Annotated in this window: 49 protein-coding genes (2 of these 49 running past the window's edge); 22 read left to right on the top strand and 27 right to left on the bottom strand. The window is 60.4% G+C overall.

The window, feature by feature from the left end:
- Both C8C92_RS16625 and C8C92_RS16620 read left to right on the top strand, forming a co-directional pair.
- Positions 1 to 2,414: the 3' portion of a PBP1A family penicillin-binding protein gene (locus C8C92_RS16625; RefSeq protein WP_116744632.1), read on the top strand. The gene continues 46 nt to the left of window position 1, outside the view; 2,414 of the gene's 2,460 nt are visible here — the last part of the coding sequence; the start codon falls outside the window, past its left edge; it ends in the stop codon at positions 2,412 to 2,414.
- Positions 2,415 to 2,442: 28 nt separating this feature from the next.
- Positions 2,443 to 3,984 (top strand): cryptochrome/photolyase family protein, encoded by a 1,542-nt coding sequence (locus C8C92_RS16620; protein ID WP_116744631.1) that lies wholly within the window; start codon positions 2,443 to 2,445, stop codon positions 3,982 to 3,984.
- Between the two features lie 27 nt (positions 3,985 to 4,011).
- Here C8C92_RS16620 and C8C92_RS16615 read toward each other — a convergent pair whose 3' ends face one another.
- From C8C92_RS16615 to C8C92_RS16600, 4 genes are all read right to left on the bottom strand, one after another.
- A complete protein-coding gene (locus tag C8C92_RS16615; protein ID WP_116744630.1) occupies positions 4,012 to 4,746 on the bottom strand; it encodes a hypothetical protein in 735 nt (244 codons plus the stop codon).
- Positions 4,743 to 5,309 (bottom strand): hypothetical protein, encoded by a 567-nt coding sequence (locus C8C92_RS16610; protein WP_116745996.1) that lies wholly within the window; start codon positions 5,307 to 5,309, stop codon positions 4,743 to 4,745. Before C8C92_RS16610 ends, C8C92_RS16615 begins: the two co-directional genes overlap by 4 nt.
- A 77-nt stretch (positions 5,310 to 5,386) precedes the next feature.
- The gene (locus C8C92_RS16605) at positions 5,387 to 5,674 is read right to left on the bottom strand and encodes a putative quinol monooxygenase (RefSeq protein WP_099763549.1); all 288 of its coding nucleotides are present in this window, start codon (positions 5,672 to 5,674) and stop codon (positions 5,387 to 5,389) included.
- A gap of 121 nt (positions 5,675 to 5,795) precedes the next feature.
- The gene (locus C8C92_RS16600; protein ID WP_116744629.1) at positions 5,796 to 6,368 is read right to left on the bottom strand and encodes an NAD(P)H-dependent oxidoreductase; all 573 of its coding nucleotides are present in this window, start codon (positions 6,366 to 6,368) and stop codon (positions 5,796 to 5,798) included.
- Positions 6,369 to 6,530: 162 nt separating this feature from the next.
- On the opposite strand from C8C92_RS16600, the gene C8C92_RS16595 reads away from it, so the two are divergent.
- On the top strand, positions 6,531 to 6,923 hold the full coding sequence (locus tag C8C92_RS16595; protein ID WP_116745995.1) for a helix-turn-helix domain-containing protein: 393 nt from the start codon (positions 6,531 to 6,533) through the stop codon (positions 6,921 to 6,923).
- A gap of 5 nt (positions 6,924 to 6,928) precedes the next feature.
- On the opposite strand, the gene C8C92_RS16590 is transcribed toward C8C92_RS16595, so the two are convergent.
- Positions 6,929 to 7,384 carry a GNAT family N-acetyltransferase gene (locus C8C92_RS16590; protein WP_116744628.1) on the bottom strand — a complete coding sequence of 152 codons (456 nt, stop codon included), beginning with the start codon at positions 7,382 to 7,384 and terminating at the stop codon, positions 6,929 to 6,931.
- Between the two features lie 45 nt (positions 7,385 to 7,429).
- Positions 7,430 to 8,350, bottom strand: coding sequence for a LysR family transcriptional regulator (locus C8C92_RS16585; RefSeq protein ID WP_116744627.1), 921 nt, complete (start codon positions 8,348 to 8,350; stop codon positions 7,430 to 7,432).
- 149 nt (positions 8,351 to 8,499) lie between these two features.
- Between C8C92_RS16585 and C8C92_RS16580 the strand changes: the two genes are divergently transcribed.
- The 6 genes from C8C92_RS16580 (at position 8,500) to C8C92_RS16555 (ending at position 14,777) form a co-directional block, all read left to right on the top strand.
- The gene (locus tag C8C92_RS16580) at positions 8,500 to 9,714 is read left to right on the top strand and encodes a 3-hydroxybenzoate 6-monooxygenase (RefSeq protein ID WP_116744626.1); all 1,215 of its coding nucleotides are present in this window, start codon (positions 8,500 to 8,502) and stop codon (positions 9,712 to 9,714) included.
- Positions 9,711 to 10,763, top strand: coding sequence for a gentisate 1,2-dioxygenase (gene gtdA, locus C8C92_RS16575; protein ID WP_116744625.1), 1,053 nt, complete (start codon positions 9,711 to 9,713; stop codon positions 10,761 to 10,763). The genes C8C92_RS16580 and gtdA overlap by 4 nt, the downstream gene beginning before the upstream one ends.
- A 100-nt stretch (positions 10,764 to 10,863) precedes the next feature.
- Entirely contained in the window at positions 10,864 to 11,571 is a 708-nt protein-coding gene (locus C8C92_RS16570) for a fumarylacetoacetate hydrolase family protein (RefSeq protein WP_116744624.1), read from the top strand.
- 66 nt (positions 11,572 to 11,637) lie between these two features.
- Entirely contained in the window at positions 11,638 to 12,999 is a 1,362-nt protein-coding gene (locus C8C92_RS16565; protein WP_116744623.1) for an aromatic acid/H+ symport family MFS transporter, read from the top strand.
- A complete protein-coding gene (gene maiA, locus C8C92_RS16560; RefSeq protein WP_116744622.1) occupies positions 12,996 to 13,640 on the top strand; it encodes a maleylacetoacetate isomerase in 645 nt (214 codons plus the stop codon). Before C8C92_RS16565 ends, maiA begins: the two co-directional genes overlap by 4 nt.
- Before the next feature lie 24 nt (positions 13,641 to 13,664).
- Positions 13,665 to 14,777, top strand: coding sequence for a porin (locus C8C92_RS16555; protein WP_116744621.1), 1,113 nt, complete (start codon positions 13,665 to 13,667; stop codon positions 14,775 to 14,777).
- A gap of 14 nt (positions 14,778 to 14,791) precedes the next feature.
- On the opposite strand, the gene C8C92_RS16550 is transcribed toward C8C92_RS16555, so the two are convergent.
- Complete coding sequence (locus tag C8C92_RS16550) at positions 14,792 to 16,255, bottom strand: efflux transporter outer membrane subunit (protein ID WP_116744620.1); 1,464 nt, start codon at positions 16,253 to 16,255, stop codon at positions 14,792 to 14,794.
- 97 nt (positions 16,256 to 16,352) lie between these two features.
- Between C8C92_RS16550 and C8C92_RS16545 the strand changes: the two genes are divergently transcribed.
- The 3 genes from C8C92_RS16545 to C8C92_RS16535 all read left to right on the top strand — a co-directional run bounded on the left by C8C92_RS16545 (position 16,353) and on the right by C8C92_RS16535 (position 21,223).
- Complete coding sequence (locus tag C8C92_RS16545) at positions 16,353 to 16,973, top strand: TetR/AcrR family transcriptional regulator (protein ID WP_116744619.1); 621 nt, start codon at positions 16,353 to 16,355, stop codon at positions 16,971 to 16,973.
- A gap of 84 nt (positions 16,974 to 17,057) precedes the next feature.
- Positions 17,058 to 18,167 (top strand): efflux RND transporter periplasmic adaptor subunit, encoded by a 1,110-nt coding sequence (locus C8C92_RS16540; RefSeq protein WP_116744618.1) that lies wholly within the window; start codon positions 17,058 to 17,060, stop codon positions 18,165 to 18,167.
- The gene (locus C8C92_RS16535; protein WP_116744617.1) at positions 18,164 to 21,223 is read left to right on the top strand and encodes an efflux RND transporter permease subunit; all 3,060 of its coding nucleotides are present in this window, start codon (positions 18,164 to 18,166) and stop codon (positions 21,221 to 21,223) included. The genes C8C92_RS16540 and C8C92_RS16535 overlap by 4 nt, the downstream gene beginning before the upstream one ends.
- 243 nt (positions 21,224 to 21,466) lie before the next feature.
- Here C8C92_RS16535 and C8C92_RS16530 read toward each other — a convergent pair whose 3' ends face one another.
- Positions 21,467 to 22,498 (bottom strand): AraC family transcriptional regulator, encoded by a 1,032-nt coding sequence (locus tag C8C92_RS16530; protein WP_116744616.1) that lies wholly within the window; start codon positions 22,496 to 22,498, stop codon positions 21,467 to 21,469.
- Positions 22,499 to 22,713: 215 nt separating this feature from the next.
- Between C8C92_RS16530 and C8C92_RS16525 the strand changes: the two genes are divergently transcribed.
- Entirely contained in the window at positions 22,714 to 24,720 is a 2,007-nt protein-coding gene (locus C8C92_RS16525) for a glycoside hydrolase family 3 N-terminal domain-containing protein (protein WP_243420250.1), read from the top strand.
- 7 nt (positions 24,721 to 24,727) lie between these two features.
- Here C8C92_RS16525 and C8C92_RS16520 read toward each other — a convergent pair whose 3' ends face one another.
- Positions 24,728 to 25,414 (bottom strand): Gfo/Idh/MocA family oxidoreductase, encoded by a 687-nt coding sequence (locus C8C92_RS16520; protein ID WP_279340959.1) that lies wholly within the window; start codon positions 25,412 to 25,414, stop codon positions 24,728 to 24,730.
- Positions 25,415 to 25,510: 96 nt separating this feature from the next.
- Positions 25,511 to 28,483 (bottom strand): Tn3 family transposase, encoded by a 2,973-nt coding sequence (locus C8C92_RS16515; protein WP_116744613.1) that lies wholly within the window; start codon positions 28,481 to 28,483, stop codon positions 25,511 to 25,513.
- A gap of 752 nt (positions 28,484 to 29,235) precedes the next feature.
- On the opposite strand from C8C92_RS16515, the gene C8C92_RS16510 reads away from it, so the two are divergent.
- From C8C92_RS16510 to C8C92_RS16495, 5 genes are read left to right on the top strand one after another with little or no spacing between them, the layout of a single operon-like run.
- Positions 29,236 to 30,585, top strand: a complete 1,350-nt coding sequence (locus tag C8C92_RS16510) for a TolC family protein (RefSeq protein ID WP_082654774.1) — start codon at positions 29,236 to 29,238, stop codon at positions 30,583 to 30,585.
- Positions 30,582 to 32,153 (top strand): efflux RND transporter periplasmic adaptor subunit, encoded by a 1,572-nt coding sequence (locus C8C92_RS16505; RefSeq protein WP_099764683.1) that lies wholly within the window; start codon positions 30,582 to 30,584, stop codon positions 32,151 to 32,153. The genes C8C92_RS16510 and C8C92_RS16505 overlap by 4 nt, the downstream gene beginning before the upstream one ends.
- Positions 32,150 to 35,305: an efflux RND transporter permease subunit gene (locus C8C92_RS16500; RefSeq protein WP_116744612.1), complete on the top strand. Its 3,156-nt coding sequence runs from the start codon at positions 32,150 to 32,152 to the stop codon at positions 35,303 to 35,305. The genes C8C92_RS16505 and C8C92_RS16500 overlap by 4 nt, the downstream gene beginning before the upstream one ends.
- Before the next feature lie 5 nt (positions 35,306 to 35,310).
- Complete coding sequence (locus C8C92_RS27265; protein ID WP_133250774.1) at positions 35,311 to 35,670, top strand: hypothetical protein; 360 nt, start codon at positions 35,311 to 35,313, stop codon at positions 35,668 to 35,670.
- Between the two features lie 58 nt (positions 35,671 to 35,728).
- The gene (locus C8C92_RS16495; RefSeq protein ID WP_058051341.1) at positions 35,729 to 35,989 is read left to right on the top strand and encodes a hypothetical protein; all 261 of its coding nucleotides are present in this window, start codon (positions 35,729 to 35,731) and stop codon (positions 35,987 to 35,989) included.
- Positions 35,990 to 36,150: 161 nt separating this feature from the next.
- Here the strand turns inward: C8C92_RS16495 and C8C92_RS16490 are convergent, their stop codons facing one another.
- The 10 genes from C8C92_RS16490 to C8C92_RS16445 form a co-directional block, all read right to left on the bottom strand.
- On the bottom strand, positions 36,151 to 36,483 hold the full coding sequence (locus C8C92_RS16490) for a flagellar basal body protein (RefSeq protein ID WP_240453659.1): 333 nt from the start codon (positions 36,481 to 36,483) through the stop codon (positions 36,151 to 36,153).
- Positions 36,484 to 36,787: 304 nt separating this feature from the next.
- Positions 36,788 to 38,179 (bottom strand): hypothetical protein, encoded by a 1,392-nt coding sequence (locus C8C92_RS16485; protein WP_243420248.1) that lies wholly within the window; start codon positions 38,177 to 38,179, stop codon positions 36,788 to 36,790.
- 42 nt (positions 38,180 to 38,221) lie between these two features.
- Entirely contained in the window at positions 38,222 to 40,603 is a 2,382-nt protein-coding gene (locus C8C92_RS16480; protein ID WP_116744611.1) for a heavy metal translocating P-type ATPase, read from the bottom strand.
- Positions 40,604 to 40,702: 99 nt separating this feature from the next.
- Positions 40,703 to 41,215: a cupredoxin family protein gene (locus C8C92_RS16475; RefSeq protein ID WP_076568727.1), complete on the bottom strand. Its 513-nt coding sequence runs from the start codon at positions 41,213 to 41,215 to the stop codon at positions 40,703 to 40,705.
- A 32-nt stretch (positions 41,216 to 41,247) separates the two neighbouring features.
- Positions 41,248 to 42,147: a CopD family protein gene (locus C8C92_RS16470; RefSeq protein ID WP_099764685.1), complete on the bottom strand. Its 900-nt coding sequence runs from the start codon at positions 42,145 to 42,147 to the stop codon at positions 41,248 to 41,250.
- Complete coding sequence (locus C8C92_RS16465; RefSeq protein WP_099764686.1) at positions 42,148 to 42,516, bottom strand: copper resistance protein CopC; 369 nt, start codon at positions 42,514 to 42,516, stop codon at positions 42,148 to 42,150.
- 21 nt (positions 42,517 to 42,537) lie between these two features.
- Entirely contained in the window at positions 42,538 to 42,867 is a 330-nt protein-coding gene (locus tag C8C92_RS16460; RefSeq protein ID WP_099764687.1) for a copper-binding protein, read from the bottom strand.
- Between the two features lie 23 nt (positions 42,868 to 42,890).
- Positions 42,891 to 44,282 carry a copper oxidase gene (locus C8C92_RS16455; RefSeq protein ID WP_099764688.1) on the bottom strand — a complete coding sequence of 464 codons (1,392 nt, stop codon included), beginning with the start codon at positions 44,280 to 44,282 and terminating at the stop codon, positions 42,891 to 42,893.
- Positions 44,279 to 45,664, bottom strand: coding sequence for a TolC family protein (locus tag C8C92_RS16450; RefSeq protein ID WP_116744610.1), 1,386 nt, complete (start codon positions 45,662 to 45,664; stop codon positions 44,279 to 44,281). Before C8C92_RS16450 ends, C8C92_RS16455 begins: the two co-directional genes overlap by 4 nt.
- Position 45,665: 1 nt before the next feature.
- Positions 45,666 to 46,019: a hypothetical protein gene (locus C8C92_RS16445; protein ID WP_099764690.1), complete on the bottom strand. Its 354-nt coding sequence runs from the start codon at positions 46,017 to 46,019 to the stop codon at positions 45,666 to 45,668.
- A gap of 444 nt (positions 46,020 to 46,463) precedes the next feature.
- Here C8C92_RS16445 and C8C92_RS16440 point away from each other — a divergent pair, with 444 nt between their 5' ends.
- The gene (locus C8C92_RS16440; RefSeq protein WP_099764691.1) at positions 46,464 to 46,892 is read left to right on the top strand and encodes a nuclear transport factor 2 family protein; all 429 of its coding nucleotides are present in this window, start codon (positions 46,464 to 46,466) and stop codon (positions 46,890 to 46,892) included.
- A 39-nt stretch (positions 46,893 to 46,931) separates the two neighbouring features.
- Here the strand turns inward: C8C92_RS16440 and C8C92_RS16435 are convergent, their stop codons facing one another.
- From C8C92_RS16435 to C8C92_RS16420, 4 genes are all read right to left on the bottom strand, one after another.
- Positions 46,932 to 47,276, bottom strand: coding sequence for a CzcE family metal-binding protein (locus tag C8C92_RS16435; RefSeq protein ID WP_099764692.1), 345 nt, complete (start codon positions 47,274 to 47,276; stop codon positions 46,932 to 46,934).
- Between the two features lie 267 nt (positions 47,277 to 47,543).
- Positions 47,544 to 48,953: a heavy metal sensor histidine kinase gene (locus C8C92_RS16430; protein WP_099764693.1), complete on the bottom strand. Its 1,410-nt coding sequence runs from the start codon at positions 48,951 to 48,953 to the stop codon at positions 47,544 to 47,546.
- Positions 48,950 to 49,621 carry a heavy metal response regulator transcription factor gene (locus tag C8C92_RS16425; RefSeq protein WP_099764694.1) on the bottom strand — a complete coding sequence of 224 codons (672 nt, stop codon included), beginning with the start codon at positions 49,619 to 49,621 and terminating at the stop codon, positions 48,950 to 48,952. Before C8C92_RS16425 ends, C8C92_RS16430 begins: the two co-directional genes overlap by 4 nt.
- 156 nt (positions 49,622 to 49,777) lie before the next feature.
- Positions 49,778 to 50,728, bottom strand: a complete 951-nt coding sequence (locus tag C8C92_RS16420) for a site-specific integrase (protein WP_099764695.1) — start codon at positions 50,726 to 50,728, stop codon at positions 49,778 to 49,780.
- Between the two features lie 249 nt (positions 50,729 to 50,977).
- Between C8C92_RS16420 and C8C92_RS16415 the strand changes: the two genes are divergently transcribed.
- Positions 50,978 to 52,015, top strand: coding sequence for a DNA-binding protein (locus C8C92_RS16415; protein ID WP_116744609.1), 1,038 nt, complete (start codon positions 50,978 to 50,980; stop codon positions 52,013 to 52,015).
- 283 nt (positions 52,016 to 52,298) lie between these two features.
- Here the strand turns inward: C8C92_RS16415 and C8C92_RS16410 are convergent, their stop codons facing one another.
- Both C8C92_RS16410 and C8C92_RS16405 read right to left on the bottom strand, forming a co-directional pair.
- Complete coding sequence (locus C8C92_RS16410; RefSeq protein ID WP_116744608.1) at positions 52,299 to 52,694, bottom strand: Gfo/Idh/MocA family oxidoreductase; 396 nt, start codon at positions 52,692 to 52,694, stop codon at positions 52,299 to 52,301.
- 32 nt (positions 52,695 to 52,726) lie between these two features.
- A complete protein-coding gene (locus C8C92_RS16405) occupies positions 52,727 to 53,914 on the bottom strand; it encodes a phytanoyl-CoA dioxygenase family protein (protein WP_116744607.1) in 1,188 nt (395 codons plus the stop codon).
- Positions 53,915 to 54,018: 104 nt separating this feature from the next.
- Between C8C92_RS16405 and C8C92_RS16400 the strand changes: the two genes are divergently transcribed.
- Both C8C92_RS16400 and C8C92_RS16395 read left to right on the top strand, forming a co-directional pair.
- Entirely contained in the window at positions 54,019 to 55,068 is a 1,050-nt protein-coding gene (locus tag C8C92_RS16400) for a LacI family DNA-binding transcriptional regulator (RefSeq protein WP_116744606.1), read from the top strand.
- 66 nt (positions 55,069 to 55,134) lie between these two features.
- Positions 55,135 to 56,934: a DUF885 domain-containing protein gene (locus C8C92_RS16395; RefSeq protein WP_207781015.1), complete on the top strand. Its 1,800-nt coding sequence runs from the start codon at positions 55,135 to 55,137 to the stop codon at positions 56,932 to 56,934.
- Between the two features lie 64 nt (positions 56,935 to 56,998).
- Here the strand turns inward: C8C92_RS16395 and C8C92_RS16390 are convergent, their stop codons facing one another.
- On the bottom strand, positions 56,999 to 57,237 hold the final stretch of the coding sequence (locus tag C8C92_RS16390) for a YDG domain-containing protein (protein WP_116744605.1). 12,481 nt of this gene lie beyond the right edge of the window; the window shows 239 of its 12,720 coding nt (coding positions 12,482–12,720); the start codon falls outside the window, past its right edge; its stop codon occupies positions 56,999 to 57,001.

The raw sequence follows: 57,237 nt of genomic DNA, 5'->3' as shown, positions 1-57,237 counted from the left end.
GGAGACAGGTGCGCGCGCAGGTCGTTCGTGTGGCGGGCGTGGCGTGGGTAAAAGCAGTGGCGCTGTACCGGCGCGGCCATGCGCACTTGATGACCTTGCCGCCCGTGCGGCGCGCGCTGGTGCTGGGGCTGTGGTCGTTCCTGGCTTTGCTGGCCTTGTTGACGCTGTACCTGCTGCTGCTGATACCCTTGACGCCCAGCATCCACGATTTGCGCCAGGCGCGCGCGGCCGCACCGAGCACCATGGTCAGCACCGACGGCAAGGAACTGGTGCGTTTCGACCAGGGCTTGCAGGAACGGGTCACGTTAAAACAGATTTCGCCGAACGTGATCAGCGCCTTGATCTCGACGGAAGACCACCGTTTCTACGAACACCACGGCATCGATTTCACGCGCACGGCGGGCGCCATCTTGCACACGGCCGGGGGCAATCCCCAGGGCGGTTCCACCATCACGCAGCAGCTGGCGCGCAATATGTTCCCCGAGGAGATAGGCCGCTCGCGCAACCTGAACCGCAAGCTGAAGGAACTGATCACGGCCCTCAAAATCGAGGCCACCTACAGCAAGACGGAAATCCTGGAAGCGTATTTGAACACGGTGCCTTTCCTGTACAACACTTACGGCATCGAAATGGCGGCCCGCACCTATTTCGACAAGCCAGCGTCGCGCCTCGACATACTGGAAAGCGCCACCCTGGTCGGCATGCTCAAGGGCACGAATTACTATAATCCGGTCGGCAATCCCGAGCGCTCCCTGCAGCGGCGCAATGTGGTGCTGGGGCAGATGCGCAAGCACGACGTCATCGACGAGGCGCGCTACAAACAGTTGATCAAGCGTCCGCTGCGCCTGCATTTCGAGCGCCAGAGCGAGCGGGCGCAATCGGACAGCCATTTCACGGCCTATGTGCGCAAGTGGCTGATCGAGTGGGCCGACGAAAACGATTACAACCTGGAGCGCGACGGCCTGGTGGTGCACACCACGCTCGACCACGATTTGCAGCAGGCGGCCGAGCGCGCCGTCGAACGCCAGGCGAATGCTTTGCAGGTCATCGCCGACGTGGAATGGAGCCGCGCGGGCGTGCCGTCGTCCACCTCGACGGGCATGTACGCGGGCATGCAGGCTGGCAGCGTGCCATTCGATTATTTCTGGAAATCGCATCCGGCCCTGCTCGATTCCTTCGTGCGCGAGTCGGGCGACTACCGCAAGCTGACGGCCGCCGGCAGCACGCCGGATGACGCGCTGGCGCAGCTGAAGGGCGACCGCGCCTTCATGGCGGCGCTGCGCAAGTCGAAGACGCGCCTGGAAGCGGGCTTTGCGGCCATGGATCCGGCAACGGGCGCCGTGCGCGCCTGGGTGGGCAGCCGCGATTTTGCGCGCGAGCAATTCGACCACGTGTCGCAGGCGGCGCGCCAGCCCGGCTCCACCTTCAAACCCATCGTGTATGGCGCGGCGCTGGAAAAGGGCCTGAGCCCCGACCACGTCTACCGCGATGAAGTGATGGATATCAAGGCGGCCGACGGCACCAAATGGCGCCCGACCGACATGAGCGGCACCACGGGGCGCGACATGACCATGCGCGACGGCCTTGTTTACTCGAAAAACACCATCACGGCGCAAGTGATGCAGGACGTCGGCTTGCCGCCGATCATCAAGCTGGCGCGCGCGCTCGGTATCCGCGACAGCAAGCTGGAAAAAGTGCCGTCCCTGGCGCTGGGCACCAGTCCCGTCACCTTATTGGAAATGGTCAACGCCTACGCCAGCATCGCGGCCCAGGGCGAAGCGCGCCTGCCGTTCGTCGTCACGCACATCACGGACCGCGAAGGCAAGGTCATCGCCCGCTTCGGTGAAGACAAGCCCCAGCGCGCCATGCAAGAGGCATCGGCCGCCACCCTGACCGACATGATGCGCGGCGTGATCGACCGCGGCACGGGCACGGCCATCCGCAGCCGCTTCGGCATCCGCTCCGACGTGGCCGGCAAGAGCGGCACCACGCAAAACAATGCGGATGGCTGGTTCATTTTGATGCACCCGGAACTGGTGGGCGGCGCCTGGGTGGGTTTCAATGACGCGCGCGTCACCATGCGCAGCAATTACTGGGGCCAGGGCGGCCACAACGCCGTGCTGGTGGTGGGCGACTTCTTCAAGACGGCGCTCGACACGGGCAAGCTGTCGCGCGACGCCATCTTCCCCGGCGGCAAGCCACCGCCACCGCTGCGCCATGTGGAACCGGTCGATGAGCCGCAGGACGAACCGGTGGAAGAGCCGGGAGACTTGCTGCAGGAAGGCGTGCCGCCAGCGCCGCTGGCCGTGCCGGCCGAAGGCGAGCAGGACACGCATGGCAAGGCGGTGCCGGAGCCCGCTGCGGCACCCGCTCCTATGCCGCAGCCGGCGCCGCAGCCCGTGCCGCAAGCTTAGCCGACGCGATGGTAATTGATACAGGACAATGATGTCACCCAAGCCCACACTGCGCCTGATACTCGGCGACCAGCTCAATGCGCAGCATCGCTGGTTCACTGAAGTCGATGCCGCCACCATCTATGTCCTGATGGAGGTAAGGCAGGAAACCGATTATGTGCTGCATCATGCGCAGAAAATCCTGGCGATCTTCGCAGCCATGCGGGATCTGGCGCGCCAGTTGCGCCAGCTTGGCCACAGCGTGCATTACATCGCCATCGACGAGGTGGCAAGCACGCGGACGATACCGGAGAATATCGAAGCGCTGATTCGTCACTATGACGCTTGCGCCTTCGAATACCAGGCGCCCGACGAATGGCGCCTCGACCAGCAGCTGTACCAGGCGGGAAGACGCTCGACCATCCCCTGGCTGATGGTCGACAGCGAGCATTTCTATACGGCCCGCCATGAGGCTGCCGATATTTTCGCGGGACGCAAGCAATGGCTGATGGAGTTTTTCTATCGCCAGATGCGCAGCACGCACAAGGTGCTGATGGAAGACGCGAAAAAACCCGTCGGCGGCCAATGGAACTTCGATCACGATAACCGCAAGCCCTGGCGCGGCACGCCCGCCGAGCCGCAGGATGCGCGCACCGTGCATGACCATTCCCCGTTATGGCAAAGCATCGTCGCCGCAGGCGTGAAAAGCTTCGGCGCTCCCCACGCCGACCGGCTGGCGTGGGCGCTGAACCGCGATGAGGCACTGCAGCAGCTCGATGCCTTCATCGAGCGGGCCTTGCCGCATTTTGGCGATTTCCAGGATGCGATGAGCAGCAAGGCATGGCGCTTGTTTCATTCGTTGCTGTCGTTCGCGCTGAACGTCAAGATGCTCAACCCGCGCGAAGTCGTCGCGAGGGCGCAGGCGGCTTATCACGCCGGCCATGCGCCCCTGGCTGCGGTGGAGGGATTCATCCGCCAGATACTCGGATGGCGCGAGTATGTGCGCGGCGTTTACTGGGCGCATATGCCCGGCTATGCGGAGAAGAATTTTTTTGGCCACACGCGCCCGCTGCCTTCATGGTTCTGGGATGGCAAGACGAAGATGCATTGCCTGTCGCAGGCGATCACCCAGTCGCTGGAACAGGCGCACGCGCATCACATCCAGCGCCTGATGGTGATCGGCAATTTCGCGCTGTTGGCCGGCCTCGATCCGGCCAAGGTGCATGGTTGGTACCTGGGCATTTATATCGATGCTTTCGAATGGGTGGAGTTGCCCAATACCGTCGGCATGAGCCAGTTCGCCGATGGCGGGCTGCTGGCCACCAAGCCGTACGTCTCCAGCGCGGCGTATATCGACCGCATGGGCGATTATTGCAAAGGCTGCCATTACGACAAAAAGGCGCGCGTCGGCGAGCGCGCCTGTCCCTTCAATGCCCTGTACTGGGATTTTTTCCATCGCAATGCAGAGACTTTGGAACGCAATCCCCGCATCGGCATGGCGTATCGCCAGCTGGAGAAAATGGATGAGGCCGCGATCACCGCCTTCCGGCAGCAGGCTGCCACGATGCTGGCCCGGCTCGATTCCCTGTAACACAGGGCAATCTGGTCCGGGATACCCTTAGACGGTATTGCGCCGCAAGCCCGCTTCCCGCACGAATACTTGCAGCGCCGGCAGCGTTTGCTGGTGCAGCGCTTTCAGATCCGTTCTCAGCGCGGGCGTGATGGCCAGGCTGCCGTCCGCTTGCTGGCGCACGGGCAGACCCAGCGCCTGTGCCATTTCCACCGGGTAATTCGTGAAGTCGCCATACGGGCGCTTGCCGTCGACGGAGGGGGGGGGCCAGTAGCCTTCGGCCAAGTAGTCTTCCGCACCCATGCCCAGCATTTCCAGCGTCATCCACGATTGTTGCCGCAGCAGGGTCAGATGCCGGGCAGTCAAGGTAAACGGCGCCTTGCCATTGGCATAGCTGCCCGGTTTCAGGTCGGCCATCTGCACGAAGTGGGGCAGCAGCAGCGACGCTTCCATCAGGCGCTGGGCGGCCAGTGCCGCATCCTTGCTGGCGATGGCTTGCATGGCCAGCGCCAGGGTGTCGCCTTTGCCCAGCGGGTAGGCCGGATTGAGCATGGGCGCGCCGCTTTCCACGGGCGACCAGCCGATGTTGAAGCGCCGTATCAGCGCCAGATGGTGCACATTGAGCACCTTGGGCAGCGGAGCGTCGAGGGTGGCCAGGATGCGCTGGCGCACGGCGCGAGGCAGGCCGTCATCGGACGCGCGTGCGAGCACGGGAGAGCACAGCAGGGCGCCGGCGAGGCGCAGCAGCTGGCGCCGCATGGGATGGATCAGGCGCGCCATCATGGTGCCGTCAAGTCTTGACGCTGGAATTCGATGCGGTTTTCCCGGTAGTCCCACTTGGTGTAGGGCCCGAACACGCGCCGGTTTTCCTTGCTGTCGGCATTCGATTGCTCGCGCTTCATGCGCCGCACGAGGGCGGTATCGGCCAGCGGCGCGGTCGTCGTGCCGAACACTTCGTGGCGTACGCTCTGCCTGGCGTCGGCGCCGCGCGAAATGATGGTGAGCTTGCGTGTGGCGGGATCGAAGTACAGGCGCATGGCAAACGTGTTCATATCCTGCAGATACAGGCCATCGTCGCGCCACTGGGCATAGAAATAGTCGCCACAGACGGCTTTCGGTTCGCGCTTCCACTCGCAGGCGAGCAGGATCAGCAGGTGATGGTCATCGAGCTGCTTGATCGACACGCGGGCCTTGGAATAGCCCCAGTTGCTGGGCGGCACGGTCGTCGACGAGAGCAGATTGTACTCGCCCACGAGCTTGGGCATGGGCGCTTGCGCGGCGGCGCCGGTGCAAACGGTGAAGGCGGCGGCTGCAAGGGCGCCGTGTATGCGGGAGAATGGTGTCATGATAGCCATAAAAAAAGTTGCCATATTATAAGTGGCAACTTTCTTTGGGGAACGCGCGATTGAACGCTGCCGTGCGGTTACTTCAGCTTGCTCAACTCGGCCACGTCGATCTTGACGGTCTTGTCGCCCACGGCGGCCACCAGCGCCTTGAAGTGGGGCGTCGCGTAATGCGCCGTCAGCGCGTCCTGGTCGGTCCATTCTTCCAGCATGATGAAGCGCGTGGGGATCTTGTTGTCGAGGTGTAATTCGTAGCGCAGGCAGGCACTTTCCGCGCGGCTGGGCGTTACGACGGCTTCCAGGGCGGCGCGCACGGCGTCGATATGGTCAGTTTGGGCATCGATGGTGGCGACGACGATCAGGGTCATGGTGGTCCTTGTAGAGTGGTGGGGCGGGTGCAGCTTAGCGTAGTTTGCCCATTCTTGCCCGCCATGCCCAGCCTGGCTGCGCCGAAACAGTTTCCGCCGCAGCCAGATAATCAAGCTGAACCTATGCCGCCTGCAGCGCGCCGATCTGCTCGAAGGCGCCCGCTAGTGCCTGCGCCCTGGCGGCGTCGCTGACCTTGACGCCTTCGGCGCGCACGATCTCGATCTGCGTGATGCCGAGGAAGCCGAGGAAGGCGCGCAGATGGCTTTCCTGGTGTTCCAGGGCGGCCATCGGCGTGTCGGCGCCGTAATAGCCGCCACGCGTCGAGGCGATGATCACGCGTTTGCTGCCCAGCAAACCTTCGGGGCCATTGGCGCCGTACTGAAACGTCTTGCCGGGCACGGCCAGCGCGTCGAGCCACGATTTGAGCTGGCTGGGGATGGCGAAGTTGTACATGGGCGCGCCGACGACGATGACGTCGGCAGCCAGTACTTGCTCCAGCGCGGCGGACAGTGCTTCGCCCTCGGTGGCGCTGGGGGCGGCTGTAAATTGCGGCAAGGGCTGGGCGGCCAGGTCGCGGTACTGGACGGTGGCGCCGGGCGCGGCCGCTTGCAGGCGGGCGACGATGGCGGCGGACAACTGGCGGCTGATGGAATGCTCGCCGAGGATGCTGGAATCGATATGCAGGATGTTCATGTGAGCCTTCTTGGGTGGTATGATCGGGTGGTATATTTTTGTAACCGAGTTAAATATAGTGACTATCAAATGAACGCACAAGAAGGCACTTTTTCCACACTGGGGCACACGGATGTGACTATTGGCGAGGTGGCCGCGCGCGGGGCCGAGCTGGAACGGCGCATGCGCGACCATGGCGGCCACGCGGGCGTGGCGGACTCGTGCCGGCCGATCACGGATATTCTCACGCGCGTGGGCGACAAATGGAGCGTGATGGTGGTGATGTTGCTGGGCAATGGCACCAAGCGTTTCAACGAAATGCGCCGCCTGATCGGCGGCATCTCGCAGCGCATGCTGACCCTGACCTTGCGCGGTCTGGAACGCGATGGCCTCGTCACGCGCACGGTGTTTCCCACCGTGCCGCCGCGCGTCGACTACGCGCTGACGGACCTGGGCCGCTCGTTGCTGATTCCCATCAGCGCGCTGGGCGCCTGGGCCTACGGCCACCGCGACGCCATCGATGCGGCGCGGCTGGCGTTTGATGCCAGGGCCGATGCGAACGCAGCGCCAGGCTAGCTCAGTTAAGCTAGATTAATCACGGCCAGCATGTCATTGCCATCGGCGTCCAAACCTTTTTCCACGAAACCCATGCTGGCATAGAACTGTTTCGCGTTGGCATTGCTGGGCTTGTAGCAAATTTCGATGCTGCGCGCGTCCGGGCGGGCGCGGATTTCCGCCAGCGCCAGGGCGAGGGCGGCGCGGCCATGGCCTTGCCCCTGGCGCCGGTGATCGATCATGAAGCGCCAGATCTGGTAGTAGCCGGGCGGATCTTCGTCGTCGGGCGAGACGAACATCAGGAAACCGATCACTTCCTCGTCGTCATACACGGCGCGCGTATGCATGGTGGCGGGATGGAAACTCGCTTGCGCCATGGAATAGTCGTTGCTGGCCAGGTAGTCGCGCTGCTGGGGCAGCAGGGGCAATTCGCTGATGATGTCAAAATTGTCGACGGTGACGGGACGCAGGCTGATGGACATAATTGAAGGCAATGAAAAGGCTGGGCCTGGCAGTATGGGGAAAACTTACTCAAAAGGCAATGCCGTTCCATCACCCGCCCCGAACAGTTGCGCCATGGTCTGGCGCAGCCAGCGGTTCGACGCATCTTCATGGTAGCGCTCGTGCCAGTGCTGCTTGACGGAGAAGCTGGGCAGCGCCACGGGCAGGGGCAGGATGCGGAACGCTTCGTGGTCGCGCATTTGCAGCGCGTAGCGGTACGGTACCGTGACGATGTACTCGGTTTCGGCGACGATGCGCGAAACACCGAGGAAGCTGGGCAGTTTCAGCACGATGCGCCGCTGCACGCCGGCCGCCGCCAGCACCTTTTCCACGATGGAGTGGCCCGTGCCCGAGCTTTTCACCTCGATATGCCCCTCCGCCAGGAACTCTTCCACAGTAATCGTGTCGCCGATGCGCGGGTGGCTGCTGGCCACCAGGCAGACAAAATGCTGGTCGAACAGTTTCTGCTGATAAAACCCCGATTCCAGGTGCGGCATGAAGCCCACGGCCAAGTCCACTTCGCCGCCTTCCAGGCGCGCCGGCGTGTCGGTGGCGATCTTCGACACGTCCAGCGTGATGCGGGGGCCGATCTGCTGGAGGTGGTTGAGCAGCGTGGGCAGCAGCACGATTTCACTGATGTCCGTCATGCAGATGGCAAATTCACGCGTGCTGGCGGCCGGGTCGAACACGGGCTGGTCGGCCAGCGCATGCTGCCAGGCGGCAATCGCGGCGCGCACGTCCTGCACCGCGTTTTGCGCGCGCGGCGTCGGCTCCATGCCTTTCGAGGTGCGCGCGAACAGGCGGTCGCCGAAATGCGTGCGTAACTTCCCCAGGCCGATGCTGACCGTCGATTGCGGTAAACCCAGGTTTTCCGCCGCGCGCGTCACATTGCGGCTTTTATAGATCTCGTCAAAGATGAACAGCAGTTCGATATCGAAGCGCGACATAAGAGGATTCCACCATTATTTAAAAATGTGATTGTTGTTATTGTATTCCATCGCTTTACCAAATATTGACCTGTCGGCACACTGCTTGCCATACCAAGAGCACGGCAAACGTGCATCGCGCAAGCACACAGATCAATTGGAGGAAAGAAATGGAAGCTACCCACAAACCGTCGGTCTTGATCGTCGGCGGCGGCATCGGCGGCATGGCCGCGGCGCTGTCCCTGTCGCGCCTGGGGCTGGCCGTGACCGTGCTGGAACAGGCCTCGACGCTGGGCGAGATCGGCGCCGGCATCCAGCTTGCGCCCAATGCCTTCGCCGCGCTCGATGCCTTGGGCGTGGGCGAACGCACGCGTGCCAAGGCCGTGTTTACGGAACGCCTGGTGATGATGGACGCCGTCGACGCGACCGAGGTAGGCACCTTTGTCGTCGATGCGGGCTTTCGCGAGCGCTTCAGCAATCCCTACGCCGTGATCCACCGCGCCGACATCCACGGCGCCATCCTCGACGCGGTGCGCACTTCGCCGCTGATCACCTTTGTGACGTCCTCGCAGGTGACGGACGTTGTGGAAGATGCGGACGGCGTCACCGTGGTCGATGCGGCAGGGCGCAGCTTCCGCGCCGATGTGCTGATCGGCTGCGATGGCGTCAAATCCGTGATCCGCGAGCGCATCGTGGGCGATGCGGTGCGCGTTTCCGGCCACGTGGTGTACCGCGCCGTGGTGCCGGCCGCCGACATGCCGGCCGACCTGCGCTGGAACGCGCCCGTCGTCTGGGCCGGCCCGAACTGCCACCTCGTGCACTACCCGCTGCGCAATGGCGAGCAATACAACCTGGTGGTGACTTTCCACAGCCGCGAGCAGGAAGCGTGGAGCGTCACGGACGGCAGCAAGGAAGAAGTGCTGTCCTATTTCGACGGCGTGCATGCGCAGCCGCGCCAGCTGCTGCACAAGCCGACGACTTGGCGCCGCTGGAGCACGGCCGACCGCGACCCCGTCGCCAACTGGAGCACGAAGCGCATGACCCTGCTGGGAGACTCGGCCCACCCGATGCTGCAATACCTGGCGCAGGGCGCCTGCATGGCGCTGGAAGACGCCGTCACCCTGGGCGAAGCCGTGCGCGCCTGCGATTTCGACATGGCCGCCGCCTTCCAGCTGTATCAAACCTCGCGCATCGCCCGCACGGCGAGGGTCGTGCTGTCGGCGCGCGAAATGGGCCGGCTGTACCACGCCAAAGGCGTCGAACGCCTGGTGCGCAATGACTTGTGGCGCGGCCGCACGCCCGCACAATTCTATGAAGCGCTGGCCTGGCTGTATGGCTGGACGGCGCACACCTGCCTGGCCACCACCGAGAAGGATGCAGCATGACTTCCCATCAAACGCCCGAACGCGAGGCTTTATATGCAGCCCTGAGCGGCATGCATCTGTCGCCGCTGTGGCAATCCCTGCACACCCTGGTGCCGCCCCATCCGACGGCGCCGTATGCCCCCGCCCTGTGGCGCTATGCGGACATCGCACCGCAACTGGCGCGCGCCGGCGAAGTGATCACCGCCCACGAAGCCGTGCGCAGAGTCCTGGTGCTGGAAAACCCGGCCTTGCCGGGCCGTTCATCGATTACGCAATCGCTGTACGCGGGCCTGCAACTGATCTTGCCCGGCGAAGTGGCACCCTCGCACCGCCACAGCCAGTCGGCGCTGCGCTTCGTGATCGAAGGGCAGGGCGCCTATACGACCGTGGCGGGCGAGCGCACCACCATGCACCCCGGGGACTTCATCATCACCCCGTCGTGGACCTGGCATGACCATGGCAACCTGGGCGTCGATGGCGTCTGCGAGCCTGTCGTCTGGCTCGATGGCCTCGACATTCCCATGCTGCGCTATTTCGATTCCGGTTTCGCGGAAAACGATACGCAGGACAGCCAGGCGGTCAGCCGCCCGGAAGGCCAGAGCTTCGCCCGCTACGGCTACAACATGGCGCCCGTCAAGTCGTTGCACCAGGGCGGCACCTCGCCCATTTTCAATTACCCGTATGCCCGCTCGCGCGAAGCGCTGGACCTGTTGTCGCGCACGGACGCCATCGACGCCTGGCACGGCTACAAGCTGCGCTACACGAACCCGCTGACGGGCGGCTCGCCCATGCCCACCATGGCCACCTTCATGCAGCTACTGCCCAAAGGTTTCAAGGGCCAGCGCGCGCGCAGCACCGACGGCACCGTCTACAGCGTCGTCGAAGGCCACGGCAAGGTGACGATAGGCGCGCAGGTATTCGACTTCGCCCCGCGCGACACCTTCGTCGTGCCATCGTGGGCCGTCGTCTCTTTCGACTGCCCGCAGGACGACGTCGTGCTGTTCAGTTTTTCCGACCGCCCCGTGCAGCAAGCGATGGGCGTGCTGCGCGAGCAGTTTTTGACTGACTAACTCTATTTTTTTGCCCACCCCGTGAAGAGCCGGGGTCGGACCCTCAGGGTCCGACCCAAGTCCTTGCCCTCGGGGTTAAGACCATCAACAGGAACCCACCATGACCAACTTCATCTTCGCCCCCCAAGCCATCGCCGGCCTGCCCATCCTTGGCACCGACAGCCAGTTCCCCGTGCGCCGCATCTACTGCGTGGGCCGCAACTACGCCGCCCATGCGCGCGAAATGGGGTTTGACCCTGACCGCGAACCGCCATTCTTCTTTTGCAAGCCGAATGACGAGCAATCCGTCGTGCCCGTGCCGCCCGGCGTGACGGCCACGGTGCCGTATCCGGCGCAGACGTCGAACTACCACCACGAGATCGAGCTGGTGGTCGCCATCGGCAAGGGCGGCAAGGACATCGCCCTGGAGGACGCGGCGTCGCACATCTTCGGCTACGGCGTGGGCCTGGACATGACGCGGCGCGACCTGCAGATGCGCATGCGCGAACAGGGCCGCCCGTGGGAGATCGGCAAGGCCTTCGACTATTCGGCCCCCATCGGCGCGCTCACGCCCATCGCGCTATCCGGCGAGATCAGCACGGGCGCCATCGTGCTGGAAGTGGATGGAAAAATCGTGCAGACGAGCGACCTGACGCACCTGATCTGGTCCGTCAATGAAGTCATCGCCAATCTGTCCACGCTGTTCGAGCTGCAGCCGGGCGACATCATCATGACGGGCACGCCCGAAGGCGTGGGCGCCGTCACCCGGGGGCAAACCATGGCCGCGCGCATCGCCGGGCTGACACCGATCACCGTCGCCGTGCAGTAAACACCATCGGGCCAGCGCGGCACAGATCGCGCAGCCCCAGCGAACAATAACAATGGAGACAAGACAATGACTACCCACGCCGGCACCGACGTCCAGCACTTCCTCGACAGCCACCCGTTTTCCCGCTACCAGAAGCTGATCCTCTGGCTATGCTTTCTGATCGTCGCCATCGACGGCTTCGACACGGCCTCGATCGGCTTCATCGCGCCCGCCATCCGCGCCGAATGGGGCTTGACCCCCGCCGCGCTGGCACCCCTGTTCGGCGCGGGTCTGTTTGGCCTGATGGCCGGCTCGTTCCTGTTCGGCCCCCTGGCGGACCGCTACGGCCGGCGTCCCGTGCTGATCGTCTCCGTGGCGTTTTTCGGCGCGGCCAGCCTGCTGTCGGCCTGGTCGACGGATCTGACGATGCTGCTGGTGCTGCGCTTTTTGACGGGGCTAGGCCTGGGCGGCGCCATGCCCACTTCCGTGACCATGACGTCCGAATACTGCCCGCAGCAGCGCCGTTCCGGCCTGGTGACCATGATGTTCTGCGGCTTTACCATCGGTTCCGCGCTGGGCGGCCTGGCCTCGGCGCAACTGCTGCACCTGATCGGCTGGCGCGGCGTGCTGATGCTCGGTGGCGCCTTGCCGCTGCTGCTGGTGCCCGTGCTGCTGCTGGCGCTGCCCGAATCGCTGCGCTGGCTGGTGCTGAAAGGCCGCGACGCCAGCCAGGTGCTGAACATCGCACGCCGCATCGCACCCACCGTGGCCACCTTGCCGCGCCTCGTCGTCAGCGACAAGAAACTCGCCGGCTCGCCCATGGCCGAATTGTTCCGTCCCGGCGTGATTGGCGGCACCTTGCTGCTGTGGTCCACGTTTTTCATGAGTTTATTGATCATCTATCTGCTCTCGAGCTGGATGCCGACGCTGTTGAATGGCAATGGCCTGTCCCTGTCGAACGCCTCGCTCGTGACGATGATGTTCCAGGTGGGCGGCACCGTCGGCGCCATCATGCTGGGGCGCTGGATGGACCGCTACAGCCCGCATAAAGTGCTCAGCATCGCCTACCTGGCCGCCGCCGGCTGCATCGTCGTCGTGGCCCTGTCGGGCAGCAGCCTGGCCCTGCTGGTGCTGGCCGTGTTTGGCGTGGGCTTTGGCGTGAGCGGCTCGCAAGTGGGCGCCAATGCGCTGGCTGCCGCCTTTTACCCCACGTCGAGCCGCGCCACGGGCGTCAGCTGGGCCGCCGCCGTGGGCCGCAGCGGTTCCGTGCTCGGTTCCATGGCCGGTGGCCTGATGCTGACCCTGAAACTCGATAACGAAACCATCTTCTTTTTGCTGGCCATCCCCGCCGTGCTGGCGTCCCTGGCGCTGCTCGCCATGGGACGCCTGATGCGCACCCGGACCGTTGCCAGCGCCGTTCCCGCTACCCTGAAAGAGAGCACCATATGAAACTGCATGGCTATTACCGCAGCTCCGCATCCTACCGCGTGCGCATCGCGCTGAACCTGAAACAGCTGCACGCCGACACGGCCTATGTGCATTTGAGCCGCAATGGCGGCGAGCAGTTCACGCCGGCGTTTTCCAGCCTGAACCCGCAGCACCTGCTGCCCGTGCTGGAGGACGGCGGCGCCGTGCTGACGCAATCCCTGGCCATCATCGAATACCTGGACGAGACGCAGGCGGGGCAAAAACTGCTGCCGGCCGACGCCCTGGGCCGCGCCCGCGTGCGCCAGCTGGCCATGGTCTGTGCCTGCGACATCCATCCGCTGAACAACCTGCGCGTCCTCAATTACCTGACGGGACCCCTGGCCCTGTCGCAGGAGCAGAAGAACGCCTGGTACCAGCACTGGACGCATCTGGGCCTGGCTGCGCTGGAAGCCGAACTGGCGAGCAGCCCGCACACGGGCCGCTTCTGCCATGGCGACACGCCGACCCTGGCCGATTGCTGCCTGGTGCCGCAGGTGTACAACGCGCGGCGCTTCCAGTGCGACCTGGCTTTGTATCCCACGATCCTGCGCATCGTCGCGCACTGCGAGGCGCTGCCGGCGTTTCAGCACGCGCACCCGGATACCCAGCCAGACGCAGAATAAAAACCACAATAAACGGAGACAAGCATGAGAAAAATCAACGCCACACGCAAGCTGACTGCGCTGGCGCTGCTGGGCGCGTGCGCCTGCAGCGTGACCACAGGCGCTTACGCGCAAAGCGGCGTCACCCTGTACGGAGTGCTCGACAGCTCCGTGGCTTACACAAGCAATGTCAACGCGGCCGGCGACAGCGTCACCAAGATGCCCACCTTGACGGGTTCATTGCCATCGCGCTTAGGTTTCAAGGGCGTGGAAGATCTGGGCGGCGGCTTGCAGGCGATCTTCGCGCTGGAATCGGGCTTCGGCGTCGATACGGGCATCGCGGGGCAGGGCGGGCGGCTGTTCGGCCGCCAGTCGTGGGTGGGCTTGAAGGGCCGCTATGGCAGCGTGATGCTGGGACGGCAGATGAACATGTCGTTCTGGGCCACGCAGAAGTCTGACATCATGGGTCCGGCCCTGTTTTCCATCAGCAGCCTCGATCTGTACCTGCCGAATGCGCGCAGCGACAACGCCATTGGCTACCTGGGCACGTTTTCCGATGTGACCGTGGGCGCCACCTACAGCCTGGGGCGCGACGCCTCGGCGGCGGGCGGGCCGGCGGCCACGGGCTGTGGGGGCGAAGTGGCGGGCAATGCCAAGGCTTGCCGCCAGATCACCGCCTTGCTCGGCTACGACACGGGTCGCTATGGCGCCACGGCGTCGTACGACATCCTGTACGGCAACGCGGGCGCGGCCAACGGCCTGACGTCGAGCCGCAACTTCGACCGCCGCGTGATTGCCAGCGCCTATGCCATGGTTGATAAGCTGAAAATCGGCGGCGGCATCATCGACCGCAGCATCCGCGCCGCCACGGGGGCAGTTGATTCGCAGCTGCTGTATTTCGGCGCCGCGTATCCGCTGGCACCCGCGCTGGTCCTCGATGGACAGCTCGCCAGGCTGGCCGTGAAGGACAGCCCGAACGATGCCACCCTGGCCACCGCGCGCCTGACGTATCATTTATCCAAACGCACGGCCATCTACGGCGCCATCGGCCGCATGGATAACGATGGCGCGGCCGCCGTGGCGCTGGACGCGGGCGGCACCGTGGGCGCGGGGCGCACGCAGAATGGCGTGATGGCGGGGATGCGCCACTTTTTCTGAACGCTGTCCCGGCTTTACCGCGCAGCAAGGGTCGCGGGCGCAGGCGCCTGCCAGCCGCCGCCCAGCGCCTTGTAGGTGGCGACCGCCGCGCGTGCGGCCGCCGTTTGCGCCTGCGCGCGCGCATCCTCGGCCCGCAACAGCTGGGCGTTGGCCTGCAGTACATCGTGGCGGCCGACCACGCCCTTGTGGAAGGCCGCCAGCGCAGAGGCGCGCGCGCGCTCCAGCGCTGCGACGCTGTGCGCCTGCAGGCCTGCCTGCTGTTCGTATCCGAGCAGTGCCGAACAGGCATTCTCCACGTCTTCCGTGGCATGCAGCACGGCCAGCCGGTAGGCCGCCAGCAACTCGGCTTCCTGGCCCCGGGCGGCGTCGATCTGTGCCGCGATGCGGCCGAAATCGAACAGGCGCCAGCGCATGCCGAGTACGCCCGCGGCCTGGCCGGAGCCGCTGGCAAACAGGGAGCCGCCGGCGGTGGTGCTGCCGAGCAGGGCGCCCAGGCTCAGCTTGGGATAATACTCGGCCACTTGCGCGCCGGTGCGCGCGCTCGCTGCGGCCAGGCGCCGCTCGGCCACGATCAGGTCGGGCCGGCGCCGCAGCAGGTCGCCTGGCGTACCGCCGGCCGTGATGCGTGGCGCGACCGCGATGATGCCGCTGGCGGGCAGTTCCTGGCCATGGGTGCCGGGCGCCGCGCCCAGCATCACGTCGAGCGCATGCAGTGCCACGTCGCGCGCCGTTTCCAGGCCCGGCATGGCCGCGCGCGCCTGCGCCAGTGCCACCTCGGCCTGCCGCAGCGCCGGCTCGTTCACCAGCCCCTTGCCATACAACAGCGCCGCGATGTCCAGCGCCGCCGCCTGGGTGTCGACCTGCCTGCGCGCCAGATCGCGCCGCGTTTGCAGGCCCTGGATGGTCAGGTACAAGTCGGCCGTCTGCGCCGCCACGGCCAGCCGCGCTGCCGCCCATCCCGCTGCCGTTGCCTCGTAGTCGGCGCGCGCCGCTTCGCGTTCGCGGCGCAGGCCGCCGAACAGGTCGATTTCCCACGACGCTTCCAGGTTGACTTCACGCGCGCTGCCGGCGCGCGCGAATCCCGGCGCGGCATTGAGCACCTTGCCCAGCGGCGTCTGCACCGATTGATAGGCGCGCGCGGTCTGGCCATCGAGATTGGCGGAAGGCAGCAAGGCGGCGTCGGCCGCGCCCAGCGCTGCGCGTGCCTGTTGCACCCTGGCCGCCGCCTGCGCCAGATCGAGGTTTTGCGCCAGTGCCAGCGTCACCAGGCGGGTCAGGTGCGGATCGCCAAACGCCGTCCACCACTGCTGCAGATCGGCTGCATCGGCGTCCTGGCGCAAGCCGACTGCCGACTGGTGCAGATACTGCGCCGCTTGCGGCAGTGCGGGCCGCTGGTAATCGGCACCGGCGGTGCAGCCGGCGGCCAGGCCGGCTGCAAGCAGCAGGAGGGGGAGGCGCAGAAGGGGCGGGATGGGCATGGGGATCGTCCTGTTCGTCAAAAAGGGAATAATTTGTGACTATAATACATTTTGGTCACTGATTGTACATTTTGGCGTGGCGCGTTAAGCTGTCGCCATGAATTCCATCACACCCGAACTACCCACCCCTGCGCGCGGCCCGGCCGGCCACGACGTGCGCGAGCAGATCGTCGTCGCCGCCACCGAGTATTTCAGCCTGTATGGCTACGAAAAGACCACCGTGTCCGACCTGGCCAAGGCCATCGGCTTTTCCAAGGCGTATATCTACAAGTTCTTCGAGTCCAAGCAAGCCATCGGCGAGCATATCTGCGGCAACTGCCTGCGCCAGATCGAAACCGAGGTCAGGGCAGCGGTGGAGGCCGCCGGCCAGCCGCCAGAGAAGCTGCGGCGCATGTTCAAGGCCAGCGTCGAGGCCAGCCTGCGGCTGTTTTTCCAGGACCGCAAGTTGTACGACATCGCCGCGTCGGCCGCCACCGGGCGCTGGCCGACGGTGCAGGCCTATGAGCTGGCCATGGGCGCCTTGCTGCAGGAAATCTTGCAGCAGGGCCGCAAGACGGGGGACTTCGAGCGCAAGACGCCGCTCGACGAAACAGCCAGCGCGATCTATCTGGTGATGCGCCCCTACATCAATCCCTTGCTGCTGCAGCACAGCCTGGAGACGAGCGAGACGGCGCCGGCACAATTGTCCAGTCTGGTGTTGCGCAGCTTGTCACCCTAGTCACCATGCCGGTTTGTGACTGTTGACTTATTTGGTCACTAGTACCAGAATGAGAACCCTGTTCAATTCGTTCATGGGATTCTTATGCGCTGGCGCCGTCTTGCCTCATCTGCTGTCATCTCCGCCTTGCCCCTGGCCTTGTCCCTGGGCCTGACCGCCTGCGGCGAGAAGGCGCAAGCCGATCCGCGTACCGCCATGCCGCTGGTGCGCGCCGTCACGGTGCAGGGTGCCGAGTCGGGTGCGCGTACCTTTACCGGCGTGGTCGCGCCACGCGTGCAAAGCGAACTGGGTTTTCGGGTCGCCGGCAAGGTGCAGGAGCGCCTGGTCGATGCCGGCCAGGCCGTGCGGCGTGGCCAGGCCTTGATGCGCCTCGATGCGCAGGACTTGCAACTGCTGGCCCAGGCACGCCAGGACGCGGTCACGGCCGAGCGCGCCCGCGCGCGCCAGACGGCCGACGAGGAGGCGCGCTACCGCGACTTGCGCGGCACCGGCGCCATCTCGGCATCAGCCTACGACCAGGTCAGGGCGCTGGCCGACGCCGCTGCGGCCCAGCTCAAGGCAGCCGAAGCCCAGGCCGACGTGGCGCGCAATGCGCTGCGCTACGCAGTGCTGGTGGCCGATGCCGATGGCATCGTGACGGAGACGCTGGCCGAACCGGGCCAGGTGCTCGCTGCCGGGCAGCCGGCGGTGCGCCTGGCCCATGACGGGCGGCGCGAAGCGGCGATCCAGCTGCCGGAAACCTTGCGCCCGGCGCTTGGTTCGACCGCCCAGGCCACGCTATTTGGCAGGCCGGGCGCCAGCGTGCCGGCCACGCTGCGGCAGCTGTCGCAGAATGCGGACCGGCAAACGCGCACCTTCGAGGCGCGCTATGTGCTCGATGCAGCGCTGTCGGGCGCGCCACTGGGCGCCACCGTCACGGTGCGCATTGCCGGTAGCGCCGATGCCGGCGATGCCGTACGGGTACCGCTCGCGGCCCTGCACGACGGGGGCAAGGGGCCGGGCGTGTGGCTGATCCAGGGCGAGCCGGCGCGGCTGGCCTGGCGGCCCGTCAAGGTGCGCCGCCTGCACGATGACGGCGCCGACGTCAGCGGCCAGCTCAAAAGCGGCGAACGCATCGTTGCGCTGGGCGCCCACCTGCTGCGCGACGGCGAGCAGGTCGCACTTGAGCAAACGGTCGCGGGAGCGCGGCCATGAGCGCGGGCTTCAACCTGTCGGCGCTGGCCGTGCGCGAGCGTTCCGTCACGCTGTTCCTGATCTGCCTGATATCGCTGGCCGGCCTGTTGTCCTTCTTTAAACTGGGACGGGCGGAAGACCCGGCCTTCACGGTCAAGGTGATGACCATCGTCACCGCCTGGCCAGGCGCCAGCGCGCGCGAAATGCAGGACCAGGTGGCCGAAAAGATCGAAAAGCGCCTGCAGGAGCTGCGCTGGTACGAGCGCGCCGAAACCTATACCACGCCCGGCCTGGCGTTCACTACCCTGACCCTGCTCGACAGCACGCCGCCCGACCAGGTGCAGGCCGAGTTTTACCAGGCGCGCAAGAAGGCTGGCGACGAGGCGGCCAACCTGCCGTCCGGTGTCATCGGTCCCATGATCAACGACGAATACGCGGACGTCACCTTTGCCCTGTTTGCGCTCAAGGCGCGGGGCGAGCCGCAGCGCCTGCTGGTGCGCGAGGCTGAAACCTTGCGCCAGCGCCTGCTGCACGTGCCGGGCGTGAAGAAGGTCAATATCATCGGCGAGCAGGCCGAACGCATCTATGTCGAGTTTTCCCAGGAGCGCCTGGCCACCCTGGGCATCCGGGCGCAGGACGTGTTTGCGGCGCTGCACGGCCAGAATGCGCTCACGCCAGCCGGTTCGGTCCAGACGCGGGGGCCGCAGGTGTTCATCCGTCTCGACGGCGCGCTCGACGCGCTGCAAAAGATCCGCGACACGCCGGTGGTGGCGCAGGGCCGCACCTTGGCCCTGTCCGATATCGCCACCGTGCGTCGCGGCCACGAGGACCCGGCCAGCTTCATGGTGCGTAATGGCGGCGAGCCGGCGCTGCTGCTGGGCGTGGTCATGCGCGATGGCTGGAATGGCCTGGACCTGGGCAAGGCGCTGGAGCGGGAAGTGACGGCCATCGGCAGTGAAATGCCGCTGGGGATGAGCCTGGCCAAGGTCACCGACCAGGCTGTCAATATCGGCGCGGCCGTGGATGAATTCATGCTCAAGTTCCTCGCCGCGCTGCTGGTGGTGATGCTGGTGTGTTTTGTCAGCATGGGCTGGCGCGTCGGCATCGTCGTTGCCGCCGCCGTGCCGCTGACCCTTGCCGTCGTGTTCATCGTGATGGCCGCGACAGGCAAGAATTTCGACCGCATCACCCTCGGTTCCTTGATCCTGGGACTGGGCTTGCTGGTGGACGACGCCATCATCGCCATCGAGATGATGGTGGTCAAGATGGAGGAGGGCTACAGCCGCATTGCCGCTTCCGCCTATGCCTGGAGCCATACGGCCGCGCCCATGCTGGCGGGCACCCTGGTCACGGCCGTCGGCTTCATGCCCAACGGCTTTGCCCGCTCCAGCGCCGGCGAGTACACCGGCAATATGTTCTGGATCGTCGGCATCGCCCTGATCGCCTCATGGGTAGTGGCCGTGGTGTTTACGCCTTACCTGGGCGTGAAGCTCCTGCCCGAGCTGAAAAAGGTCGCCGGCGGCCATGATGCGTTGTACGACACGTCGCGCTACCATCGCTTTCGCCGCCTGCTGGGACGCGTGATCGCCAGTAAATGGCTGGTGTTCGCCACCGTGATCGGCCTGTTCGTGCTGGCCGTGCTGGGCATGGCCGTTGTCAAGAAGCAGTTTTTCCCCATCTCCGACCGTCCTGAAGTGCTGATCGAAGTGCAACTGCCTTACGGCAGCGCGATCGGGCAGACCAGCGGCGCGGCGGCGAAAGTGGAAGCCTGGCTGGCGCGCCAGTCCGAGGCGAAGATCGTCACTGCCTATGTCGGCCAGGGCGCACCGCGCTTTTACCTGGCGATGGGGCCGGAATTGCCCGATCCTTCGTTTGCCAAGATCGTCGTGCGCACCGACAGCCAGCAGGCGCGCGACACCCTCAAGCAGCGTTTGCGCGTGGCCATTGCCGCTGGCCTGGCGCCGGAGGCGCGCGTGCGGGTCACGCAACTGGTGTTCGGCCCGTATTCGCCGTTTCCCGTCGCCTACCGTGTCAGCGGCCCGGACCCCGAGGTGCTGCGCACCATCGCCGGCCAGGTGCAGCGCGTGATGCAGGCCAGTCCCATGATGCGCACCGTCAATACCGACTGGGGCACGCGCACGCCCACCCTGCATTTCAGCCTGCAGCAGGACCGCTTGCAAGCCATGGGGCTGAGCTCAGGCGCCGTGGCGCAGCAGCTGCAGTTCCTGCTCAGCGGCGTACCCGTCACCGCCGTGCGTGAAGATATCCGCACGGTGCAGGTGGTGGCGCGCGCGGCCGGCGACATGCGCCTGGACCCGGCCCGTATCGCCGACCTGACCCTGGCTGGCGCCAACGGCGAGCGCATCGCGCTGTCGCAGGTGGGGGCCGTGGAGGTACGCTGGGAAGAACCGGTGCTGCGCCGGAGAGATCGCCAGCCGACGATCACCGTGCGTGGTGACATCGCCGACGGCATGCAGCCGCCCGACGTGTCGGGCGCCATCACGGCGCAGCTGCGCTCCATCATCGATACGCTGCCAGGCGGCTACCGCATCGAGCAGGCTGGCTCGATCGAGGAATCGGCGAAGGCGACGCGGGCCATGCTGCCCCTGTTCCCCATCATGCTGGCGTTAACCCTGCTGATGATCATTCTGCAGGTGCGCTCGATGTCGGCCATGGTCATGGTCTTCCTGACCAGTCCACTGGGCTTGATCGGCGTCGTGCCCACCCTGATCCTGTTCCAGCAGCCGTTCGGCATCAATGCGCTGGTCGGCCTGATCGCACTGTCGGGCATTTTGATGCGCAATACGCTGATCCTGATCGGCCAGATCCACCATAACGAGGCGGCCGGGCTGGCGCCTTTCGATGCCGTCGTCGAAGCGACCGTGCAGCGCGCCAGGCCGGTGATCCTTACCGCCCTGGCGGCCATCCTGGCCTTCATTCCGCTGACCCATTCGGTCTTCTGGGGAACGCTGGCCTACACCCTGATCGGCGGCACGTTTGCCGGCACGGTGCTGACCTTGGTGTTTCTGCCGGCGATGTATGCGATCTGGTTCCGGATACGGCCGGGTAGAGATTGAAAACAGCGGGCCGGAGACGCGGGCCTGAGAAAATGCCGATGGCGGCGTTGCAGCTTCCTTGCCGTACTTGCGTACTGTCTGCGTCGCTGCGCCTTGCCCTCGACATTTTTCAGGCTCGCTTGGCCCGGGGAGCCTGTCTCCCTGACTTGGGCCGTTTCGTGGTTTGCCGGTTTGCTTGTTGTTTGTTGTTTGTTGCTTGTTTCTTGTTGTTTGTTGCTTGTTGCTTGTTGCGTGTCTCTTTCTCTAGGCTCCGGCCGCATCCTGCCGGTAGCGCGCTGGCGGCAGTTCGAACTGGTTCTTGAAGAAGCGGGTAAACGCGCTTTGCGAGGAAAAGCCCAGGCGCTCGCCGATTTCCACCACGCTCAGGTTCGTTTCGCGCAGCAGGCGGCGCGATTCGCGGCTCTTGGCGCGCAATTCCAGCGCGCGGAACGAGGTCTGCTCCTGCTGCAACTGGCGCTGCAGGGTCCAGCGGTTCATCGCCAGGCCGTCGCACAGGGCTGGCAGCAGCGAGGTGCCGTCCACGTCGGCCTGCTGGCCCAGCAGATCGATGATGGCCTGCTCCACGCGGGCCGAAAACAGCTGCGCGCCCTGCAATTGCTGCAATTGCCCCTGCGCGTGCCGCAGCGCGTGCGGCGCCAGCATGGCGTTGAACTGGGCAAAGGGCCGGTCCAGCGCCGGCGCGTCGAACGTCAGCGTGTTGCGCGCCTGGCCGAAGCTTGCGGCGGCGCCGAAGCACTCGGCAATGGCGGGCGCGAACCACGGCGCCTTGCCCTGGAAGCTGGCGTGGAAGGCGGTGTCTGTGCCTTCGTCGTAGGCGCGCGCGACCAGCGACAGCATGCGGAAATTGGCCAGCGCCTGCATGGCGCCCCCCAGCGGGCAGAACTCGGACAGATATTCGATTTCGATGCGCGTGCCATTCTCGCTCATCAGCATGAAGTCGAATTCGCCGATCAGTCCCCGCAAGTGCAGCAGCTCGTGCAGCGCGCTGCGCAGGGTGGGGCGGTTGAAGCAGACGTGGGCGATGCCCGAGTAATGCGCGAACCAGTGCGTCACGTCGAGATCTAGCAGGCCGCGGTGCTGCGGCAATTGCTGGGCGTAGGCCGTCATGCGGCGGTGCCGCTCGGCGTTGATGCGGCCGCCAGGTTCCGTGAGCTGCGCCGGCGTGATGCCCGTGTGGCGGAAAAAGTCGGCGGGGTCGTGCCCATCGGCCTGCATGGCGCGCGCGCATTGCTGCGCGATGCGGTTCGAAACCGTGCGCGTATCGGGTTTGTGCAAGGGTGTCTCCTGCTTGTTGTAGTAATTTTTCACAAATATTAGCACTTTGTAGGAGATTGTTGGTTGTCGTGCCGTCTAACCAAAAATTGTTCTCGCGGGTATAAAACGCGTGCTGCGGGGTCAAGAAACTCACGCATTCTCACGCTATATTGTTTTCGGCCGGCCGGCCTTGCTGCCCTGCCTTGATACCTACAAAAACAGTCCTGGAGATAATGATGAATTGCACTTTGAAACCGATGGCCCGCGTGGTCGCCGGCTGCGTCGCTACGCTTGCCCTGGCCGCCTGCGGCAACGATACCGTCAGCGAGGAATACAAGCAGCCCGTGTTTGGCGCCACCACCTTTAGCCAGCTGAAGGTTGACGGCTATGCCTTCAAGGATATGAACCGCAACGGCAAGATCGACCCGTACGAAGACTGGCGCCTGCCGGCCGAGGCGCGCGCCGACGATCTGCTGTCGCGCATGAGCCTCGATGAAAAAGCGGGCCTGATGATGCACGGCACGGCGCCCACCGCGTCCGATCCTTCCGGCATCGGCCTGGGCGGCGCGTATGACCTGGCCGCCCTGCAGAATTTGATCGTCAAGCAGTACGTCAACACCTTCATCACGCGCATGGCGGGCGACACGGCCAACATGGCGTCCCAGTACAACAAGGTGCAGGAAATCAGCGAAACGTCGCGCCACGGCATTCCCGTCTCCATCAGCACGGACCCGCGCCACCATTTCCAGTACACGGTGGGGGCCAGCGCCGGTACCAAGGGTTTCTCGCAGTGGCCGGAAACCCTGGGCCTGGCCGCCATCGGCGACGACGCGCTGGTGCGCCGCTTCGGCGACATCGCGCGCCAGGAATACCTGGCCGTCGGCATCACGCAAGCGCTGTCGCCGCAGGCGGATCTGGCCACCGAGCCGCGCTGGTCGCGCATCAACGGCACCTTTGGCGAAGACGCCGACCTGGCCAAGCGCATGGTGCAGCACTATATCGAGGGCTTCCAGGATGGCAATACAGGCCTGCATGACGGCAGCGTGGTGGCCGTCGTCAAGCACTGGGTCGGCTACGGCGCCACGAAAGAGGGCTACGATGGCCACAATTACTATGGCCGCTACATGACCTATCCGGGCAATAATTTTGCCTATCACGTGAAACCGTTCGAGGGCGCCTTCACGGCCAAGGCGGCCTCCGTCATGCCCACCTACGCTCTGCCGGACGGCAATATCACCATCGATGGCATCACGCTGGAACAAGTGGCGGCCGGCTTCAGCAAGACCATGCTGACGGATCTGCTGCGCGGCAAATACGGTTTTGAAGGCGTGATCCTGTCCGACTGGGGCATCACTTCCGACTGCGACGCCAACTGCCGCAACGGCACGGCGCCCGGCGTGGCACCTTCCTTCATCGGTTTCGGCACGCCGTGGGGCATGGAAGACGCTACCAAGGCCGAGCGCTACGTGAAGGCCGTGACGGCGGGGATGGACCAGTTTGGCGGCGTGACGGAAGCGCCATACCTGACGCAGGCCGTGCAGCGGGGCCAGCTGACGGAAGCGCGCATCAACGCCTCGGCGCGGCGCATCCTGATCCAGAAATTCAAGCAAGGCCTGTTCGAGCATCCGTTTGTCGATGCGGCCAAGGCGGCCAGCACCGTGGGCAAGGCGGACTTCATCGAGGCAGGCCTGGAGGCGCAGCGCCGCGCGCTGGTCCTGCTGGAAAACAAGGACAAGGTCTTGCCGCTGGCGGCCAGCGTCAAGAAGGTCTACCTGTATGGCATCGATGCGGCCGTGGCGCAGCAGTATGGCTACACGGTGGTGGCCACGCCACAGGAAGCGGACGTGGCCCTGCTGCGTGTGGCCGCACCGTATGAAACCCTGCACCCGAACTACATCTTCGGCAGCATGCAGCACGAGGGCCGCCTGAACTATGTCGACGGCGACGCCGACTACGAGGCGATCAAGAACGCGGCGAAGAACGCGCCGAAGACGGTGGTGACGGTGTACCTGGACCGCCCGGCCATCCTCGGCAACGTGCAGGACAAGGCCAGCGCCATCCTCGCCAACTTTGGCGTCAGCGACGGCGCGCTGTTCGATGTCCTGACGGGCAAGGCCAAGCCGCAAGGCAAGCTGCCGTTCGAGCTGCCATCGTCGATGGCCGAAGTGCAGGTGCAGAAATCGGACGTGCCATATGACACGGCCCATCCGCTGTACAAGTTTGGCTACGGCTTGGCGTACTGAACGCCGTTCAACGTACGGTAATCCAGCTGCGCTCTTTGACGGAGCGCAGCGCGGCGGCTATCAGGCGGTCCACTTCGTAGCCGTCGCGGAAGGTGGGCCAGACCGGCTGGCCGCTGGCGATGGCCTGCAGAAAATCGCGCGCTTCGATGACGATCTGCTCGTTGTAGCCCGTGCCGTGCCCGGCGCCCTGGCTGAACGCCAGGTAGTCGGGGTGGGCGGGTCCCATCAGCAGGCGCTGGAAACCCTGGCGCTGGGCAGGGCGGCCGGCGTCGTACAGCCACAGCGCATTCTGGTCTTCCTGGTCGAAGGCGATGGCGCCTTTCGTCCCCGTGATGCGGTAGGTGTAGCCCATCTTGCGCCCGGCCGCCACGCGGCTGAAGGTGAGCGCCCCCAGCGCGCCGCTGGCAAAGCGCAGCATCACATTCCCCTGGTCGTCATTCTCCACAGTCTCCATGCCAGCCGGCCCTTGCCGCTGCGCGTGCACGGTATTCATGTCCGCCACGAGAGAGTCGACGGGGCCGCCCAGGCGCAGGGCCAGGTTGAGCAGGTGCGATCCCACGTCGGCCAGCGCGCCGGCACGCGTCCCCGTCGCTTCGCGCGTGCGCCACGAGGCGGGCGCGCGCGGGTCGTGCAGGTAGTCTTCCACGTGTTCGGCGGCGACGTGGATGATTTCGCCAATCTCTCCCGACTCGATGATCTGCCGCGCCAGCTGGCTGGCCGGCGTGCGGATGTAGTTGAGGGCCGGCCGGGATTGCGGCTTTTACTGCAAAAAGAATTCTAACCAATTGATTTATTTAGTAAATTCGACTTTGTAGTTCATCGGGGCCACCTCTCGCTCAAGGTCCAGCATGTATTCGCCGAATCGGTTGATGTGCCCTTTACGATATGGCGCTAAGCCGCGAAGTACCTCTTCCGTTAGCACATATCCCTTGGCTTGTATTGCCTTGAGGAGCCGCGTCATCTCATGGACATTGTGCAGGATGACCATGTTCGCAACGAGCTGGTTGTATTTGATAACCTTGCGCTGTTCGTGCCGAACGTTTTCGGCAATGATACCTTCGCCCCCAAAAAACAGCCATTTGATGAAGCCGTTGAATTCCTCGCTCTTGTTGGTAGCGGCGTGAATGGTACGACGCAGTTCCGCGTCGTTGATGTACTTGAGCAGGAACATGGTCCGATGTACCCTGCCGAGCTCGCGGAACGCGTAGTAGAGCTTGTTCTTGCGGCTAGCCGTGCCTAGGCGGCGCAGGATCGTCGATGGCGCGATCTTGCCCGCTTTGATGGAAATGACGACGCGCAGCATGTCCTTCAGATGGCGCGCGATCAGTTCCCAGTCGATCGATCCACGGAACAAGCTGCCGATATTGTCATACTGGTCGGCCTTGTCCGCCTTGAAGAACACCAGATCTTTGATATTGCGGATGCGCGGCATCAGGTCGATACCCAGCAGCGAGGCCAGGCCAAACACAGGCGTGCTTTGGGCCTGCGTATCGCCGTGCAGCGTATCTGGCTGGATGTCCGACTGGTTGTTGATTAGCCCATCGAGGATGTAAACCGCCTCATAGACGCCGCATGGAATAAAGTGACTGAACAACGCGATGTACTTGTCGGACACATGGTAGTAGCCAATGCCGCCGTATCCACCGTAGCGGATATGGTATTCGGAAAGCAGGTTAGCCTCGTAAATGTTCCATTTGGTACCGTCGGCCGACGCGCTCTTTCCCGATCCCCAATAACGTGGCAATGCGAAGCGGTTGTATGCATTGATCACCTTGACGATCGCCTTGTCCAGGCGCTGCTCGGTGACATGCTTGAGATTGAGCCAGGCCACCTGCTTGCGGCTCAGGCCCTTGATCGAGCGTGCGGTCTGCGTGGCGCCCAAGTTACAACCATAGCAAAACAACGTAGTGATAAAGCGCTTGCGCGGATCGTCTACTTTGGCCTCGAAGCCGGACAACGGACCGAAGAGTTTATGCAAGTCCAACCATTTTTCAGTTTCGGTCAACACATCAAGGATGCTCACCGGATCCATTTCATTGGTGACCATCTGCTCGATGGCGTCAAGTTCGGGCGGCGGCTTTGGACGCTCCATGCGACGGATCACAATGCCGCTCTCGTCGATATCGGCAAGGCGATTCTCCGGGAAGCGGCTGTCGACGTCGCGCGCCAGGTTGCCCAATTTTTCCCGCAACTGCGCGACAAAAGCCTGTGCCTCTACCGGCAGCCCTACTAGTTCGCCATAGGCTTTAACCTCGCGCTCGTATTCTTCCCATCCCACCAAATGGTTGCGATAATCATCATAGTCGCCGCTGTGCTCGACGTACAGGTCGCCCGACTTGAGTTCATCCATGACTTCCGTCATCACGGCGAGTTCGAAATACTTGCGATGGACACTCGCTGGGGCGTTGGCTGCGACTCGGCCAAAAACCAGCTTGCGCCACTTATCGGACATCCAGTCCAGTGCCAATGCAGGTAGCGCACCTTCTGCTGCTGGCAGTTGTTCCTTGTGGCTGGAGCGATGCTTTTGGATGATGGCGATCGCCGCCAGCAGGCTCTGATCCTGGGAGCTGGATTTCAGGCTGAGCGCTTCGAGGCACTTGAAGAGCAGGCTGCGCTTGCCAACATACCCGATCAGCATGAATGGATAATAGTTATTGCCAGCATACGCCATGTGCTCGTCGCATTCAGTAATCCATGCCGCCAGATCCCCGTCGAGGGATTGCTCGACCCGGGCGACGCGATCCTCTTCGCTGGCCTCTTCGCTCAGGACGGTCAGCACTTCGCGGAACTGTCCGATCAAACGCTCAATCTGTTCGGCGTGCTGCAGGTGATATTGCCGCAACCGTTCCTCGGCGCCGTTATGCAAGATGCGGATGGTCTTGATGAAGATTTCGGCGATATCGTCCATTGCCTTCTGCAACTGGCTTTGAATCAGCAGCACGATGAGGGTGTGGCGCTTGAGTGGCTTGATCCGCCGCATTTCCGCCACATCCAGGGCACGCGCCTCCAAAACGAGTTGTTCACGCTTGGTTGCGGCGATGGCCTCAGTATTGGGCAGGTCCTGCGCCAGCGCGATCATGGTGTCAATGTGGGCCAAGAAATCCGTCACCGCACGCACATTGGGCTGCTTCGGCTCGCGTTTGAGGCTATCCCATATGCGCAGGTTCTCACCGGCAGTGAGCATGTGTTCAAGACGCTCGACCACGCAAGTTGGCAATCCGCCAGCCACCGCCTTATAGATGCCGTCGTTGACGCTGGTGCGGGACTGGCGAGCCAGCCTGAACAAGTAGGTGAATCCAGGCAGTTCCAGGCGACGCTGGACCAACTCCTCAATCAGGACATTGATAATGTCGGGTAGCTCCTGCTTGGTATGGGCAGCCTGCAGGGCCTGATCTTCCAACCAGTATTCATCGGACGAGTCCATCACCCGGATCCCCACATACCCGCGCAGACGGCGCTGGTGTATTGTCTTGCTACCGGATTGATCATATTGTGCCAGTGCCCGTTTTGCCGGAACGCGCAGACCGCTATGTTCGCAGATATGCCGCACCACGATAGCCGGGACGCTCGACAAGGGGACGAAATAACCAAGCCTTTGCACCAGCATAAGTTGGATAAGCAAAAAAGTACGATGCGATGCTTGGCGATACAGAGTGAAGATATGGTCAATTTGAGCGCGCGAAGGCGTGTAGATCGCCCCGAGCTCCTGCTCAGTGAATTCTTGTTTCAGGCGTGGATAAGCCGTTTCATGAATATTCGTCATTGAAATCAGTCGACACCGGTCCAGCGAAGGAATTGCTGGAAATCGTGCATCGATTGCAAGTTTTTTGTCAAGCAATTAAACGTAAAGCATTCCAATCCGGCGACATATGTCTTTGACCTTCCCCATTATGGTAATGCGTATAGTGATGATACCGGTCATTCGGATCCGTACTTGCTCACGGTCAAGTGCATCGCAGCAATACCTTGACAGTGGGTCTGATACAACCTAGGCTACGAATACCGTCCATTTAGATAGTTTATGAAGACCTCCCGCACAGTGCGATTGTTCACGACTCTTGTCGCGATACTTAGCATGCTGTTCATGCAGCATGCGGTTGCTTCGTACCTGTGCCCTGGCGTACCGATGGGAGGCGGTGGCTCTGTTGTAGCCGCAGGTGTTAGGGCATCTGCGATGCCCGCGATGACAGATTGCGCTGGCATGGACACTGACCAGTCGACGTTGTGTCAAATTTATGCTGTGGGAGATGCATCCAGGCAGTCGCTGGACAAGACACCTGTCGCCGACCACCCATCATTCGTCCCTGTTGTCCTGCTTTTGACGTTAGCTATTTATGACACTCCCGTAGTGTATTCAGCAAAACCTCCTTTGCTCATTACCTTGGCGAGGCCAACGGCACCGCCTATCGCTATCCGCCATTGCTGTTTGCGTATTTGATACTCCAGACTGCCTAGATCGTCATCGCCTTGTCGGGTTCGACAGGGCGTTGTTGCCCATCGCATTCTGGAGCTGCCATGCCAATCCCGTACTCCGTGCAGTCGCATGCACGCGTCGTCCGTCTTCGCCCATTCATGAAGACGGCGCTCGCTCTCGCCCTTACTTTTCCGCTGCTTGCCTTCGTTCATGATGCGCGCGCGGCCCCCCAGCCAATCACCTTCACCGAGGCGCTGCAGCAGGCTGTCGTCCGCTCGCGCCAACTTCATGCGCAGGACCAGGCCACTGTCGCTGCACATGAAATGGCGGTAGCGGTGGCGCAGCGCCCCGATCCCACTCTCAAGGTCGGCATCGATAATGTGCCCTTAAGTGGCAGTGATCGCTTTAGTTTGAGCGGGGATTTCATGACGATGCGGCGCATCGGCATTTCGCAGGAACTGACACGCGCCGATAAATTGCGCTGGCGTTCCGCACGTCTTGAGCGCGAAGCCGACAAGGCGCAGGCGCAAAAAGATGTCGCACTCGCCGCGATTCAGCGCGACACGGCGATCTCCTGGCTCAACGTCTACTACATTCGGAAAATGTCAGTAGTTCTGACAGAACAAGTGGTCTTTTCCCGCCAGGAAATTGACGCCGCTACGGCCGCCTATCGGGGCGGGCGTGGCAGCCAGGCCGACGTGCTGGCTGCGCGTTCTGCCTTGTTAACCCTTGAGGACCGAGCCAGTCAGGTCGAACGCGACCTCAATACGGCAAAAAACATGCTGGTGCGTTGGACCGGCAGCAGCGGCGAACTTGCCGATGCCAGCATGCCCGACTTGGGCACCATCCCTCTGGACCCGGTGTTGCTCGACACTGAACTGGCGCACCGCCCGCAGATCATGGTGTTGAATCGGCAGGAAGAAGTCGCCCAGGCCGACGTCAATCTGGCGCGAGCGAATCGGCATCCGGACTGGAGTATCGAGTTCGCATTCCAGCAGCGCGGCGCGGCCTACTCGAACATGGTCTCCGTTGGCCTATCCCTGCCATTACAGTGGGATCGCAAAAACCGGCAGGACCGCGAACTAGGCTCCAAACTCGCCTTGGTCGAACAAGCGAGGAGCGAACGCGACGAATTGCTGCGAGAAGATGCCGCCAACATCCGTGCCTTGCTCATCGAATGGAGGAGTGGCCAAGAACGTAGCGAGCGCTACGCGCTCCAGCTATTGCCCCTTGCCGACGAGCGAAGCCAAGCGGTCCTGGCCTCCTATCGTGGCGGAAAAGCCTCTTTGGCTGAGGTGCTCGCTGCCAGGCGTAACAGTGCGGACATGCACGTTCAGTTGCTGCAGTTGCAGATGAATACAGCCCAGTTCTGGGCACAGCTTCGCTTCCTCTTTCCCGACATCGCAATCACGCAGATTTCCGCAGTACATCGCCAGCAGGAATTCAAATGAACAATAAGAAATTACACGTCCTGGTACTTGCGGGTGCCCTTGCAGCGGTCGCTTATGCCGGTTACCAGTTTGGTTTACGACAAGCACATCAGACAGTATCTACAGGTGACGTCAAGGCGGTATCCGGCAACGCAGCAGGCGCCGCGAGTGCTGCCAACAAGAAACCATTATATTGGCATGACCCCATGGTGCCAGGCCAGAAGTTTGACAAACCCGGTAAGTCACCGTTCATGGATATGCCGCTGGTGCCCGTCTATGCTGCGGGGGATGGTGAGGACAGTAATGTTACGATCAGCCCGCGGGTCCAGCAAAACCTGGGAGTGCGCACAGCGCTCGTCACATCAGGAAGGATGTCCGCCGGCTTGGTTGCCGTCGGTAACGTTGCCTATAACGAGCGCGACGTGGCACTGGTGCAGGCGCGTAGCGGTGGATTTGTAGAGCGCTTGTATGCGCGTGCCCTGCTCGATCCGGTGAAAAAGGGGCAACCCTTGGCTGACTTGTATGTCCCTGATTGGATCGCGGCACAAGAAGACTATCTGGCAAGCCGTCGTATGCAAGGCAATGAGACAGCATCCCTGGTCGATGCTGCCCGCCAGCGCATGCGGCTTGTTGGTATGAGTGACGGGCAAATCCGGCTAGTCGAATCGAGTGGAAAGGTACATCCTCGCCTGACGGTCTCAGCACCCATCAGCGGTGTGATCGCAGAGCTTGGCGCTCGCGAAGGAATGACCGTCTCCGCCGGTGCGCCGCTGTTTCGCATCAATGGGCTCGCGACAGTGTGGGTCAACGCGGAAGTGCCCGAGAGCGTGGCGGCCAAGGTTCGCCCCGGTGATGCCGTCGAAGCGCGGGTACAAGCGCTACCCGGAAGTATTTTCAAAGGCAAGGTGAATGCCATTTTGCCGGAAGTTAATGCTACGACGCGAACCCTGAAAGCCCGTGTGGAGCTGGCTAACCCCGGCGCCCAGTTGTTGCCCGGCATGTTTGCTACGTTGACCTTCACGTCAAACAATGGCGCCGATGTTTTGCAGGTGCCATCGGAGGCAGTCATCCAGACGGGTACGCGCAGCGTTGTCATGCTTGCCCAGGAGGGTGGCAAGTTTATGCCCGTCGATGTGGAGGCCGGCAGCGAAGGCAATGGTCTCACCGAAATCCGCAAGGGCCTGTCCGCTGGCCAGAAAGTGGTCGTCTCGGCGCAGTTCCTGGTCGATTCCGAGGCCAGCCTGAAGGGAACCACGACACGCTTGAGCGATACGCCATCCCCGGATGCAGACAAGGCACCCCCGCGCCACCATGGGGTAGGCAAGGTCGAACAGATCGGCAAGGACGAAATCACCATCTCGCATGGCCCTATCACGTCGCTGCAGTGGGGGGCGATGACGATGGGTTTCAAAGTGCCCTCCACGGGCTTGCCGCGCAATGTCGGCATAGGTGACCGAGTCGCCTTCGACATCAGGCAAGGCGAAGATGGCAGCTTTGAGATCGTGGCCATTGCGCCGACCTCCGGTGTGCCGAAACCCGAGAACAAACCCATGGGTGGCATGAAGGCACCAGCGGGAGTGGCGAAATGATCGCAAAACTGATCCGCTGGTCTATCGGCAACCGATTTCTGGTCTTGTTGGTGACTGTATTCATTACGGCCTGGGGCATATGGTCGCTGGCGCGCACGCCGCTCGACGCCATTCCCGACCTGTCGGACGTGCAGGTTATCATCCGCACCAGCTATCCGGGGCAAGCGCCACAAATCGTCGAGAACCAGGTCACATATCCACTGACCACCACCATGCTGTCGGTGCCGGGCGCCAAGACGGTGCGTGGATATTCGTTTTTCGGTGACTCCTTCGTCTACATTCTGTTTGAAGACGGTACCGATCCATACTGGGCGCGATCACGGGTGCTGGAATATCTGAACCAGGTGCAGTCACGCCTGCCACCGCAGGCAAAAACCGCACTCGGACCAGATGCGACCGGCGTCGGCTGGGTCTATGAATATGCGCTGGTCGACCGTAGCGGCAAGACCGATTTGTCGCAATTGCGCGCCTTGCAGGACTGGTTTCTCAAGTATGAGTTGAAAGCGGTGCCCAACGTCTCGGAAGTGGCCAGCATTGGCGGCATGGTGCGGCAGTACCAGATTGTGCTCGATCCGGACAAGATGCGCGCCTATAACATCCCGCATGGCAAAATCATTGATGCCGTGCAGAAAGCCAATCAGGAAACGGGCGGCTCCGTGCTGGAATTGGGCGAGGCCGAATACATGGTACGGGCCTCTGGTTATCTAAAGTCGCTGGATGACTTCCGTAAGATTCCGTTGATGACGTCTGATGCCGGCGTATCTGTGCGGCTGGGCGATGTCGCACGCATCCAGATCGGGCCGGAAATGCGGCGCGGGATTGCTGAATTGAATGGCGAGGGCGAAGTTGCTGGTGGCGTGATCATTATGCGTTCCGGGAAAAATGCGCTGGAAACCATCGATGCCGTCAAAGTCAAACTGGAAAAGCTAAAAGCGAGCTTGCCGCCCGGCGTCGAGATCGTCCCAACCTACGATAGGTCGAGCTTGATCAAGCGCGCCGTGAGCAACCTGAAAGAAAAGCTGATCGAGGAATTCATTGTCGTCGCTGTGGTCTGTGCGCTGTTCCTGTTTCACTTGCGCTCGGCGCTGGTGGCCATCATCACGCTGCCGATCGGCATTCTGATCGCTTTTATCGTCATGTACTACCAGGGAGTCAACGCCAATATCATGTCGCTGGGCGGTATCGCCATTGCCGTCGGCGCGATGGTCGATGCCGCCGTGGTGATGATCGAGAATGCCCACAAGCATATTGAAGCCTGGAATCATGCCCATCCAGGAAAGCAGCTGAAGGGCAATGAGCACTGGCGTGTCATTGGCGACGCTGCGGCTGAGGTCGGGCCAGCACTGTTCTTTTCGCTATTGATCATCGTTCTATCGTTCATTCCCGTGTTCACCCTGGAAGCGCAAGAGGGGCGTTTGTTTTCACCGCTGGCTTTTACCAAGACGTATGCGATGGCGGCAGCGGCTGGCTTGGCGGTCACGCTGATTCCCATTTTGATGGGCTATCTGATCCGCGGCCGCATTCCTGATGAGCAAAAGAACCCCCTCAATCGCTTCCTGATCGCGCTATATCGTCCCTTGCTTGATATCGTGCTGCGTTTCCCGAAACTGACTTTGTTGGCGGCCGCACTGGTAGCGGCCATCACGATCTGGCCCATGAGTCGACTCGGCGGCGAATTTATGCCGCCACTGGATGAAGGCGATGTGCTGTACATGCCATCGGCGTTGCCCGGGCTGTCCGCCGGCAAGGTCGCGCAGTTGTTGCAGCAGACTGACCGGCTGATTAAAACGGTACCCGAGGTACAAAGCGTCTTCGGCAAGGCCGGCCGAGCCGAGAGCGCCACTGATCCGGCGCCGCTGGAAATGTTCGAAACCATGATCCAGTTCAAGCCGCGCGATCAGTGGCGCCCTGGCATGACGCCAGAAAAATTGATACAAGAACTGGATCGCACCGTCAAGGTGCCTGGGCTGTCCAACATCTGGGTGCCGCCGATCCGTAACCGGATCGACATGTTGGCCACGGGCATCAAAAGCCCGGTCGGCGTCAAGGTCGCAGGCGTTAGCTTGGAGGAAATTGACCGCATCACAGGTGAAATAGAGCGCGCAGTCAAGAAGGTGCCGGGCGTCTCCTCGGCGCTGGCCGAGCGCCTGAATGGCGGACGGTACATCGACGTCAATATCGATCGCGACGCGGCCGCCCGCTACGGCTTGAATATTGCAGACGTGCAAAGCGTGGTGTCGGCGGCGATCGGCGGTGACAATATCGGTGAAACTGTCGAAGGATTGCAGCGTTTCCCGATTAATGTGCGTTATCCACGCGAGGTGCGCGACTCAGTCGAGAAACTGCGCCAGCTACCGGTGCTGACAGAGCGGGGGGCGCAAATCCGGCTGGGTGATGTCGCCGCGATCCGCATCGACGACGGTCCACCGATGCTCAAGAGTGAAAATGCCCGGCTGTCAGGCTGGGTGTATGTCGATATTCGCGATCGCGACTTGAGTTCGACTGTGTATGACATGCAGCAAGTCGTCGCCAGGGAAGTCAAATTGCCGGCGGGTTACTCCATTGCATGGTCGGGGCAGTTCGAATATCTAGAGCGTGCCACTGAAAAACTCAAAATCGTCGTGCCAGCGACCTTGCTTATTATCTTCGTGCTGCTTTATTTGACCTTCAAGCGCTTCGATGAAGCGGCCTTGATCATGGCAACGTTGCCGTTTGCGCTGGCCGGCGGCATTTGGCTACTGTGGTTGCTCGACTATCACCTGTCAGTCGCCGGCAGCGTCGGCTTCATCGCGTTGGCTGGCGTCTCGGCCGAATTCGGCGTAATCATGCTGCTTTATTTAAAGCATGCCTGGGATGAACGTCTGGCGAATGGTAACGCTGGTGAAACCGATCTGCTCGATGCAATTCGTGAAGGGGCGGTCTTGCGCGTGAGGCCCAAGGCAATGACGGTGGCGGTCATTATCGCCGGCCTGGTGCCGATTATGCTGGGCACCGGCACTGGGTCGGAGGTCATGCAGCGCATCGCCGCGCCGATGGTTGGCGGCATGATTACCGCGCCGTTGTTGTCCATGTTTGTGGTCCCTGCGGTTTATCTGCTGCTACGTCGGCGTCAGATCCGTGCCGCCGGCTCGGCAGCAGCAGAGGAGAATTAGCCGTCATGAGACCGTTTGGCACCTACCGATCGGCTAAGCACCTCGTGTATTTCGTGAGGTGTGCGGTGGTGTTGTTCGGTTTTATCTGGTGCAGCCATGTGCCGGCGTTTCCACTGCAAAACGACATGCGTGCATCTGCGGCGATTGCGCAGCCGATGGCCATGCCAAGCTGCCAGCCATGCGCCTTCTGCTATATGGGACCACCTTTTGCCGACCATAACGCAGGCGGCGACTATCCGGATCTCGGTGCTACCACTGCTACGATGCGTTTTGTTTCGCAAACGGATAGAGGTGATTTTTTTTCTGATATGTCAGACGTTCCCGCAGTTGCGCTGCGGCTTTTGTATTGTCGATGGTTGAATTAGCCACTTGACCATGGGGATGACGATGCATACATCAAATTAGTTTATCGAGGAGTCTATCATGAAAAAATTACTACTTACGCTGCTCTGTATCAGCACTCTTAGCACTGCATTTCCCGCCTTCGCTGGCCCGGACTGGCAACTGATTGAGCAAGGGCGCAAGGCCAAGCAGGCGCAAATGATGCGAGCGGCCAATAAAGCCCCGCAAGCTGGAATGGAACATCAGATGGAGCCAAAAATGGATCATCAAATGGATCCGAAAATGCATGAAAAAATGGATCAAATGATGAAGGACTGTCAGGAAATGATGAAGAAAAAGTAACGCGTTTTTGAGTGCTGGATGCGATCGCTGCTGGTGGCATATGCGGACAGCAGCGATCGTATCCATTCAGGTGCTTACCCGATCACGCCATGACTTAATCTTTCCGTTGCCTGCGGTAGTTGCATTAAGTCGCTACTGTCAGTATTTCCAAGTAGGGATTACTAATATGGTGTATTTTTCAAAAGGTCATCTAGTTCCTTGAAGCGTCCCTTGACACGATCAACGCTGTATTCATACATGAGGGAATTGTGAGCAAACTGGGCCCGTTCAACATCCATATCAACGGTATTGCCATCAATACTACCTTGGGCTGGAAGACGAAATTGCAGGGAAACGTCATCTTTTGACTTTCCTGTTTTTAAGGCCTTCTCAACATCAATATCTACCGCCACATATCCAGGCGTATCGGCATTCGCGATATTGGATGCGAGAAGTTCTTGACGGTATGCCCGCAGTCCGAGCGCACGTTCATTGATACTCGGCTGCTGCCAAATCTTAGCAGCGGTCAAATTCAATGGAAGGTCAAACTGTGTGTGTTGAATAGTTGCCACTGGAGGCAAGGCCATTGCCACTTTTGGCGTCGATCCAAGTGCATTAGCTAATGTGGCAGAAAACATTTGCCCTGCCGTCTTGCCTTCCGCGCTAGTGCTACCCTTAACTGTGAGCCCGATAGATGCCTGGATCGATTCAATTTTAGTCATGGATTCCTCCCTCATTGACATTCGATTTCTGACGTTTCAGAGAGCTGGTCGGATCGAGTAACTAACTAACCTGTTCGGTTTACGGATCAAACACGTGTCAATCGTGATGGGAACTAGCTCTAGTCGCGATAGAGCTGATTTCATTCGCAGTGCACTCGTCGTCCAAACTATAAACAGGTGCAAAACCACCTCCAGGGGTGCGAAAGTTGGTGGTTTGCCCCTGATACATCCTGGCTGCGGTCCACTGCACCTTTCCGTCATAAACATAGACTCGAAGGTCGAATTTCAGCGAGCTAGGATTATCTGTGGAACCGATCGAGCGCTCGCCGGGTATGACGAGGGCCTGAGCGACGTAATCACCAGCCAGAATGTCCTGCCATACCCGTTTGGTGATCTTTTCACCACGGTACGTGGCTCGCCCCCCGTAGCCTGCAACAGGTTTAAAAAACAACTTTCGGCGCTCCGTCCACAAGCGGTCCGCATCGGAGGCCGTCACAATCTGCGTCCGAGGCATGCTCTTGAGCAGAATATCTTGCACGGCGGAGGCTACGCCAAGCGCTACGAGCTCTTTCTTATCCGATAGCAGAACCAGATTTGCCTTATTTGCATAGAGGGCATGCGCTTGGGGGTGCGGCGTTAGCACGATCGCACTGTCTAGATACGCCGACCGCAATGGGAGACACTGGGGCGACTCAAGCATGAAATCGGTCAGCCGGTTATAGACCAAGTCGACAGCAAGATCCCCATGACGTAAAACGCCATCACGATAGGTAAGGTCCGATGGTGAGGCAATGACGGCCTCGATGCCGTGGCGTTGGAACAAGCGTTGAAAAAGAACAAACTCGGGATAGAGATACTGCTGCTCTGGATGTTCGTCAACTATCGCGACTGTCCGAAGTGGCTGTGAACGTCGAGAGAGTACCCATTCAGACTCAAACATGTTGAAGATGGTGTCTTCAAGGGTCGCACCGCTATCAATGGCACGTGTCAATTCACTATCGCTGAGACAGCACGATCTATGGGCTTTGGCCATCGCGGCGTTGAGCATCGCTCCACCGGCATTTGTGTTGATTTCGATGAGCGCCAAGGTATCGTCGCGCATGTGGAAGTCATAGCCAAAAAATACTCCTTTTGCACCATCAGGATTATGCTTGGCAATGTCAGGAGCATCAGTCAGAACGCGCGCACGAAAGGATGGCAGCGATATCACGGATTCAATCGCTGCAATAACGTCCGCAATACGTTTGCTTTGGTGATAGGAGACAAAAATAGGCCGCGCAGAAAATAGATAGGGACACCGCTCCTCGATCAACTCGTGCAATCCGTCCATACCCGGTTCGCTAGAAAGCGCTATTTTCAATGCGGAGCTATCCAAACTGGTGCAGAAACAGTCTCTATTGAGGCGTGCAGCCGGAAGAAAGCTCAATTCTTCGTTGCTAAGCAAGCAGCCGTTTTTCGATGCAGCTTTCACTATCGCAGGTGTATTCATGTTTGCTTCCACAAGAATGTCGCTCGGTGCCACAGTCAGCGGTTAAGGCCGACCGGTACCGCGCAACCGGAGTGCATTAGTAATGACAGACACGGAACTCAGGCTCATCGCTAACGCGGCGATCATCGGCGATAGCAGTTGGCCAGTAAATGGATACAGCACACCGGCAGCCAGGGGAATGCCCAAGGCATTGTAGACAAACGCGAAGCCCAGGTTCTGCCACATATTTCGAACAGTGTCGACCGAGATTCGACGGGCAAGGGCAATCCCACGCAGATCTCCTTTTACTAAAGCGACGTGAGCGCTATTGATAGCCACGTCTGTTCCTGTACCCATGGCAATACCAACGTTGGCCTTCGCCAGTGCGGGGGCATCATTGATTCCATCGCCGGCCATTGCGACCACCTTGCCTTGCTTTTGGAGTTTTTCTACCAAGGCCAACTTGTCCTGTGGTTTCACCTCGCCGTAGAACTCCGTGATGCCCAGCCTTTCGGCCACGGACCTCGCAGTAGTGACGCCATCGCCAGTGGCCATGATCACGGTCAGCCCTTCGGCGCGCAGGCCCTCTATCGCCTCACGCGTCGTTGCCTTGATGGGATCCGACACGGCGATCAGTCCAGCCAAAACGCCGTCAGAGGATAGATACATGACGCTAGCACCTTCTGTTCGCAAGCGTTCAGCGACCTCAGCAAGCGGCCGCCAATCAACTTTGTCAGTATCCATCAGGGCGGTGTTGCCCAGTGCGATGTGCACCCCGCCAAGCGTGCCGCGCACGCCAATACCGCTGGCGGACTCAAAACTGTCAGGCTTTGTTAGCGCCAGTGCTCGCCGATTCGCTTCGTTGACAATCGCGTGCGCTAAAGGATGTTCGCTTCCCTGGTCTATGCTCGCCGCCATTTGCAGGACGTCTTCGTCCTTGAAACCAGGCGCTGCGACCACGCTGTTAAAGGAAGGCTTACCTTCAGTGAGGGTCCCCGTCTTGTCGACAATCAGTGTGTCGACCTTCTTGAGGTCTTCTATTGCCGCGGCATCCCGAAAGAGCACCCCCTGGGTGGCGGCGCGGCCAGTGGCGGCCATGATGGACATCGGTGTGGCTAACCCCAATGCACATGGGCAAGCAATGATCAGTACTGCAACGGCGTTAACAAAACCAAAGACCCAGCTTGGTTCAGGGCCATACATTCCCCATAACACGAACGTCAGTAGCGCTATGGCCACGACCACGACCACGAAATAGCCTGCGACACTATCGGCGAGTCGTTGCATAGGCGCGCGGGAGCGCTGTGCCTGCGCGACCATTTGTACGATTTGAGACAACATCGTGTCGCTGCCGATTTTCTCGGCACGCATAATCAGGCTCCCGCTGGTATTGATCGTTGCGCCAATCAACGTGTCTCCGGGACGTTTTGTCACAGGTAAGGGCTCGCCAGTCAGCATTGATTCATCAAGCGAACTCTCGCCATCAAGCACTACGCCATCAACCGGCACCTTCTCACCGGGTCTGACACGGAGTTTGTCGCCGACGTGGACGTGCGTGAGAGGAATGTCGTCTTCGGCCCCATCGTCCTGAATGCGCCGAGCCGTTTTCGGAGCGAGGCCAAGTAAGGATTTGATTGCCGCGGAAGTTTGGGAGCGTGCGCGCAGCTCAAGGATCTGTCCCAGTAGCGTGAGCGAAACAATGACTGCTGCGGCTTCAAAATAGACGCCTATGCGGCCATGTGCAGCAAAGGTAGGTGGGAAGAAGCCCGGTGCGATGGTGGCGACGACACTATAGCCATAGGCAGCCATTACGCCAAAACCAATCAAGGTCCACATATTCGGGCGCATGCGTGCCAGCGATTGCGCCCAGCGCGTGAAAAATGGCCAGCCGGCCCACAGTACGACAGGGGTACTTAATGCGAATTCAATCCAGTTCTGGCCTGGCAGCCCCATTTCAACGAACACATGCCCAAACATCGCCAACAGGAACACCACCAGAGTCAGAGGCAGCGTCCACCAGAAGCGGTGGCGGAAATCGACTAGTTCCGGATTTTCCGCCTCATCTAGCGTCGGCATTTCAGGTTCGAGCGACATGCCGCAAATGGGGCAAGTTCCCGGTGCAGGCTGGCGTATCTCGGGGTGCATGGGGCAGGTGTAGACCGCTCCCTGCTGTGGCGAGTGCTCGGGGCTGGGCGCCGCATTCGCTCTATCGATGAAGGAATCTGGCGCTGCGTTGAACTTTGCCATGCATTTCCCGCTACAGAAGTGGTAGACCATACTTTTGTAGGTGATTTCTTGCTCGGGATTTGCGCCAACGCGCATGCCGCACACAGGATCGATGAATGGTTTTTCTTCCCCTGTCTTCATCGTATTGCCAGGCCCGGTCTTGCTATGGGTATCGTGATGATGCTCGTGCGCATGATGCTCGGCGTCAGTTCTACTCATGAATCACTCCTTGGGCAGATTCGCCTGTTTCTTTGCCTACGGTGGAACCAGCTATGGTGACAATGGCGGGAATTGAACATTCCCGCCGAACGAAGTCATCTACTTGGCGGAGACTACTACCAGCCCCTTCATGCCGGCCTCAAAGTGACCGGGTTGTAAGCAAGCAAACTCCACTTTGCCGGCTTTGTCGAACTGCCAAACGATGGTTCCCGATTTTCCAGGCGTCACGGTCACTTGATTGGGTTCCGCATGCTCCATCTCCGGAAACTTTGCCATTTGTTGGGCATGTTCTTTTAACTCGCTCTCAGAACCAATGACCATTTCATGCTTGATCTTGCCGGAATTGTTGACGACAAAGCGAATGATCTCGCCCCGTTTCACGGCAATAGACGCTGGGCTAAAGCGCATGCTGTCGTTCATATCGACAGTGACGGTACGCGTCACTTTTTTCGGGTCTCCCGCCTTGCCCACAAGAGATGCGCTCTGCTCATTTGCGCCATGCTGGTGGCCACTATGTGCTACTGGGCTGCTATCCGGTACCGCAGCATTGCTGAAAGTGCTCAAGCTGGCCAGTAACATTACTGCAATTGCATTTAAGGTCATCTTTTTCATATCGTACTCCCTTGTAGAAAACCGTCGCGGCATTACATCGCGGTAGGTGGTTGTTGAGTGGTAAGAATTGCCGCCGCAAACAGTGCACCGAGCAGTAGCAAGGTTTCCACTTGTAAAACGACTCTCACCAGAGTGACGCCGCGCAAGGAGCGGGAGGCGGCAGGCAGTCCAAGAAATTTGTTGTAGCCGCCCAAGGCGATAGCCAGGAGGACCAATGCAACTTTGACCAACAAGGTTATGCCATAGGTGGTATGAACAAGATGCTCTGAGCTCCCCACACGGTGCCAGGCGCTGTAAATACCAGTGGCGGCAATGGCAACTACTGCAAGCATTGCTGCCTGAGACATCAATTCGAGGTACTGATCGGTGCTACCCGTATCAAATTTCCGTACCCGCGCCTCATGCAGAACAAACCAGCCGGTAACCATCACCGCACCAGTCCATAGGCCGATGGCAAAAAAATGAATCGCTTCAACCGCTAGCGGAATAGTCCAGAAGCCTTCCTCTCCCGCATGCCCCATGGACGCCCGTGTTACAGAAAAAACAGCCAAAAGTAGAACGACTGCAATATCGCTGATGCGGCCGACTCCGCCTGCTAATCGCACAAAAAAGAGAACAAGCATCGCCACAATAATGGCGCAGCCTGCATGTCCGTAGTCGGTTGTAGACACCATCATCCAGAACATCGGGCACGCTTCGCGCAGGCCTACACCTCCCATAACTGCCGTCGCGCTCAATAGTGCCGATGCACTACCAACTATGCTGATTGCCGCTGCCATCAAGTCAAGTTTGCGCAGCGCTGGCTCGAAATGATCATGATCGACACCGCTAGAACGCATCCAGTAGCGTGCAAACCATGATCCGACGAGCCAGGCAAAGCCGAGGTTCAGCAGCAACGCTGAACTGACTTGCAACAGCGAGACTGCATCCAATTATTTCACCGTGAACTTAAAGTCGCCTTTGCGACGGTGTCCATCGTGCCCTGCAACTGCCCAGCTCACGGTATAGGCGCCAGCATTCAATGCCGGTACTTCCAAGCGTAAGATGGCTGGATTTGCGGCATCGACCTTTGCCTTGTTTGCAGCGACGGTTTTGCCTTCGCCATCGGCCAGAACGATCGTGCTAAAGGCTTCTTCCACCTTCTCGTTGAAGGTCAGCGCAATCTCTTTCGGTGCAACTGCCAGGGAGGCGCCCGCCTCGGGATTGGAGCTCTTCAAGCTCGCATGTGCCAAGGCAAATGGGGTAGCCAGCGTTGCCGCCAATATGGACGTGGCAAGAATAATGTTCCGCAGGGTCTTCATCTTCTACTTTCGTTGTTAAATTTACTTTACTGCCTCGATGGAGGTGACCGTGAGTGCGCCACCAACTTTTTCCACGACGAAACGTACTTTGTCCCCTTGTTTGACCTTGTCGAGCATTGACGGCTCTTTGACTTTGAACATCATGGTCATCCCTGGCATGCCCAGGTTCTTCAGCTCACCATGCTTGATGGTCAGCTTGCCGGCGTCCTTGTCCACTTTCTTAATTTCCCCTTCGCTCATCGCGTCTTGCGTCGCGGAGGCGCTCTGCTGCTGGGCGAACGCCACGGAGGTGGTTGCCACGGAAGACAGGCCAATCAAGGTTGCCAATACAACTTTGTGCAGGTTTTTCATGATGTTTCCTTTCAGTTAAAAAATTAGTGACCGCTATGTCCGGTCGGTTTACGAACAGTGACTTCAATATTAGGTTTGTTCATCGTTGGCATCGACTGCCCCCCAGCATTGGTGGCACGTTCTGGTTCAGGAAGGGTACCCGTCCACTCGTATGCCACGGTTCCGGCCGGATGCTTGTACCAACCAGGGTCGGAATAGTCGCCGCGCTTCTGATCCTTGCGTACCTTCAGTACGGTAAACATGCCTCCCATCTCAACCCCACCGAACGGTCCTTCACCTGACATCATCGGTAAAGTATTATCTGGCAGTGGCATTTCCATGCCTCCCATGGAGCCGCCCTTGTCGCCCATCACCATATATTCAGGAACGATTTTGTTAATTTTCTCTGCAACCCCGCGATGGTTGACGCCAATCATTGTCGGTACCGAGTGGCCCATTGCATTCATGGTATGGTGGGATTTATGGCAGTGAAGTGCCCAGTCACCCAGGTCGGTAGCGACGAACTCGATGGCGCGCATTTGTCCAACGGCGACATCGGTGGTGACTTCAGGCCAGCGCGACGCTGGTGGAGTCCAGCCGCCATCCGTACCAGTAACGAAAAATTCATGGCCATGAATGTGAATAGGATGATTCGTCATCGTCAAATTACCGACACGGATACGTACCTTGTCACCTTGGCGCACCGGCAATGAATCAATGCCGGGGAAGACGCGGCTATTGAATGTCCACAAGTTGAAGTCCAGCATGGTGTTGATCTTCGGCGTATAGCTTCCCGGCTCTACGTCGTACGCGTTGAGCAGGAAGACGAAATCGCGGTCCACCGCATGGAGCGAAGGATCCTTTGGATGGGTCACCCAGAAGCCCATCATCCCCATCGCCATTTGGGCCATCTCGTCGGCGTGGGGATGGTACATAAACGTACCTGGCCGTTTGGCCTCGAATTCGTAGACGAAAGTCCTTCCAGGAGCGATACCTGGTTGATTGAGGCCCGTTACGCCATCCATGCCGTTCGGCAGTCGCTGGCCATGCCAATGAACACTGGTGTGCTCAGGTAACTTGTTGGTCACGAAAATACGCACACGGTCACCTTCGACCACTTCAATTGTCGGACCTGGGGATTGACCGTTATAGCCCCACAGGTTGGCTTTCATTCCTGGTGCAAGTTCACGCACCACGGGTTCGGCCACCAGATGGAATTCCTTTACGCCATTTTTCATGCGCCATGGCAATGACCAGCCGTTCAGGGTCACGACCGGATTGTAGGGCCGTCCAGTGGGGGGCGCCAAGGGAATGTGTGTCTTGGCATTGTCCATCAACATCGCCTCAGGCAATGACGCGGCACCAGCCTTGCTAACGGCAACGGCACTCACCGCTACAGCACCGGCACCTCTGAAAAAGTCTCTACGTGAAATCATGGCATGGCCCTTGTATCGTTCGTACTTCCACCGTTGATGGCGGATTGAAGTTTGGTTTCCGCTATCCAAAAGTCGCGCTGGGTTTCGATGGCGGTATTCACGCTCACCAGTTGCTCGCGCGAGTCCGCCAGCAATTCGAATACGCTGGCAAGCATCCCGTTGTAGCGAAGCAGAACCTCGTCGGATATTTTTTTCCGCAGCGGCACAACATCGTCGCGATAATGACGAGCGATGTCATAGCTAGTACGGTATGCGGAGAAGGCCTCACGCACCTCTGAGCGCGCCCGCACGGCGGTGTCGGTGGTGCGATGGACGGACTGCATATAAAGCGCTTCCGCCCGTGCGACCTTGGCGCCACCCCAATCGAAGATCGGTAATTCAAGGGAAATCTGGTAGCCGTTCTCGCGTGGCAAGCCTGTCGTACTCTTGTTGGTGTAGCCAGCGTCAAAGACGTTGATGAAGCCAGTTGCCTTTGTTAAGCCAAGTGCTGCGGCCGTTGCTTCGGTCTCGCGGCGGGCCGACAGCATATCGAGGCGTTGTGACATGGCCTGTGCTTCCGCATTGTTCGTTTCCCGCGGCTTGTCCGGCAGTGGAGGCAATCTGTCCGGCAGGACGAAATTTTGCTGCTCTCCCCACAGGCCCAGGAGGCGAATGAGCTGTTCGCGCGTGGCTGTTGCTTCATGCTTGGTCCTCGCCAATTGTGTCAACGCATCTTGGTAAAACGCACGCTCACGGGCCTGGTCAAGTGTGCTCCAGTTGCCAACCTTGGTCATGCTGTCGGCGAGTTGCGATGATGCCTCGGCGGCGCCGCGCACTTGCTCCGCGAATGCGGCCGATTGGGCCGCCGCAACGGCCATAAAATATGCCCGACGTGTCTCTGCCGCCAACTGCACAGCCTGAGCAGCTGTTAGCAACTTTGTTTGTTCAAAGCGTCCTTGCTCAATGCGTCGACGCGTGGGCAGCGTCAGCAGGCCCGCAATGTCAAACATCACACTGCGATCGATTTCAGCGTCGCCACCGCCGCTGACGCGGCCAAAACTAAAACTTGGATTGCGCATCCGTCCAGCTTGTACAAACTCAGCCTCCGAGACCCCCAATTCAGCGAAGGAGACCTTCAGCGCTGCATTATTGAGCAGCGCAATCTGGACAGCAGATTCAGGCGTAAGTGGTGCGGACAGCAAGGACTGCACCTGTGTATTGGACTGCTGGCTGTCTTTCAGCGTCTCTTTCGTGAAGGGCTTGACTTGCCCAATCCGCTCTTGTGTTAGCCGAGAGACATCATTTAAGCCACCATCCGGTGAAAAGCTGGCGCAACCTGCAAGAAATACCACGCTGAATACAGTGGCTACCCGATTGGCTGTCGGCAACGATAATCGCTTCATGCTATTTGCCTTTCATGTTCATTTGATGGCCTTTGTGCGGATCGTTCGCCGAAGACGGCTTGGGTTTTTCCTGGCTTTTTGCCCCGGGTACCATTTCCATCGACATGTCCCCCTGAGCGCCATGCTGAGAGCCCCCTGTTACATCTTGATTTGCCTGAATCCAGGCCTTATCCGGAGATGTCGGGGGCTCCCCAATCGGCTTAACATCCGCAAAAGCGGAAACATATTTCAACGGCGGCACCATCGCCTTAGCATCCGTCACTGTCGCCGTGGTGCGCGCGGGTTGAGTGGATTGTGCATAGACAACCGGCGAGAAGCTAACCGTTGCCAGAAGCAATAAGTGGAAGCGTTGCATGATTCTCTTTCAAAATGACTGGTTACTGGGTGGATACAGCACGAGGTGAGGCGAACGCCAGTACATGATTTCAGGAGACGGCGGGGAAAGTGGTGAGAAGGGAGCTCAAGGGACGCGAGGAACGAGTGGCGGCTCTTGTTGCCTCCAAAGGTAGAGCAAGGCGTACGCTGTTCTGCACTTATTTCGGCCCGGTTGCTTACAATGCGCGTCAGCATGAAATTCATCTGCAGTATCTTCCCTATGACGGACAACTAAGTTGCTTGCAAATTGCCTGAACCACCTGAGATGAAATCGCCTTTTTAGGCTACACCTTCCAACGGACGGAAGGTCAAGCGAATTTCAGTTTTCCAGAGTATTTTCACTTCCACCTTGTCACAATCACCGCCCGCTGATTTAATTGCATCGCTGCAATTCATCATATAAACAAAAAACACTGGAGACCTCGTGCGCCAACTTACTTCCCTAATCGCTATTTCCGTATTCAGTCTTCCCCTATACGCCGCCACACCAACTGAAACTGTTGCTGCATTTCACGAAGCGCTTGCCAGCGGAAAATCCGAGCAGGCGAGTACTTTGCTTAGCCCTGAAATTAAAATTTACGAATCTGGACATGTTGAACGTTCACGTGATGAATATGCTGGCCATCACCTGCCAGCCGATACCGCCTTTGCTAAGGCCACTAAAAGCAAAGTCCTAAAACAAAACGAACGTATTGATGGAAACCTGGCCGTCGTGATGCAGGAAACAGAGACCACAGGACAATTCCAAGGCAAAAATGTCCACTTATTCGGCACAGAAACAGCTTTGCTTGAAAAACAGGGCGATCAATGGGTCATCTTTCATCTTCACTGGTCGTCCCGGAAATCTCAGTAATTTCATGTGCCGGCAACGCACTGGCGGGCGTACATGTAGTTAGTTGGCGTAGGTCGGGTTAGGTGCCACATACACGCGTACGCCGTGGGTATTCACGCCGGACGGCGCAATTGCCGAAAAGTCAAAGCTGGCATTGGCTCGCAGCGTATCGAACTGCCAAGTGAACGTCTTACCATCCACATCAAACTTGACGACGTCGCCCTGGGCGACATTCACATACTTCGTAGTCGATGAAATCGTGATAGTGCGCGTGGCGGCCGGCGCCGGAGCCGCACTGCCAAACGCTGGATTCGAGTGCATTTCGCCTTGGTGTGCCATCGCGGCAAGCGGGCTGAGAGCGATGACAGCGAAAACGGCGACGATGTTGGCTTTGATGGATTTCATTGGAATGTCCTTATTTTTCAGTTGCGGGTGAATGAAGTTGCGGATCCGATGAAGCTATTCTACGTAGGGGACCCGCACACCCGAATGACGGAAGCATTACATTTACATTACAGAAACTTCAGCAGTTCCAAGGTCAAGTACCTATCCCCAATTCAACTTGAACTAACTGTTTAGTGACTGTTCAGCCGCAGTCAGCAGGCAGAATAGGACGACCAGTAGACGCCTGAGCTAGCGGTGCAGCGCCACAAGCGCGCCCGCATCGAACTATCAGTGGGTAATAACGCCTGGAAAAAATAGCGTGAATTGGGTCACTCCATCGGGCTCACTCGTGACGCTGGCGCGGCCATGGTGAAGCGTCATAATGGATTTGACGATTGAAAGACCCAATCCAGCGGAGGCTGACGTGCTGGACCTCGATTTATCGGAACGGTAGAACCGGTCAAACAGCCGCGGCAGGTGTTCCTTCACGATGCCAGGGCCAGGATTGGAAACGGAAACCAGTGCCCCGTCGTCGTCGGCTTTTGCCTCGAGCGAGATAGTTCCTCCCTTCGGGGTGTATCGAAGGGCGTTCGACACAAGGTTGCTCACCGCGCGGCGAAGCAGGTGCCCATCAGCAAGCACTGTGCCAGAGGCGATGACGACGAATGATATTTCGGCGTCGGATGCCGGCCCTTCAAAGTACTCGGCGATTCGCGTCAGCTCAACATCCATATCAAGCTGCTCAGTTGCTAGCGAAATTTGGTCATGGTCAGCCCGCGCCAAAAATAATATGCTTTCCACCATTCTAGCTAGACGGCCAAACTCCTCGTAATTAGATGAAAGCAGGTTTTGATATTCATCGGATGATCTGGGCTGAGACAGGGCAACTTCTGTTTGGACCATCAGATTGTTGAGAGGCGTACGCAAATCGTGTGCCAAGTCATCTGCGAACTGGGAAAGGTTATTAAAGCTATTTTGCAGGCGGTCAAGCACCTCATTGAACGAATCAGCCAGTATCTGGATTTCCTTCGGGGCTGATTTTGCATGCAAGCGCACTTCCAAATTGTGCGCACTGACTTGCTGAGCTTGCTGCGCGATGAGCTTTACTTTGTGCAACGCGCGACGTACTAGTAGAAACCCCAGTAGGGCTGTTAGCACCGCACCAAAGAAGCCCGATGCAAGCACTTTTAACTTGTATGCAGATAGAACAGCTGCGCGGCTCTCTTCGCTTCTGGCGAGCGTGATTTTCACCACGGAACCGGTCGAACCAACGGTACCCAGCGCAGCAATAACTCTTAGGTTGGGTTCGCTATGCCCTGGTGCAGCACGTACGTGAGATGGCTCTGGCATCGTCTCTACCGGCACAGCCCCGCTGGCATGCATGAATGAACGGTCACGGGTATTGCGGATTAATTCTTCACCGTCTTGTGCCTGCATAACGAGCAAAAAGCCGCCATGCAAATCGACAGCATCTAAAAAACGGTGCGGATCCACACGAATCGACTCTACACTCGGTGTTTCCTCCAGCATATGTCTGATGAACACAATACGGTCGACAAGGTCTGCATCATCCCGTGCTTGGAGCTGCGCCGCGAGTGCTTGATAGAGATAGATGCCTAAGACCGAAAATGCAATTGCCGAGATGCAGGCGAAGAGCACCCCCAGCTGCGTGGTAAGAGACCAGTTCTTGGCCTTCATTGTCTATCTTCTAATACATAGCCCATACTCCGAATCGTATGGATCAGTTTTACCTCGAAGGGGTCGTCAATTTTTGCTCGTAGACGGCGTACCGCGACATCCACCACGTTCGTGTCGCTGTCAAAATTCATATCCCAGACTTGCGATGCAATCAACGGCCGGGATAAAACTTGTCCGACCCGCTTGGATAGCAAATGCAAAAGTGCAAATTCTTTCGCAGTCAAATCAATCCGAACACCGGCACGTATTACTCTTCGCTTAGGAATGTCCAGTTCCAGATCGGCAATCTGAAAAATATCAGCTTCTCTGATCGGCCCTCGACGCAACAACGTTCGAATACGAACAAGCAGTTCAACAAAAGCGAATGGCTTGACTAAGTAATCATCCGCACCGAGCTCCAGGCCTTTGATGCGGTCATCGAGTCCATCCCGTGCGGTAAGAAACAGCACCGGCGTATCGACCGTTTTGCGCAACTCAGCAATGACTTGCCAACCATCTAAGCCCGGAAGCATGACGTCAAGCACGATCAGGTCGTAATGGGCAGTCGTGGCAGCGTGAAGGCCGTCGGGCCCAGTTCTCGCCAAGTCAACAACAAAACCAGACTCACTCAGACCTTTCTGAATATATTCGCCCGCCTTTTGCTCGTCCTCAACCACTAATAATCGCATGTCACTTTTCCACTAGTTCAACTGCTGTGTCCACGTTATGCGGATGGTGAAGATCGCCGTCGGTCTCTTTCTTCAGTCTACCTTGGAAAGATGACAATCGTCTAACGCCAGGATTACAATCCTGTCAGAATTAAAGGTCCACCTGCAGCTGTTTAATTACTTGCTATAAAGAGGATACAGGTTTTGTTCGATACGGCGCTGGTTAAAGGGATCTTCCCTATCGATGTAGCGCATGGCGGATTGGGCGTTTTTCCAGCCCACGTGCTCCATCAGCGTCTTGAGATCCCAGCCATTGGCTGTTGCCCAGCTGGCAAAGCCGCGCCGCAGCGAGTGAGCACTGTACAACTCAGGCGCATCAACGCCAGCTTCCTGCAGGATATTACGCAGGAGCGGTACCAGGCTATCGATGTTCAGTCCGTTATCGCTGATGTTGCCCCAGCGATCAATGGCACGAAACACCGGTCCAGCCGTCAATCTCGCCGCAGCGATCCATTCCTCATAAGCGCTGACCGGGCACAGGCGCGATAGCAACGGCACCTTGAAGTAGCCGCCCTTGAACTGGCGATCACCTTTGGTGCGCGGCAAGAAGCAAGTCATCCCTTCACCTTGCGTGATGTGAACATGCTCGATTTGCAGGCGCGTCAACTCGTCGCCGCGAAACCCGCGCCAGAAACCAAGCAGAAACAACGCTTTGTTGCGGCGGTACCGCAGCTCGGTGCCCATTTCTCCCTGGGATTGCGCGGCGTCGACGTTGGCCGTCAACCAGTGCTCGACCAGCATGAGTTGATCGATCTGAAATGGTTTTGCCCGCTTTTCCTCGGCTGGATGCAGCGTCTGGATACCGCGCAAGACCTGGCGTACTACCGGAGCTTTGGTTGGGTCTGGAAAGCCTTGGTCGAGATGCCACTGAGCTAATGCGGCCAATCGCTGACGCAGGGTGTTGACGACATGTTTGCCGGCACGATCAGCCAGATAGCGTGCCACGCTATCGGACGTCGCCGGCAAAAAACCACCCCATTCCACTTCAAAGTCGCGGATCGCGCTTTGATAGCTTTTTCGCGTGTTCTCGCGCGTGGCGGCCTGCAGGAAGCGGTCGATATCAGACATGGCATGACAAGGCAGAAAATGCGGACGGGATAGGTTCGATAGCCAATGGCGAGCGACGTTATCAATTCTGTCTGGCACTATCAGCAAATGTACAGCAAACTCGGTCAAAATGGCGCGAAGAGACATCTGACACAGGATAAGAATACATTATCCTGCTTCAATTTCAAGGAAAATTTTAGCTTGAATTTCTCGAAAAATGGTATGTAATTACATGGTATGTAATCCATCATCTTATTTCGTGGAGAGGTTATGGCCCGTGCCGGACTGTATCAATCGGATATCAAAAAAGCGCGCGATGCGTTGCTGGCCCAAGGGCGCTACCCTTCGGTCGACGCTGTCCGAGTTGCCTTAGGCAACACGGGGTCCAAGACCACCATCCATAAATATCTGAAAGAACTGGAGACAGAAGAAGGCTCTGGTGACGAGCGCAAGGCGCCGATCAGCGATGCCTTGCATGATATTGTGGTGCGGCTGGCCGCGCGACTGCATGAAGAAGCCGACGAACGGACCTCGGCTATCGAGTCCCGGAGCGTCGAACGGGAGCGCGACCATGCCGCGGCCGTGGGCAACTATGAGAAAGAACTGGCGGCGCTACAACAGCAATTGCGCCAGGCCAGAGATGACGGCATCGAGGAAATACGGACGCATACTCAAACTCGTTCCAGTTTGCAAAATGAGACCATCTTGCGCCACACAGCGCAGCAGCAGGTGGCCGATTTGCAAGAGCGCCTGGCCGAAAATGAGGCGCACCGGCGGTCGCTGGAGGAAAAGCATGCCCATGCGCGCGACTCCCTGGAGCATTATCGTCAGTCAGTCAAGGAACAGCGCGATCAGGATCAGCGGCGCCATGAACAGCAGACACAGCAACTGCAAGCCGAGCTACGGCAACAGCAACAAGCGGTGGTACTCAAACAGGAAGAGGCGACTCGATTGAACCAGGAAGGCGCTAAATTGGTTGCCGAGCTGTCACATGCCAAACAGGCGCTTTACGAGCAACAAGCGCTCGGCCGTCGGCAAGATCAAAAGATCGAGCAGCTTCATGCGGGGCAGCTACATGCCGGAGACCTGGAACGACAACTTGCCGCCAAAGTGACTGAAAATGAGGTATTGCTGGGGCAGGTGGCAGCATTGGGAAAGGAAATGGGGGGACTGAAAACCCGATTACGTGAACTCGAATTGTCCTTGGCCCAAGCTAACGCTAGAGCCGAAGCGAGCCAAGGCTTCAGTGAGGAGTTGCGGGGTTATCTGCAGTCACTGGACCGACCACCCGCCTCAAAACAGAGGTAGAGACTGGTCTGGACAGCCGACCGCCAATCTAAATGAACAGATATTGCAACAAAAATCAGAATTAAACTCTTTAAAAACAAAAGCTTAGATCAAATTTTGGGAATTTTTACAGGAATCCCGGCCGGCATTAGGTAGATGCGGGCCGGTACAGCGATAATCGTGGGACATGAAATCTTCTTTGCAGCCAGTATTCCTGCCGTGAGTATGCAATTCACATTTCTTTCCATGTAATCAATAGCTTAGTTAGCTTTTCGCGAAAAAAACCGCAATCCCGGCCGACCCTCTAGTTATAGCCGACCATGTTGGCCACGCCCGCCGCTTCCGCCGCCTGCGCCAGCTGCAGGGATTCGGCGGCAGACATGCCCAGCGGCTTTTCGCAGAACACGGGTTTGCCCAGAGCCAGCGCGGCCAGCACGATGTCCTTGTGCGTGGCTGGCGGCGTGGCGACGATGATGGCGTCGATGGCGGGATCATTGACCAGCGCGCGCCAGTCGCCCGTGGAGCGGTGCCAGCCCAGTTCCCGCGCGCTGCGGGCGGCGCCTGCCTCGCTGCTGGTGCCGATGCATTCGCAGACGGGATTGAGGACCGTGGGAAAAATGCTGCGCACGGCTTTGTAGGCGATGGTGTGGGCCTTGCCCATGTAGCCGGCGCCGATCAGGCCGATGTTGATGTCTTGCATAGGGAGTCTCCGAGGGTGTCGCGGTAGGGTATTCAGGCTTGCTGGCGCCAGGCATGGCTGTCGAGCGCGTCGAGTAAGCGGGCGGCTGGCCAGTCCTGCGCCAGCGCTTCGTGCATGAGCTGCTGCTGCGTGGGCGGCGCCATGCCGTCGATGGGCTGGTCGCGATCGAGGTTGCTGGGAAAGGCGTAGCCTTCGGCGCAGGCGGCAATCGCGTGGCTGATACCCGCATCATCCATTGCGCCCCGGGCGCGCAGCGCCTGCAAGGCCGGATACAGCGCTGCGCTCATGGCGCGGCGGTCCAGCGCTTCCATGGCGCGCCCGAACGCCGACGACACTTGCAGCAGGTTGGCCATGCGGCGGATGTCGGACGAGCGGTTATGCCCGGCCGCGTGGAACAGGGCGGGGTTGAAGAACACGGCGTCGCCTTGGGACAGCGGCAGCTGCACGCAATGCCGGGCGAAATAGTCGCGGAACGGCCGCTGCTGCCAGGCGAGAAAACCTGCCTGATAGCGCTGCGAGTAGGGCAGGTAGACGGTGGGACCCGATACCAGCGGCATGTCGCAATGGGCGACGGCGCCCTGCAAGGTCAAGAGGGCCGACATCTGGTGCACGGGCGCGGGGTAGGCGGCGCAGCTGGCGGCACTCTGGAAACCCAGGTGATAGTCGCGGTGCGGCGCCTGGGCCGCCCCGCCCGGGTTGACGACGTTCACTTGCGCCGTCATCTGGTAGGCGGGACCGAGCCAGGCCTCGGCGATCCACGCGAAGACGGGATTGGCGTAATAGCGTGCGAACGCTTCGGGCGCGCGCAGACACAGTTTTTGCTGGGCGTTCCAGATGCGGTCATTCGCGCCCGGTTTGGCGAAATGGTCGCCGCCCGCCTGGCCGCTCGCATGCTGTTCGGCGATCAGCGCGCGAAAGACGCCGCTCACCTGTTCCAGCGTGTCCATGTCGGCGACGGCGCGTTGCAGCACGATGACGCCGGGACCAAGCATCAGCGCCTTGCCCCATTCTGCCTGCAGCGCGCGCAGCGACGCCGCACTGGCGGCCAGCGCGCGCACTTGGTCGCAGTCGTAGACGAGAATATTTTGTTCTACCGCAGCGGCGAGAGGATAGGCGGCCAGCGCCGTGCGTTGGCTGACTGTGCGGATGAATTCATCGAGCTGGCAATCCTGCTGCGACAGCCAGAAAGGGGCGGGCGGCGCGGCGTCGTTGGTGATCATGCGGTGTCTCCGTTGTTTAAGTTGTAGAATCAGTATAGGGATGAAGGTCCGCATTTTTCATCAGGAAATCCATCAAAAAACCATCAATTTGAATTGGATATGGCATGACGCATCCGTTTCCCGTCAAGGTCGTGGCGCTGCAGGCTGGCGTCAGCGTGGCGACCGTCGACCGCGTGATCAAGCAGCGCGGGGGCGTACACGCCAATACGGTGCGCCGCGTGATGCAGGCGCTCGATGAACTGGCGCGGCAAAGCACGCAGGTGGGCCTGGCGGGCAGAAAATTCATGCTCGACGTGCTGATGGTGGCGCCGCGCCGGTTTACGGATGCCGTGCGCCTGGCGCTCGAATCGGAGCTGCCGTCCCTGCATCCGGCCGTGCTGCGCTCGCGCTTTCACCTGCATGAAACGCTGGACGCGGCCGGCATCGTCGAACTGCTGGAACGCATCCGCAAGAACGGCAGCCACGGCGTGCTGCTGAAAGCGCCGGACTTGCCGCCGGTGGCCGAGGCGCTGAACCGGCTGGCGGCGGCCGGCATTCCCGTGGTGACCCTGGTGACGGATTTGCCGTCCTCCGCGCGGCGCGGCTACGTCGGCATGGATAACCGCGCGGCGGGCGAAACGGCCGCCTGCCTGATTGGCCAGTGGCTGGGCGCGGGCCAGCGGCCCAGGAAACAGCAAGTGCTGGTGACTTTGAGCAGCAACCGTTTTCATGGCGAGGAAGAGCGCGAGATCGGCTTTCGCCGCGCGCTGCGCGAACGGCACCGCCATTTATCCATCGTCGAAGTGAGCGAGGGCCACGGCATCGACGGCGCCACGGGCGCGCTGGTGCGCCAGGCCCTGGCCGGACATCCCGGCATCGCCGCCGTGTATTCCATCGGCGGCGGCAACGCCGCCATCGTGCAGGCGTTTGCGCAGGCGGGCCGGCCTTGCCGGGTCTTCATCGGCCACGACCTTGATGCGGACAACGTGGCGCTGCTCAAGTCGGGCGCCATCCAGGCCGTGCTGCACCATGACCTGGGCCATGACATGCGCCGCGCCTGCCAAGAGATACTGCGGGCGCATGGCGCGCTGCCGGCCCTGGCGCAGGCGCCGCCCTTGTCCGCCATCCAGATCGTCACGCCATGGAACCTGCCCGCACGGAACGGGCTGAATTGACAGGCATGCGAGGCTGGCCGATACTCGCCGCTTCGCTCATCGCTCACCTCAGGAAGGAATCCCCCGATGTCCGTCACTCCGCAATTGTGCAAGACCGTGCTGGTCGCCGCGCTTGCAACCGCGCTGGCCATGCCCGCCATGGCCGCCGTCCCTGCCACTGCCAGCGCGTCGTCCGCCTGGGTTGAAGCCAGCAACCGTAACGCGGCCATCGTGCTGGCGGCGCAGGCGCAGTTTTCGCCCGAAAACGCTTCCGACACGGGCCTGGCGCAGTACGACGGCCTGGCCGCCGACCTGGGACCCCATATTGTCGAACGCCAGGTGGCGGTCATGCGGCAGGCGCGCGCGCAATTGCAGCAAAAGCTGGAACTGGAACGCGACGAACGCATCCGCCAGGATCTGCAAATCCTGATCGGCGCCGTCGACCAGGAAATCATGGGCGCGCAGCTGGAAGCTCAGTACACCTTGCCGTGGGTCGATGTGCCGCAAATGGTCTTTGGCAGCATGCAAAGCTTGCTGCAGGAACAGCGCCCGGCCGCGCGCCGTGCCAAGGCGCTCGAGCGCCTGCAGCGCTACGTGGGCCAGTTCCCGGGCAGCACACCGATCACGCAGCAGGCCAAAGCGCGCTTCACGGAAAAAATCGGCAAGCCTGGCCTGACGGGACCCGTGCGCCTGCAGGTGGAGCAGTCGCTGGAAAACGTGCCAACGTATATCGCCGGCATCCGCAAGCTGTTCGCCGACATGAAAATCACTGGCGCCGAACCTGCGCTGGCGGCCATGGAACAGCAGTTGAACGCGTATGCGGCGTGGGAAAAGCAGGTGGTGCTGCCCCTGTCGCGTACGGATTTCCGCATGGCGCCCGAGCTGTATGCGTTCCGCCTGAAACAGGTGGGCATCGACATCGAGCCGCGCGCGCTGGTCGAACGGGCGCAGGTGGCTTACCTGGAAACGCGCGCCGCCATGCAGGCGCTGGCGCCCGTGGTGGCGGCCAAGCTGGCCTTGAAGGGCGTCGACGGCTCTGATTACCGTCAGGTGCTGCGCGCACTGAAGGCCGATTCCATCCCGAACGAGCAGCTCGAGGCGCACTACAAGGCCGTCAATACGCAGCTCGAAGAACGCATCGCCCGGCAGCGCGTGGTCGATATCCCTGCGCGCGCCATGACCATGCGCCTGGCGTCCACCGCCGAATCGGCGGCGCAGCCGGCACCGCATATGCGTCCGCCTCCGCTGATCGGCAATACGGGAGAGCACGGCCAGTTCGTCCTTCCCGTCAGCAATCCGGCCGCCAGCGGCAAGGGCGAAGCGTATGACGATTTCAATTTCGCGGGCGCTGCATGGACCCTGAGCGCGCACGAAGGCCGTCCCGGCCACGAGCTGCAGTTCAGCGCCATGGTGGAGCGGGGCGTGTCGCAGGCGCGCAGCCTGTACGCGTTCAACAGCGTCAATGTGGAAGGCTGGGCGCTGTACGCGGAAGCGGAGATGATCCCCTACGAGCCGGCCGAAGGCCAGTTCATCGCGCTGCAGTTCCGCATGCTGCGTGCGGCGCGGGCCATGCTCGACCCGATGCTGAACCTGGGACAAGTCACGCGCGAGGAGGCGGGACGCATCCTGACGGACGAAGTGATGCTGTCGAAAGCGATGGCGCGCCAGGAATTGGACCGCTATACCTTCAACGCGCCAGGCCAGGCGGGCAGCTATTTTTATGGCTATACGCGCATCCTGCAATTGCGCGCGGAAACGGAGCTGGCGCTGGGTGCTAAATTCGACCGCCTGGCCTTCAATAACTTCCTGCTGGGCCAGGGACTGTTGCCGCCGTACCTGTTGGCCAAGGCCGTGCGCGAGCAGTTCATCCCGGCGCAAAAGCGCTGACGTAAAAAAAGGCGCGTCCCGTACGGGACGCGCCATTCTTGCCGCGTTTTCCACTTCTTCCTTGTCAGCGTTCCGCTACCACCATGGTGGCGCGCTGGCTACCGATCACCAGCACGATTTCCAGAGGCAGGGCGCCATTCGGTACCTGCTGGACCACGAACGACTTGCTGTCGGCGTTATAGCTGATCCAGGATGGCAGCGCGCTGCCGTCGGCCAGCTGCGCCTGCACCGGCACGCGGTTGACGGCGGCCGCTTCGATCAGTTGCGCCGGTAGCGGGAAGCCGAAGCCGTTGCCGGCGTCGA

The organism is Janthinobacterium sp. 78 (assembly GCF_003096775.1).
In the GTDB taxonomy this organism is placed as follows: Bacteria; Pseudomonadota; Gammaproteobacteria; order Burkholderiales; family Burkholderiaceae_D; genus Janthinobacterium; species Janthinobacterium tructae.
The sequence above is the reverse complement of the archived record's forward strand: the minus strand, read 5'-3'. Positions and strand labels throughout refer to the sequence as shown.

Excerpts from the sequence above, each read along its gene's own strand:
- C8C92_RS16610 (WP_116745996.1), bottom strand. The coding sequence starts at position 5,309 with ATGACACCATTCTCCCGCATACACGGCGCCCTTGCAGCCGCCGCCTTC.
- C8C92_RS16515 (WP_116744613.1), bottom strand. The coding sequence starts at position 28,483 with ATGACGAATATTCATGAAACGGCTTATCCACGCCTGAAACAAGAATTC.
- C8C92_RS16445 (WP_099764690.1), bottom strand. The coding sequence starts at position 46,019 with ATGCAACGCTTCCACTTATTGCTTCTGGCAACGGTTAGCTTCTCGCCG.
- C8C92_RS16495 (WP_058051341.1), top strand. The coding sequence starts at position 35,729 with ATGAAAAAATTACTACTTACGCTGCTCTGTATCAGCACTCTTAGCACT.
- C8C92_RS16580 (WP_116744626.1), top strand. The coding sequence starts at position 8,500 with ATGGAAGCTACCCACAAACCGTCGGTCTTGATCGTCGGCGGCGGCATC.
- C8C92_RS16435 (WP_099764692.1), bottom strand. The coding sequence starts at position 47,276 with ATGAAATCCATCAAAGCCAACATCGTCGCCGTTTTCGCTGTCATCGCT.
- C8C92_RS16475 (WP_076568727.1), bottom strand. The coding sequence starts at position 41,215 with ATGAAAAAGATGACCTTAAATGCAATTGCAGTAATGTTACTGGCCAGC.
- C8C92_RS16500 (WP_116744612.1), top strand. The coding sequence starts at position 32,150 with ATGATCGCAAAACTGATCCGCTGGTCTATCGGCAACCGATTTCTGGTC.
- C8C92_RS16455 (WP_099764688.1), bottom strand. The coding sequence starts at position 44,282 with ATGATTTCACGTAGAGACTTTTTCAGAGGTGCCGGTGCTGTAGCGGTG.
- C8C92_RS16565 (WP_116744623.1), top strand. The coding sequence starts at position 11,638 with ATGACTACCCACGCCGGCACCGACGTCCAGCACTTCCTCGACAGCCAC.
- C8C92_RS16535 (WP_116744617.1), top strand. The coding sequence starts at position 18,164 with ATGAGCGCGGGCTTCAACCTGTCGGCGCTGGCCGTGCGCGAGCGTTCC.
- C8C92_RS16525 (WP_243420250.1), top strand. The coding sequence starts at position 22,714 with ATGAATTGCACTTTGAAACCGATGGCCCGCGTGGTCGCCGGCTGCGTC.
- C8C92_RS16585 (WP_116744627.1), bottom strand. The coding sequence starts at position 8,350 with ATGTCGCGCTTCGATATCGAACTGCTGTTCATCTTTGACGAGATCTAT.
- C8C92_RS16540 (WP_116744618.1), top strand. The coding sequence starts at position 17,058 with ATGCGCTGGCGCCGTCTTGCCTCATCTGCTGTCATCTCCGCCTTGCCC.
- C8C92_RS16510 (WP_082654774.1), top strand. The coding sequence starts at position 29,236 with ATGCCAATCCCGTACTCCGTGCAGTCGCATGCACGCGTCGTCCGTCTT.
- C8C92_RS16595 (WP_116745995.1), top strand. The coding sequence starts at position 6,531 with ATGCGCGACCATGGCGGCCACGCGGGCGTGGCGGACTCGTGCCGGCCG.
- C8C92_RS16605 (WP_099763549.1), bottom strand. The coding sequence starts at position 5,674 with ATGACCCTGATCGTCGTCGCCACCATCGATGCCCAAACTGACCATATC.
- C8C92_RS16480 (WP_116744611.1), bottom strand. The coding sequence starts at position 40,603 with ATGAGTAGAACTGACGCCGAGCATCATGCGCACGAGCATCATCACGAT.
- C8C92_RS16545 (WP_116744619.1), top strand. The coding sequence starts at position 16,353 with ATGAATTCCATCACACCCGAACTACCCACCCCTGCGCGCGGCCCGGCC.
- C8C92_RS16450 (WP_116744610.1), bottom strand. The coding sequence starts at position 45,664 with ATGAAGCGATTATCGTTGCCGACAGCCAATCGGGTAGCCACTGTATTC.
- maiA (WP_116744622.1), top strand. The coding sequence starts at position 12,996 with ATGAAACTGCATGGCTATTACCGCAGCTCCGCATCCTACCGCGTGCGC.
- C8C92_RS27265 (WP_133250774.1), top strand. The coding sequence starts at position 35,311 with ATGAGACCGTTTGGCACCTACCGATCGGCTAAGCACCTCGTGTATTTC.
- C8C92_RS16415 (WP_116744609.1), top strand. The coding sequence starts at position 50,978 with ATGGCCCGTGCCGGACTGTATCAATCGGATATCAAAAAAGCGCGCGAT.
- C8C92_RS16420 (WP_099764695.1), bottom strand. The coding sequence starts at position 50,728 with ATGTCTGATATCGACCGCTTCCTGCAGGCCGCCACGCGCGAGAACACG.
- C8C92_RS16550 (WP_116744620.1), bottom strand. The coding sequence starts at position 16,255 with ATGCCCATCCCGCCCCTTCTGCGCCTCCCCCTCCTGCTGCTTGCAGCC.
- C8C92_RS16485 (WP_243420248.1), bottom strand. The coding sequence starts at position 38,179 with ATGAATACACCTGCGATAGTGAAAGCTGCATCGAAAAACGGCTGCTTG.
- C8C92_RS16615 (WP_116744630.1), bottom strand. The coding sequence starts at position 4,746 with ATGATGGCGCGCCTGATCCATCCCATGCGGCGCCAGCTGCTGCGCCTC.
- C8C92_RS16425 (WP_099764694.1), bottom strand. The coding sequence starts at position 49,621 with ATGCGATTATTAGTGGTTGAGGACGAGCAAAAGGCGGGCGAATATATT.
- C8C92_RS16410 (WP_116744608.1), bottom strand. The coding sequence starts at position 52,694 with ATGCAAGACATCAACATCGGCCTGATCGGCGCCGGCTACATGGGCAAG.
- C8C92_RS16590 (WP_116744628.1), bottom strand. The coding sequence starts at position 7,384 with ATGTCCATCAGCCTGCGTCCCGTCACCGTCGACAATTTTGACATCATC.
- C8C92_RS16600 (WP_116744629.1), bottom strand. The coding sequence starts at position 6,368 with ATGAACATCCTGCATATCGATTCCAGCATCCTCGGCGAGCATTCCATC.
- C8C92_RS16400 (WP_116744606.1), top strand. The coding sequence starts at position 54,019 with ATGACGCATCCGTTTCCCGTCAAGGTCGTGGCGCTGCAGGCTGGCGTC.
- C8C92_RS16395 (WP_207781015.1), top strand. The coding sequence starts at position 55,135 with ATGTCCGTCACTCCGCAATTGTGCAAGACCGTGCTGGTCGCCGCGCTT.
- C8C92_RS16460 (WP_099764687.1), bottom strand. The coding sequence starts at position 42,867 with ATGAAAAACCTGCACAAAGTTGTATTGGCAACCTTGATTGGCCTGTCT.
- C8C92_RS16620 (WP_116744631.1), top strand. The coding sequence starts at position 2,443 with ATGATGTCACCCAAGCCCACACTGCGCCTGATACTCGGCGACCAGCTC.
- C8C92_RS16430 (WP_099764693.1), bottom strand. The coding sequence starts at position 48,953 with ATGAAGGCCAAGAACTGGTCTCTTACCACGCAGCTGGGGGTGCTCTTC.
- gtdA (WP_116744625.1), top strand. The coding sequence starts at position 9,711 with ATGACTTCCCATCAAACGCCCGAACGCGAGGCTTTATATGCAGCCCTG.
- C8C92_RS16405 (WP_116744607.1), bottom strand. The coding sequence starts at position 53,914 with ATGATCACCAACGACGCCGCGCCGCCCGCCCCTTTCTGGCTGTCGCAG.
- C8C92_RS16555 (WP_116744621.1), top strand. The coding sequence starts at position 13,665 with ATGAGAAAAATCAACGCCACACGCAAGCTGACTGCGCTGGCGCTGCTG.
- C8C92_RS16505 (WP_099764683.1), top strand. The coding sequence starts at position 30,582 with ATGAACAATAAGAAATTACACGTCCTGGTACTTGCGGGTGCCCTTGCA.
- C8C92_RS16465 (WP_099764686.1), bottom strand. The coding sequence starts at position 42,516 with ATGAAGACCCTGCGGAACATTATTCTTGCCACGTCCATATTGGCGGCA.
- C8C92_RS16570 (WP_116744624.1), top strand. The coding sequence starts at position 10,864 with ATGACCAACTTCATCTTCGCCCCCCAAGCCATCGCCGGCCTGCCCATC.